At 68.5% G+C, this 57,671-nt stretch carries 48 protein-coding genes, 1 pseudogene and 1 riboswitch (1 of these 50 running past the window's edge); of the genes and pseudogenes, 28 read left to right on the plus strand and 21 right to left on the minus strand.

Features of this window, described 5'->3' with window-relative positions; genetic code table 11:
* Positions 1–83: 83 nt before the first annotated feature.
* The 5 genes from MC380_RS16800 to MC380_RS16820 all read left to right on the plus strand — a co-directional run bounded on the left by MC380_RS16800 (position 84) and on the right by MC380_RS16820 (position 3,074).
* Entirely contained in the window at positions 84–599 is a 516-nt protein-coding gene (locus MC380_RS16800; RefSeq protein WP_242166094.1) for a hypothetical protein, read from the plus strand.
* Between the two features lie 83 nt (positions 600–682).
* Positions 683–994, plus strand: a complete 312-nt coding sequence (locus tag MC380_RS16805) for a DUF5076 domain-containing protein (RefSeq protein ID WP_242166096.1) — start codon at positions 683–685, stop codon at positions 992–994.
* A gap of 108 nt (positions 995–1,102) precedes the next feature.
* Positions 1,103–1,444 carry a transcription initiation protein gene (locus tag MC380_RS16810; RefSeq protein WP_242166098.1) on the plus strand — a complete coding sequence of 114 codons (342 nt, stop codon included), beginning with the start codon at positions 1,103–1,105 and terminating at the stop codon, positions 1,442–1,444.
* Positions 1,445–1,680: 236 nt separating this feature from the next.
* A complete protein-coding gene (locus tag MC380_RS16815) occupies positions 1,681–2,391 on the plus strand; it encodes a cupin domain-containing protein (RefSeq protein ID WP_242166100.1) in 711 nt (236 codons plus the stop codon).
* A 218-nt stretch (positions 2,392–2,609) separates the two neighbouring features.
* The gene (locus MC380_RS16820; RefSeq protein WP_242166102.1) at positions 2,610–3,074 is read left to right on the plus strand and encodes a hypothetical protein; all 465 of its coding nucleotides are present in this window, start codon (positions 2,610–2,612) and stop codon (positions 3,072–3,074) included.
* A gap of 478 nt (positions 3,075–3,552) precedes the next feature.
* Here MC380_RS16820 and MC380_RS16825 read toward each other — a convergent pair whose 3' ends face one another.
* Positions 3,553–3,954 carry a hypothetical protein gene (locus tag MC380_RS16825; protein ID WP_242166103.1) on the minus strand — a complete coding sequence of 134 codons (402 nt, stop codon included), beginning with the start codon at positions 3,952–3,954 and terminating at the stop codon, positions 3,553–3,555.
* Positions 3,951–4,433 (minus strand): OsmC family protein, encoded by a 483-nt coding sequence (locus MC380_RS16830; RefSeq protein ID WP_242166105.1) that lies wholly within the window; start codon positions 4,431–4,433, stop codon positions 3,951–3,953. The genes MC380_RS16825 and MC380_RS16830 overlap by 4 nt, the downstream gene beginning before the upstream one ends.
* Before the next feature lie 73 nt (positions 4,434–4,506).
* Here MC380_RS16830 and MC380_RS16835 point away from each other — a divergent pair, with 73 nt between their 5' ends.
* Complete coding sequence (locus tag MC380_RS16835) at positions 4,507–5,169, plus strand: winged helix-turn-helix domain-containing protein (protein ID WP_242166107.1); 663 nt, start codon at positions 4,507–4,509, stop codon at positions 5,167–5,169.
* A 212-nt stretch (positions 5,170–5,381) separates the two neighbouring features.
* Here the strand turns inward: MC380_RS16835 and MC380_RS16840 are convergent, their stop codons facing one another.
* From MC380_RS16840 to MC380_RS16850, 3 genes are all read right to left on the minus strand, one after another.
* The gene (locus tag MC380_RS16840; protein ID WP_242101430.1) at positions 5,382–5,897 is read right to left on the minus strand and encodes a hypothetical protein; all 516 of its coding nucleotides are present in this window, start codon (positions 5,895–5,897) and stop codon (positions 5,382–5,384) included.
* A gap of 273 nt (positions 5,898–6,170) precedes the next feature.
* The gene (locus MC380_RS16845; protein WP_242166109.1) at positions 6,171–8,600 is read right to left on the minus strand and encodes a VCBS repeat-containing protein; all 2,430 of its coding nucleotides are present in this window, start codon (positions 8,598–8,600) and stop codon (positions 6,171–6,173) included.
* A gap of 160 nt (positions 8,601–8,760) precedes the next feature.
* Entirely contained in the window at positions 8,761–10,602 is a 1,842-nt protein-coding gene (locus MC380_RS16850) for a winged helix-turn-helix domain-containing protein (RefSeq protein ID WP_242166112.1), read from the minus strand.
* A gap of 176 nt (positions 10,603–10,778) precedes the next feature.
* Between MC380_RS16850 and MC380_RS16855 the strand changes: the two are divergent.
* Positions 10,779–12,803 (plus strand): annotated as a pseudogene (locus MC380_RS16855) (sodium-translocating pyrophosphatase); the annotation flags it as partial.
* Between the two features lie 57 nt (positions 12,804–12,860).
* Positions 12,861–13,214, plus strand: coding sequence for an OmpA family protein (locus tag MC380_RS16860; RefSeq protein ID WP_277929315.1), 354 nt, complete (start codon positions 12,861–12,863; stop codon positions 13,212–13,214).
* Between the two features lie 148 nt (positions 13,215–13,362).
* Here MC380_RS16860 and MC380_RS16865 read toward each other — a convergent pair whose 3' ends face one another.
* A complete protein-coding gene (locus MC380_RS16865) occupies positions 13,363–14,937 on the minus strand; it encodes a M91 family zinc metallopeptidase (RefSeq protein WP_242166114.1) in 1,575 nt (524 codons plus the stop codon).
* A 161-nt stretch (positions 14,938–15,098) separates the two neighbouring features.
* On the opposite strand from MC380_RS16865, the gene ppa reads away from it, so the two are divergent.
* Complete coding sequence (ppa, locus tag MC380_RS16870) at positions 15,099–15,647, plus strand: inorganic diphosphatase (RefSeq protein WP_242101434.1); 549 nt, start codon at positions 15,099–15,101, stop codon at positions 15,645–15,647.
* A gap of 63 nt (positions 15,648–15,710) precedes the next feature.
* Here the strand turns inward: ppa and MC380_RS16875 are convergent, their stop codons facing one another.
* From MC380_RS16875 to thiC, 3 genes are all read right to left on the minus strand, one after another.
* Complete coding sequence (locus tag MC380_RS16875; protein ID WP_242166117.1) at positions 15,711–16,436, minus strand: ion channel; 726 nt, start codon at positions 16,434–16,436, stop codon at positions 15,711–15,713.
* Between the two features lie 11 nt (positions 16,437–16,447).
* Positions 16,448–17,047: a DUF4136 domain-containing protein gene (locus MC380_RS16880; protein ID WP_242166118.1), complete on the minus strand. Its 600-nt coding sequence runs from the start codon at positions 17,045–17,047 to the stop codon at positions 16,448–16,450.
* Between the two features lie 88 nt (positions 17,048–17,135).
* The gene (gene thiC, locus MC380_RS16885; protein ID WP_242166127.1) at positions 17,136–19,028 is read right to left on the minus strand and encodes a phosphomethylpyrimidine synthase ThiC; all 1,893 of its coding nucleotides are present in this window, start codon (positions 19,026–19,028) and stop codon (positions 17,136–17,138) included.
* A 131-nt stretch (positions 19,029–19,159) separates the two neighbouring features.
* Positions 19,160–19,257, minus strand: a riboswitch (TPP riboswitch).
* Between thiC and MC380_RS16890 the strand changes: the two genes are divergently transcribed.
* The 14 genes from MC380_RS16890 (at position 19,231) to leuB (ending at position 37,234) form a co-directional block, all read left to right on the plus strand.
* The gene (locus MC380_RS16890) at positions 19,231–19,956 is read left to right on the plus strand and encodes a YdeI/OmpD-associated family protein (RefSeq protein ID WP_242166138.1); all 726 of its coding nucleotides are present in this window, start codon (positions 19,231–19,233) and stop codon (positions 19,954–19,956) included. It overlaps the preceding riboswitch by 27 nt.
* A gap of 354 nt (positions 19,957–20,310) precedes the next feature.
* A complete protein-coding gene (gene thrA / locus MC380_RS16895; RefSeq protein ID WP_242101439.1) occupies positions 20,311–22,800 on the plus strand; it encodes a bifunctional aspartate kinase/homoserine dehydrogenase I in 2,490 nt (829 codons plus the stop codon).
* The gene (locus MC380_RS16900) at positions 22,797–23,729 is read left to right on the plus strand and encodes a homoserine kinase (protein ID WP_242101440.1); all 933 of its coding nucleotides are present in this window, start codon (positions 22,797–22,799) and stop codon (positions 23,727–23,729) included. Before thrA ends, MC380_RS16900 begins: the two co-directional genes overlap by 4 nt.
* A gap of 14 nt (positions 23,730–23,743) precedes the next feature.
* Complete coding sequence (gene thrC, locus MC380_RS16905) at positions 23,744–25,039, plus strand: threonine synthase (RefSeq protein WP_242102919.1); 1,296 nt, start codon at positions 23,744–23,746, stop codon at positions 25,037–25,039.
* A gap of 388 nt (positions 25,040–25,427) precedes the next feature.
* The gene (locus MC380_RS16910; protein WP_242166140.1) at positions 25,428–27,170 is read left to right on the plus strand and encodes a dihydroxy-acid dehydratase; all 1,743 of its coding nucleotides are present in this window, start codon (positions 25,428–25,430) and stop codon (positions 27,168–27,170) included.
* A gap of 46 nt (positions 27,171–27,216) precedes the next feature.
* Positions 27,217–28,263, plus strand: a complete 1,047-nt coding sequence (gene ilvC / locus MC380_RS16915) for a ketol-acid reductoisomerase (protein ID WP_242101442.1) — start codon at positions 27,217–27,219, stop codon at positions 28,261–28,263.
* Positions 28,263–30,116: an acetolactate synthase 2 catalytic subunit gene (gene ilvG / locus MC380_RS16920; protein ID WP_242166148.1), complete on the plus strand. Its 1,854-nt coding sequence runs from the start codon at positions 28,263–28,265 to the stop codon at positions 30,114–30,116. Before ilvC ends, ilvG begins: the two co-directional genes overlap by 1 nt.
* Positions 30,100–30,336 carry an ACT domain-containing protein gene (locus MC380_RS16925; RefSeq protein ID WP_242101444.1) on the plus strand — a complete coding sequence of 79 codons (237 nt, stop codon included), beginning with the start codon at positions 30,100–30,102 and terminating at the stop codon, positions 30,334–30,336. The genes ilvG and MC380_RS16925 overlap by 17 nt, the downstream gene beginning before the upstream one ends.
* Positions 30,327–31,361 (plus strand): aminotransferase class IV, encoded by a 1,035-nt coding sequence (locus MC380_RS16930; protein ID WP_242166158.1) that lies wholly within the window; start codon positions 30,327–30,329, stop codon positions 31,359–31,361. Before MC380_RS16925 ends, MC380_RS16930 begins: the two co-directional genes overlap by 10 nt.
* Before the next feature lie 14 nt (positions 31,362–31,375).
* Positions 31,376–32,518 carry a threonine dehydratase gene (locus tag MC380_RS16935; RefSeq protein ID WP_242101446.1) on the plus strand — a complete coding sequence of 381 codons (1,143 nt, stop codon included), beginning with the start codon at positions 31,376–31,378 and terminating at the stop codon, positions 32,516–32,518.
* The gene (locus tag MC380_RS16940; protein ID WP_242166161.1) at positions 32,515–34,086 is read left to right on the plus strand and encodes a 2-isopropylmalate synthase; all 1,572 of its coding nucleotides are present in this window, start codon (positions 32,515–32,517) and stop codon (positions 34,084–34,086) included. The genes MC380_RS16935 and MC380_RS16940 overlap by 4 nt, the downstream gene beginning before the upstream one ends.
* Positions 34,079–35,524 (plus strand): 3-isopropylmalate dehydratase large subunit, encoded by a 1,446-nt coding sequence (leuC, locus tag MC380_RS16945; protein WP_242101448.1) that lies wholly within the window; start codon positions 34,079–34,081, stop codon positions 35,522–35,524. The genes MC380_RS16940 and leuC overlap by 8 nt, the downstream gene beginning before the upstream one ends.
* Positions 35,524–36,120: a 3-isopropylmalate dehydratase small subunit gene (gene leuD, locus MC380_RS16950; protein ID WP_242101449.1), complete on the plus strand. Its 597-nt coding sequence runs from the start codon at positions 35,524–35,526 to the stop codon at positions 36,118–36,120. The genes leuC and leuD overlap by 1 nt, the downstream gene beginning before the upstream one ends.
* A complete protein-coding gene (gene leuB, locus MC380_RS16955; RefSeq protein ID WP_242101450.1) occupies positions 36,110–37,234 on the plus strand; it encodes a 3-isopropylmalate dehydrogenase in 1,125 nt (374 codons plus the stop codon). The genes leuD and leuB overlap by 11 nt, the downstream gene beginning before the upstream one ends.
* A 167-nt stretch (positions 37,235–37,401) precedes the next feature.
* On the opposite strand, the gene MC380_RS16960 is transcribed toward leuB, so the two are convergent.
* From MC380_RS16960 to MC380_RS16980, 5 genes are all read right to left on the minus strand, one after another.
* Positions 37,402–38,457, minus strand: coding sequence for a 2-oxoacid:ferredoxin oxidoreductase subunit beta (locus MC380_RS16960; protein ID WP_242101451.1), 1,056 nt, complete (start codon positions 38,455–38,457; stop codon positions 37,402–37,404).
* Positions 38,454–40,307, minus strand: a complete 1,854-nt coding sequence (locus tag MC380_RS16965; protein ID WP_242166162.1) for a 2-oxoacid:acceptor oxidoreductase subunit alpha — start codon at positions 40,305–40,307, stop codon at positions 38,454–38,456. The genes MC380_RS16960 and MC380_RS16965 overlap by 4 nt, the downstream gene beginning before the upstream one ends.
* A 29-nt stretch (positions 40,308–40,336) precedes the next feature.
* Complete coding sequence (locus MC380_RS16970) at positions 40,337–42,163, minus strand: FAD-dependent oxidoreductase (RefSeq protein ID WP_242101453.1); 1,827 nt, start codon at positions 42,161–42,163, stop codon at positions 40,337–40,339.
* 237 nt (positions 42,164–42,400) lie between these two features.
* Entirely contained in the window at positions 42,401–45,598 is a 3,198-nt protein-coding gene (locus MC380_RS16975; RefSeq protein WP_242101454.1) for an efflux RND transporter permease subunit, read from the minus strand.
* Positions 45,599–45,603: 5 nt separating this feature from the next.
* Positions 45,604–46,740, minus strand: a complete 1,137-nt coding sequence (locus tag MC380_RS16980; RefSeq protein WP_242166164.1) for an efflux RND transporter periplasmic adaptor subunit — start codon at positions 46,738–46,740, stop codon at positions 45,604–45,606.
* Between the two features lie 69 nt (positions 46,741–46,809).
* Here MC380_RS16980 and MC380_RS16985 point away from each other — a divergent pair, with 69 nt between their 5' ends.
* From MC380_RS16985 to MC380_RS16995, 3 genes are all read left to right on the plus strand, one after another.
* Positions 46,810–47,472 carry a TetR/AcrR family transcriptional regulator gene (locus MC380_RS16985; RefSeq protein WP_242101456.1) on the plus strand — a complete coding sequence of 221 codons (663 nt, stop codon included), beginning with the start codon at positions 46,810–46,812 and terminating at the stop codon, positions 47,470–47,472.
* A 178-nt stretch (positions 47,473–47,650) separates the two neighbouring features.
* The gene (locus tag MC380_RS16990; protein ID WP_242101457.1) at positions 47,651–48,310 is read left to right on the plus strand and encodes a protein-L-isoaspartate O-methyltransferase; all 660 of its coding nucleotides are present in this window, start codon (positions 47,651–47,653) and stop codon (positions 48,308–48,310) included.
* Between the two features lie 9 nt (positions 48,311–48,319).
* Positions 48,320–49,723 (plus strand): TolC family outer membrane protein, encoded by a 1,404-nt coding sequence (locus tag MC380_RS16995; protein ID WP_242101458.1) that lies wholly within the window; start codon positions 48,320–48,322, stop codon positions 49,721–49,723.
* Positions 49,724–49,741: 18 nt separating this feature from the next.
* On the opposite strand, the gene waaA is transcribed toward MC380_RS16995, so the two are convergent.
* Entirely contained in the window at positions 49,742–51,067 is a 1,326-nt protein-coding gene (waaA, locus tag MC380_RS17000) for a lipid IV(A) 3-deoxy-D-manno-octulosonic acid transferase (protein WP_242166166.1), read from the minus strand.
* A 129-nt stretch (positions 51,068–51,196) separates the two neighbouring features.
* On the opposite strand from waaA, the gene lpxL reads away from it, so the two are divergent.
* Positions 51,197–52,117 (plus strand): LpxL/LpxP family Kdo(2)-lipid IV(A) lauroyl/palmitoleoyl acyltransferase, encoded by a 921-nt coding sequence (lpxL, locus tag MC380_RS17005; protein WP_242166174.1) that lies wholly within the window; start codon positions 51,197–51,199, stop codon positions 52,115–52,117.
* A gap of 605 nt (positions 52,118–52,722) precedes the next feature.
* Here lpxL and MC380_RS17010 read toward each other — a convergent pair.
* From MC380_RS17010 to MC380_RS17035, 6 genes are all read right to left on the minus strand, one after another.
* Positions 52,723–54,033 (minus strand): O-antigen ligase, encoded by a 1,311-nt coding sequence (locus MC380_RS17010; RefSeq protein WP_242166177.1) that lies wholly within the window; start codon positions 54,031–54,033, stop codon positions 52,723–52,725.
* Positions 54,008–55,138: a glycosyltransferase gene (locus tag MC380_RS17015; RefSeq protein WP_242166178.1), complete on the minus strand. Its 1,131-nt coding sequence runs from the start codon at positions 55,136–55,138 to the stop codon at positions 54,008–54,010. The genes MC380_RS17010 and MC380_RS17015 overlap by 26 nt, the downstream gene beginning before the upstream one ends.
* Before the next feature lie 15 nt (positions 55,139–55,153).
* Positions 55,154–55,351: a zinc-finger domain-containing protein gene (locus tag MC380_RS17020; protein ID WP_242101463.1), complete on the minus strand. Its 198-nt coding sequence runs from the start codon at positions 55,349–55,351 to the stop codon at positions 55,154–55,156.
* A 90-nt stretch (positions 55,352–55,441) separates the two neighbouring features.
* Positions 55,442–56,152 carry a pirin family protein gene (locus MC380_RS17025; protein WP_242166180.1) on the minus strand — a complete coding sequence of 237 codons (711 nt, stop codon included), beginning with the start codon at positions 56,150–56,152 and terminating at the stop codon, positions 55,442–55,444.
* A gap of 97 nt (positions 56,153–56,249) precedes the next feature.
* Complete coding sequence (locus tag MC380_RS17030; protein WP_242166305.1) at positions 56,250–56,819, minus strand: YceI family protein; 570 nt, start codon at positions 56,817–56,819, stop codon at positions 56,250–56,252.
* Between the two features lie 38 nt (positions 56,820–56,857).
* Entirely contained in the window at positions 56,858–57,472 is a 615-nt protein-coding gene (locus MC380_RS17035) for a malonic semialdehyde reductase (protein WP_242166182.1), read from the minus strand.
* 100 nt (positions 57,473–57,572) lie between these two features.
* Here MC380_RS17035 and MC380_RS17040 point away from each other — a divergent pair, with 100 nt between their 5' ends.
* Positions 57,573–57,671, plus strand: the start of a protein-coding gene (locus MC380_RS17040; RefSeq protein ID WP_242166183.1) for a mitochondrial fission ELM1 family protein. It continues 876 nt past the right edge of the window; the window shows 99 of its 975 coding nt (coding positions 1–99); its start codon is at positions 57,573–57,575; its stop codon lies off the right edge, out of view.

Here is a 57,671-nt window from a genome sequence, read left to right on the forward strand (position 1 = left end):
AACTCGTTGGGCGGGCTCACGCCCGCCCGCGGGTGAAACAGGAATCCGAAAGGCGGGCTTGAGCCCGCCCTACGAGAACTAGAGTGCACCGAATCGGCTTGATAGTTGGTCTTGCATTCTGCGGCTGCTCGAATGAGCCGGAGATGGCGGGATCTGTCACCCCCAAGGAGCAAACGCTGGTCATTGACCATGCCCTGCCTGCATATGGCGGCAGATTGCTTGGCATTGACCGAGGCGAGTGGGGTGGCAGCCTCCTGTTCGAAGACGAGGCCGGGAACCGCACTTCCATTCTGGATGAGAACGTTCACGGGATTGTTGAGAACTCCGCAGGCATCTTTGCGTTTACGGGCCTGGCACATTTGCAGATCAATGACGGATATATCTATGTCATCACCAAAGAGCCGGACGAGCGCATTTACGCCACCATGCTTGGCAAGCTTCCAGGCTCACCAAGCCAAGTCACGCCACTCGGGCAAGGCATGACGTCTTTTCTTGTCTTTACCGGTTTCCGCGACAACGCTCCCTACTTCGAGTGCTATTCCTTGATTGGACGCGTTGTTGCCCGCTCCAACCACTGCTCACCGCCGAAGAATTCGTAGACCCCGTAGGACGGGCTCAAGCCCGCCTGCGGGGAAACAGCCATCCGAACGGCGGGCTCGAGCCCGCCCTATGAGATCTATCAATGAAGACTCTTGTCGTTCCACCCGCAGCCCAACGAGACGAGAAGGCCGTCCAGCTCCTCAGCGCATGGGCGGCGGAGAGAGGTCTGCACTGCACGATGAATATCGGCATGTGGCACGACAGCGGCCGCGACGAGCCAACCGCCTGGGGCATTCTCCTTTCGGACGTCGCCCGCCATATCGTCAACGCACTGCAAGAGCAATACGGCCTCGATCCAAGTGACACACTTGCGGACATACGCCAAGCATTCGACCGGGAACTGGGTGACCCGACCTCGGATGTAGAAGGGGCGTTCCACCATGGCCACACGTAGGCCTGACAACCCATTCAAGTCAAAGAACTCGTAGGGCGGCTCTACGAGAGCACAGGCGTCAGGCCGCACAGACGCGCGGAAGTAATCAATCTATAGAGAAGGACCACCATGGCCAAGTACCTGATCTCCTTCCCCAGCGCGGCGATGGTGGTGCCCAACGGCGAATGGGAAGCGGTGGGCCGCGATGCGCACGCCGTGATCGACGAAGCGAAGGCCGCCGGCGTCTACGTGTTCGGCGGCGGCATCGACGAAGACGTGCCGCCCGTACTCGTCTCGGCCGATGGCGCCGTGGCCGAGGGCGGCTACCCGTGGGCGCCTACGCTGGATGGTGGCTTCACGGTGCTCGAACTGCCCTCGCGCGAGGAGGCCGTGGCGTGGGCCGCGCGCATCGCGAAGGCCTGCCGTTGCGACCAGGAGCTGCGCGTGTTTCAGTTCGACCCGCAGTCCTGAGAGCCGGGTGCGCCCGGCGCACCGCATCATCCCGACCTGCGCCAGGGCGCGTCCTGTCGACTGGAAGGGCGTAGTCTCCCGTCATGGCAGCCGGGTGCGTCGTCAGTCCTGGCCCTTCTCCAACACCGAGTCACCTGACAGTTCGTTCGAGCAGAGGCCGCTCCGCCGCTCGGCTTCCTTCTGGCGCCAGGCGTCTTCGCAGATTTGATGCGGTTGATACATCACTGGAGAGCGCCATGCCCATCGTGTCACCTGTCGACCAGGGTGGTTTTTCCATCCGGCTCAGCTCCGCTGCGATGCTGCTGGCGCTGGCCGGTTGCACAACACATCAGGTGTCCAGCACACCTACCCACGAGCAACTACTGACCGAAGTGGCCTGTGTGGACGTGCCTGCAGGCGAGAAGCGACCCGAGTTCGGCTGCTTCAACGTTGCCACAGTCACGGGTCTGGAATTCAGTCAGCCCAGCGTTTACTGGCATCTGCACACGTTTGCGACCAGAAAGGCTGCAGAGGCGGCGAAGAGTGCGACCGGAATCGTGGTGGAGGAAGACGGGCGCGCATGGCTCTCCGAATTCGGTCCCCAGGACGCCGCTCCGCAGGGAGGTGAAGCCATCGCCGTCGTCGGCCCGCTGCAGCTTCCCTCCGCAAAGAACTACGCTGCGGTGCTCTCTTACGCCGTCATGCGGCCCGGCGACAGTTCCAGGGTGCATACACACCCGGGACCCGAAGGCTGGTATGTGCTCGCGGGTGAGCAGTGCCTGGAGACGCCGACGGGCGCGAACAGGGCTTCGGCCGGGGCCACCATGACGGCACCACCCAATGTTCCGATGGAATTGAACGTGACCGGTACGGAGCTGCGGCGGGCGTTCGCTCTCGTCATCCATGATTCGACCCAGCACAGAGGGATCCCCTCCTCCTGGAAACCATCCGGGGCATGTCGTCGGTAACCCGCATAAGCGGTAGACCCGCCTGGAACAGCGCGACGTAGGGCGGGTCTTGACCCGCCGATCAATCGCACCGTCTTCGGCCTCCGCAATCCATGCAAGCCGGGCGAGAACCATAGGTGGGCTTCAGCCCACCGTACGAAAGCAATGCTGGCATGCGGTGGGCCAAGGCCCACCCTATGATGGCTGCAGGGAACCAACTCCGGGATGGGATCGGACGGATGAAACGACTCGGCACGCTGCAAGCCATCCTGATCGGCGGCGCCATCGGCGGGCTGGGCGACATCGTGTTCGCCATCGGCATGGCCATCGCGCGCGGCGATACCGCGGTGCATCTGCTGCAGATCGTGGCCAGCGGCGCGCTGGGGCAGGCGGCGTTCGAAGGCGGGATGCGCACGGCCGCTCTCGGGCTGGCGCTGCATTTCCTGCTGTCGTTCGGCTGGGCGGCGCTGTTCGTGCTGGCGGCGCGGGCGATGCCGGCACTGCTGCGGCGGCCGCTGGTGTCGGCGATCGTTTACGGCGTGCTGGTGCTGCTGGCGATGCGGCTGGTGGTGCTGCCGCTGTCGGCCTTCCCCTTCCCGTCCGGGCTCGCGCCATCGTGGCCGCTGCTGCTGGACCTGCTCTCGCACATGTTCCTGTTCGCGCTGCCGATCGTGCTGGCGGCGCGGCGGATGCGGGCGGCGTAGACGGCGGCATCCGGGGTACCGGGACAACGGGGGCCGAAAGGCGTCCGGGCGCAACGTCCATGGGTGCCCGCCTGCGCGGGCATGACGGTACGGGCGTCAGGGTTTGCCCGGCGGCGGGTGGGCGGTTCGGCATCCCACCTGATTGCGTTGGAACGCCGGCCTTTTAGCTCGGAGCGCCGGTCTTTTTGACCGGAGCGTCGGCCTTTTTGCTCGGAGCGCCGGCTTATTTGGTTGGAGCGCCGGCTTATTTGGTTGGAGCGCCGGCTTATTTGCTCGGCGCGCGGGCCTTTTAGCTCGGAGCACCGAGCTTTTTGGGCGGAGCGCCGGCCTTTTTGCTCGGCGCGTCGGCTTATTTAGTCGGAGCGCCGGCTTATTTGCTCGGAGCGCGGGCCTTTTTGCTCGGAGCGTCGGCCTTTTTGCTCGGAGCGCGGGCCTATTTGCCCGGAACGCCGGCTTCTTGCCCGGCGCGCGAGGGGTTCTACGCCGCCCGCTCCCGCTCCGCCATCCAGCCCGCGGCGACTTCCCGCGCATGCGCCGGGTCGTCCACCACCAAGACCAGCCGGTGGTCGTGGTCGCTGTAGAGCACCTCGATGTTCACGCCGGCGGCAGCCATGCGCGCGGTGAGCGCGCCCAGCTGGCCCGGGGTGGCCTGGTCCAGGCGCTGCAGCACCACCTCGCGCACCGCGGCGACTTCGATACCCACGGCTTCGAGCGCGCTGCGCGCCGCCTCGCCGTCCTCGAACAGGAAGTGGCCGACGCCGCGGCCATCCACCACCCAGGCGCCGCCGCCCTCGATGCTCACGCCGGCTGCCCCGAGTGCGGCGCCCATGCGCGCGAGGCTGCCGGGCACGTCGTCGAGCATCACCGTCACGTCCTTCATCGCCCGTCGCCGCCGGTCGCGATCTCCGGCTGGTGCGCGATCGGCACGCTGCAGGAATTGGCGATGAAGCACAGCGCATGCGCGCGCGCGTGCAGTTGCGCCGCCAGCGCCGCATCGCTGCCGGCGGCGATGCGCACGCGCGGGTGCAGCGTGACCGATTCGAAGCGCCCGCCGCCGCCGGGTTCCGTCCGCATCACCGCCTCGGCGGCATCCTCGTAAGCCTCCACCACCACGCCGGCCTGCGCGCACAGCGACAGGTAGAACAGCATGTGGCAGGCCGAAATCGCGCCAAGCAGCAGGTCTTCCGGATTGTGTCGCGCAGGATCGCCGCGGAAGGCCGGGTCGGAGCTGCCCGCCAGGTCGGGCTTGCCTTCCACGTGCATGCGGTAATCGCGGCTGTAGCCGGCGTAGCGCGCGGTGCCGGTGCCGAGGTTGCCTTCCCACGCGACGTGCGCGCGGTACTGGTGTTGCTGTGTCATGCGGAAGTCACCGTGCTGGCCTGGGCGCACTATCCGCATGGCGGCGTACGGATGCTTCGACTAGCATCGAAGCATGTCCGATGCTGGCCAGCTCGCCGCGCTCGCCGCCCTGATCGGCGACCCCACCCGTAGCCGCATGCTGGCCAGCCTGATGTCGGGCCAGGCGCTGACCGCCACCGAGCTGGCCGCGGAAAGCGGCGTGTCGGCCTCCACCGCGAGCACGCACCTGGCGCGGCTGACTGCCGGTGGCGTGCTGGAAGTGCGCGCGCAGGGCCGGCATCGCTATTTCAGGCTCGCCGATGCGGACATCGCAGCGGCGCTGGAGGCGTTGATAGGCGCGGCTTCGGCCGCGCCGCGGCGCAGCTTCGGTCCGGCCGATCCGGCGCTGCGTGCGGCGCGCGTGTGTTACGACCACCTCGCCGGCGAAGCGGGCGTGCGCCTGCATGATGCGCTGCGCGCGCATGGACTGTTGCAAGCCGATGGTGGGGCATTGACGGATGCCGGTGAAGCCTGGTGCCGGCGCCGCGGCCTGGACCTGGACGCGCTGCAGTCATCGCGTCGCCCACTGTGCCGGCCCTGCCTGGACTGGAGCGAACGCCGCGATCATCTCGCCGGTGCGCTGGGTGCGGCCTTGCTGCAGGACCTGCTCCGACGCGGCCATGCGCGCCGCATTCCCGGCAGTCGTGCGCTACGGCTGGACCGTACGGGGCTGCGGTTCGTCGAATCGTTGGCGTGAGGCTTCTGCTGAACCCCTTTCCCCGCGTGGCGGGGGAAGGTTGGGATGGGGCGCCTTGCGTACGGCTGAAAAAGCGAAGGGCGCCTGCGGCGCCCCTCAGCCCAGCCCTCTCCCGCAAGCGGGAGAGGAGCATTTTTCAGACACGTAGGGCGGGCTCAAGCCCGCCTGCGGGTAGCAAGAATCCGAAAGGCGGGCTTGAGCCAGCCCTACCGTCAACCGCCGCAGGCCTGGCCTTCCAGCTTCATCTCGGCCGCGAACATCGGGATCGGCTGATAGCCGCCCTGCTTCGCCGCCGCCTGCATCTCTTTTAGATACAGGCGCGAGCGGCCCTGCGCGTCGAGCTCGGGCGGGGTAGCGTCAGCCGGCTTGCGCCAGACCCGGACCACCGCTTTCTGCGACGGACAGGCGGCGCTAGGGACCTGGATCAGGTCGTTGAACTTCCATCCGCCGGCCTCGCTGGGTTTGGCCTTGGCGAACTCCACGAAGCGCGCGCGCGGCTGGCAGTTCGGGCTGGTGCGGACCAGCGCGAACTTGTAGGGCTCCGCCGCGTTGCCGGTGAACATGCCTTCCATCCGCGCACAGGCTTCGGGGATCTGGCGCAGCGTGTGCAGGGCGTTGACCGCCTGCGGGGTGCCGGCCTCGCGCTTGATCTCGGGGGCGGGTTCGGCCGCCAATAGCGGGTGGGCGATGGCCAGGGTGAGGATTGCGATCAGGGGGGTGGCGCGCATCCGTCAGGTCCTTCGAAAAACAGGGCCGCAGGCTGGCACGGGGCGGCTGAACACCCCTTCGACGGGGCTTCCGGCTGGACCGGCCCGCGCCGGGAACTCGCTTCCTGTCGCCTGCAGGGCCTGGCCCTCCGCGCAAGTGGGAAGGGAGAGGCGCTGCGGGCACAGGCGGGCCCGAGCGTGCCCGGGACGAGGGGTCCGGGGGAGGTCGGATCCGGGCACGCTCGGGATCTGCGCGGGCACGGGGCGCAGCACGCTGCGCCCTTGCCCCAGGTGCTAGCGCGCGTTGGCGTGGATCGAGACGGCGCCTTCGGTATTGGCGGTGACCACGTCGACCTTGCCGTCGCCGGTCAGGTCCGCAAGGGTGATGGCGCGCGGCGCGCCGCCGGTGTGGACGCGTTCGATGGCCGAAAATGCGCCACTGCCGTCGTTGCGCAGCACCGTGACCGTGCCGTTGTTGGTGTTGGCAGTGGCGATGTCGGGCGCACCGTCGCCATTGATGTCGCCAACGACCAGGGACCATGCCCACGGCCACAGCCACGCGCACGCCGGCTCGCAGCTGGCCACGTCCTGATCCAGGTAGAGCGGGAAGTGCACGGCTGCGTCAAAGCCGCCCTTGGCGTTGCCGGTCAGCAGCGAAACGGTTTGCGCGGTGTGGTTGAGGCTGACCAGGTCCGGGTGCTTGTCGCCGGTCACGTCGACCGCGGCCACGGCCACCGGCCCGAAATCGGTGGTCAGGTGGACTGGGGCGCCGAAGCCGCCGGCACCGTCGCCGGCCAGCAGCCGCAGGCCCGGATCGCCGAAATCGAAGTGGGGAACGATGAGATCCGCGATGCCGTCGCCGGTGGCATCGGCCGCCGCGATCGAACTCGGATCCCTTGCGACCCCTTCGATCTGGATCTGGCCACCGAAGCCGCCGCGGCCATCGCCGGGCAGGATCGAAATGCTGCCCAGGTCGGGGGGCGTGCAGTCGGGATCTCCGGGCAGGCAGAAATAGGGCACGTTGGCCGTGGCGATATCCAGATGGCCATCGCCAGTGAGATCGGCCACCGTCACCGCGCGCGCGCCCTGGGATTGGAGCGCTATCTCGTAGCGATGCGGATCGGAGAACCCACCTTCTCCATCGCCCAGCAGGACCGACACCGCGTTGGGGCCGCCGTGGACGACGAACAGATCCATCGCGCCGTCCGCGTTGGCATCGCCGCCGGCGATCCCGGCGGCGGAGTCCGCATCGAGATCGAAATGCCGCGGCGCGGCCAGCCCGCCCGAGCCATCGCCCAGCTGCACGGCCACTTTGACCCTGCCGTCCACTGCGGTGCCGGCGGTGGCCACGTCCGGTCGGCCATCGCCGTTGAAGTCGCCGCCCACCAGCGACTCGGCGTTGAGCTGCAGCCTGGTATCGAAATTTCCCCATCGGCCGACATGACCGGCTCGGTCGGTGGGCAGGATCGCCACCATCTCGTGGGTGCCGACCGCGACGTTGGTGACGATGTCCGGCCGCCGGTCGCCGGTGACATCGGCGATGGCTACCGGATCGGGGGCCCCGCCCGCGCCGGGGATGTCGACCGGGCCTGCGAACCCGCCTGCGCCGTCGCTGGCCAGCAACGTCAGGATCCGGTCGACGGGCCGCCCGGCCACGATGTCCGCATGGCCATCGCCGGTGACGTCGCCCACCGCCACCGATTCCGCGCGGCCGAGGGTCTGCTTCCCCAAGGACAGCAGTTGCGCGGCACCGAAGCCACCGGCGCGCTTCCCGGCCAGTACCGAAACCGAACCGGGGGTGTCGTAGCCGGCATCGCCGCCGGTCTGGTTCGCGGTGACGATATCCACGCGGCGATCGCCGGTGACCTCGGCGACGGCCAGCCGCAGGACGCTGACTTCGGGCCCTGCCGACAGCAGCACCGGCGCATGGAACTTGCCCCTGCCATTGCCCGCCAGCAGCGACACGCCGGCATCGAGCCCGGCGCTGAGGATGTCCGGGTAGCCATCGCCGGTCGCGTCGGCGACCACTACCCCGCCGGCGAAGGCGGCGGTGGGAAACCGCGCCGGCTCCGAGAATCCGCCCTTGCCGTCGCCGAACAGGACCGAGACCGCCTGGTCCATGCCGTCGCCGGTGACGATGTCCTGGCGCCCATCCCGGTTCAGGTCGCCCACGGCCACCGATGACGGCTCGTCGCCGGTACCCAGCTTGACCCGGATCGGTTCGGCGAAGCGCCCTGCGCCCTGGCCGACGAACACTTCGAGCGTGTCGCGGCTGAAGCCGGCCGCGACGATATCCGGGTACCGCTTGCCGACCAGGTGGCCCACCGCCACCTCGACCCGGTACAGGCTGGCCTCGCCGGCGCTGGCAATCGGATAGTAGACGGCGTCGGACACCCGGCCCTTGCGGTCGCTGAGCACCACGCCGACCGTCAGGCTCAGTTCGTTCCCGGTGACGATGTCCGCCGTGCGGTCGCCGGTCAGGTCGGCCAGTGCCAGCGACCGCGACAGATCGCCCTCGATCAGCAGCTGGCGTTGCGCGGTGGGCAGCAGCCACCCGTTGCCGGGCCTCGGGGGCTTGCTGGCGGCCGTTCGGACCGCGCTCGCGCCGGGTGAAGCCGAGGGCTGCGCGGTGCTCTTCACTGGCGCATTCGCCGGCGCCGCGGACGCCATGGCCATGGCACACAGGGCGGCCACGGTGGTGGCCAGTCTGACCGGATGAATCATGGGGGATTCGCCTCTTTCGTTGGGCAGCGGACGAGGCTGCGGCGAACGGCTCGGGAATCCACTCCAAAATGATGACGAACGCGCTACAGGTGCACTGATCGGCTCGCGAATCAGCGGATCGGCGGGCCCCGGGCGGCACCCTGGACCACTTCGTCGGCGCTCAGCGAACGGCCAGGAGCCCGTCCGGCGCGCTTGTGCGCGGCGCTTCGGGCATGGCTGGCAACGGACGTTCGCCGGCGAGCCTGCGGGCATTCGCGGCTGCGTCCCGCCATCCCCGGTGATCGCCGAGGGCCTGCGACAGGCGCACCTGCAGCATGGCCGCGTCGTAGTCCTGCCCGGCCCAGGGGCCAATCCGCTCGGCCAGCGCCGATGCCTCGGCGAATGCGCCCCGCTCGATCAGCCAGGGCAGATACGTGGTGGCCACGTCCACGATCCGGGCCGGAGTGCCCGCGGCTTCGGCGCGCGCCAGCGCCCGGCGGTAGGCGAGCCCGGCTTCCGGTTGCCTCCCATAGGCTTGGGCCGCCAGCGCCCGGATCAGCCAGGCGTCCATCGTGTCGTCTGCGGCGACCATCGCGACGATCGCGTCCGGGACCGGCGCGCCCGCCGCCAATCCCAGCTGCAGCCGCTGCCGCTGCAGCCGGCGGAGCAAGGCCGGATCGGCGTCCACCCGCCCATCGGCCAATGCCCGGTCGGCGAGCTTGAGCGCAGCGCCGAGATCGCCGCTCCGCCAGGCCAGTTCCGTGCGCAGCAGGCCGGCGCGGCGATCGCCGCCTCCGGCCCTCTGGCCATCACCGCGCGCGGCGAGCAGGGTGCGGGCTTCGTGCAACCGGCCGCTGCCGAGCAGGGTCTCTGCCAGGCCCACCGCCAATGCAGACCGGTCGGCGGCGCCCGGGACCCCCTCGCGCAGCGCCCATGCGCTGGTGGCGTGGCGTCGGGCCTGTGGCCATTCCAGCAGTTGCCGGTGCAGCGAAGCCAGTTCGGCGTGGGTGGCCGCCTGCCCTGCATCGGTGCCTGCGAGCGGATCGAGCGCCCCGGGATCGCCGGTATCGCCGTCGACGAATGTGTTCAACTCCGAACTCGGGTCATGCCCCGGAGCGCCACCTGCCCCGCTACTGCGTTGCTCCAGGACACCAAGGTTGGCGTTGACCCACCCCAGCGAACGCAGGTCGCCGCTGCGGGCCAGGAGCGTGCGCGCCCGCTGCAGGTCTTCCTGCGCCGCGTCGAACTTGCCCAACGCGATCCGCGCCACGCCGCGACCGTTGCGGGCCCGACCAAGCAAGGCTGGCTCGGCCCGCATGTCGATCAGGCCGATGGCTGCGCTGAAGTCCTGTTCGGCATCGGCGTGGCGGCCCAGCCGGATCTCGAAGCGCGCGCGCTGCACCAGCGCGCGGGCGCGCAGATGCGGGTCGCCGCGACCGCCTTGTGACTCGAGCAGATGGTCCAACGCCACCAGGCCACGCTGGTGACGCCCGGCCAGGAAATCCTGCTGCGTCTGCAACAGCACCTGCTCGGGGTCCTCGCGCACCGGCATGGACACGGGCCCGCCCAGCAGACCCCAGGCAGCCGTGGCGACCAGCATCAACGCCGCCGCCAGCCCTTGCCGTTGCCAGCGCTGCGGCTGCAGCGGCAGCGCGCTGGATGCGGCCGGCCCGAACGACAGCACCTGCACCGTCTCCGGCGGCGCATCGGATTCGCGGGTTTCCCCCACCCAGTGGAAGCCGTATCGCGGCACGGTGCGGATCAAGCGCTGATGGCGGCCATCGTCGCCCACCACGCGCCGCGCGCGCAGGACCACCTGACCCAGCTGGGCGTCCGAGACGTTGTGGCGGCCGAACACAGCCTGCGCCAGCTCATCGCGACTGACCGCGCGCTCGCGCTGCTCGATCAGATGCTGGAGGCATTCGAAGCATCGCGCCGGCATCGCGACGGACTTGCCGTTCCGCCGCAACTCGCGCGTCCCACAGTCGAGTTCGAAGCCGGAAAAGCGATAGACGTTGGCCACGGGAACAAAGGCACGCCGGGTCCTGAGGCCATCGATGATGGGCGCGCCTGCCGGCGCAGTCAACCGCGGCCGGGGTAGCGTTGCCACCCGCGAGCACGGGCGTGGTTGGCGGCGACAGGGGCCTGTGCAATAGTCCGGGGGTTTGCCGCCTTTGGCATCACTCTGGGAGGGGTCACATGCTGGAGCAGTACGGTTTGGTCCTGGCGCTGGTCTGCGCCGTCATCGCGATCGGGTACGGCATGTATTACGCCGGCTGGATCAACAAGCAGCCCGCGGGCAACGCGCGCATGCAGGAAATCGCCGGCGCGATCCAAGAAGGCGCACGCGCCTACCTCAACCGCCAGTACACCACCATCGCCATCGCCGGCGCGGTGCTGTTCGTGCTGATCGGCCTGTTCCTCAAGTGGCCGACTGCGATCGGCTTCCTGCTCGGCGCGGTGCTCTCGGGCGCGGCCGGCTATATCGGCATGAACGTGTCGGTCCGCGCCAACGTGCGCACGGCCGAGGCCGCGCGCAGCGGCATCGGCCCGGCCATGGATGTCGCGTTCAAGGGCGGCGCCATCACCGGCATGCTGGTCGTGGGGCTGGGCCTGCTGGGCGTCGCTGGCTACTGGCTGGTGCTGGAGAAGATGGGCATGGCCAGCGCGGACGCGCTGCATGCGCTGGTCGGCCTGGCGTTCGGCTCGTCGCTGATCTCGATCTTCGCGCGTCTGGGCGGCGGCATCTTCACCAAGGGCGCGGACGTCGGCGCCGACCTGGTGGGCAAGGTCGAAGCCGGCATTCCCGAGGACGACCCGCGCAACCCGGCGGTGATCGCCGACAACGTGGGCGACAACGTCGGCGACTGCGCCGGCATGGCCGCCGACCTGTTCGAGACCTACGCGGTCACCGTGATCGCCACCATGCTGCTGGGCGGGCTGATGATGGCCGAGGCCGGCCGCAACGCGATCCTGTACCCGCTGGTGCTGGGCGGGGTGTCGATCATCGCTTCGATCATCGGTACCTACTTCGTCAAGGTCGCCGAGGGCGGTTCGATCATGGGCGCGCTGTACAAGGGCGTGATCGTGTCGGGCGCGATCGCGGCGGTGTTCTTCTGGTTCGTGACCGGCTCGATGATGGGCGATTCCGCCTACGGCACGACCAACCTGTTCCTGTGCGCGCTGATCGGCCTGCTGCTGACCGGCGCCATCGTCTGGATCACCGAGTACTACACCGGCACCCAGTACAAGCCGGTGCAGCACGTGGCCCAGGCCTCCACCACGGGCCACGGCACCAACATCATCGCCGGCCTGGGCGTGTCGATGAAGTCGACCGCACTGCCGGTGATCGCGGTGTGCTTCGCGATCTGGGCGTGCTTCTCGTTCGCCGGACTGTATGGCATTGCCGTCGCCGCGACCGCGATGCTGTCGATGGCCGGCATGATCGTGGCGCTGGATGCCTACGGCCCGATCACCGACAACGCCGGCGGCATCGCCGAGATGGCGGAAATGCCGCCTGAGGTGCGCGCAGTCACCGACCCGCTGGATGCGGTGGGCAACACCACCAAGGCGGTGACCAAGGGTTACGCGATCGGTTCGGCCGCGCTGGCCGCGCTGGTGCTGTTCGCCGATTACACCCACAACCTGCAGGCGGCGCACCCGGGCACGGTGTTCGCATTCGACCTGTCCGACCACACCGTGATCATCGGCCTGCTGATCGGCGGCCTGATCCCGTACCTGTTCGGCGCGATGGCGATGGAAGCCGTGGGCCGCGCGGCCGGCAGCGTGGTGGAGGAAGTGCGCCGCCAGTTCCGCGATATCCCCGGGATCATGGAAGGCACGGGCAAGCCGCAGTACGACAAGGCGGTCGACATGCTGACCAAGTCGGCGATCAAGGAAATGATCGTACCGTCGCTGCTGCCCGTGGCCGTGCCGATCGTGATCGGCATGCTGCTGGGGCCCAAGGCGCTGGGCGGCCTGCTGATCGGCACCATCGTCACCGGCATCTTCGTCGCGATCTCGATGACCACCGGCGGCGGCGCCTGGGACAACGCCAAGAAGTACATCGAGGACGGCAACTTCGGCGGCAAGGGCTCCGAGGCGCACAAGGCCGCGGTCACCGGCGACACTGTCGGCGATCCCTACAAGGACACCGCCGGCCCCGCGATCAACCCGCTGATCAAGATCATCAACATCGTGGCGCTGCTGATGGTGCCGCTGTTGCCGGTGGGGAGCGCGGGTGGCAGTGCCGATGCCCACGTCGCAGGCGATGGCACGGCCATGAGTGCCACCCGTGATGGAGCGGATGCAGCCGCGGGCCGCGCTGCCGCCGCCACGCTGTACTACGAGGTCGGTTCGGCAATGCCGCCGGCGGACGCCGATGCGCAGCTGGGCGGGGTTCTGGATGCGTTGCGCCAGAATTCGCGTGCGGTCGCGCGCATCTCCGGCTTCCACGACGCAGCCGGCGACGCCGCCACCAATGAGGCGCTGGCCAGAGAGCGGGCCGAGGGCGTGCAGCACTGGCTCGAAGCCCAGGGCGTGCCGGCCGAGCGCATCGTGCTGGACAAGCCGATGGCGACCACGGGCGACGGCCCGGCCCAGGAAGCACGGCGGGTCGAGGTCACGGTCGAGTAACGCCAGCGACCTGCCGAACAAGAAAACGGCGGCCCTTGGCCGCCGTTTTTGTTTGCGGAAAACAAAAAGCGGCGCGCTTCCGATGCGCGCCGCCCCGCCCCTTTCCTTGTGCGGAAACCTGAGCCCTAGAGCGTCGGAAACCTGAGCCCTAGAGCGTGTAGTTGGGACGGTCCGGCAGGCCCAACTCGCGACGGATGCCGTTCTCGGTGAGTCCGATCGGGTTGTGGGTCGTGGCGGGCGTGGACGGATTCCCATCGAAATCGAACGGCGCTGCGCTCGTCTCCAGCCCCACCGCCTGGCGTTCGGCATTGGGCACGTTGCCCGAATCCGGCCCGGTGCCGCGATAGGTGCCCGGCTGGAAGGTGCCGGTCACGCCGTTATAGGCATGCGACATCTCGTGGTAGAGCACCACCACCGGGGCCGGGAACTCGGCCATGTGGAACGACGGGTTGTAACTGATGATCACGTCCGAACCCTCGCCGGCGCGGCCGTTGCGGATCTCTGCATTGCCGCGCCCGAGGGTCTGCGCGTAGCCGTTCTGCTCGTTGGCCAGCTCGCGGATGGTGACGGTATTGCCGCTGGCCGCGGCGGAATCGAACTCGGCCAGCATCGTCTGCCCGTTGGGCGAGCTGCGCAGGAATTCGAGTTCGGCTTCGACCCGCTGGCGGAAGGACTCGGATCCCTCGACCTTCACCCCGCGCGTGCCCAGGCTGGGGTCGATCTCGACGTTGACCACCACCTGGCCGGTGTCGCGCTGACCGGCGGCGAAGCGCACCGCATCGATCTCTTCTGCGTAGATCTGGTCGCCTGAGGTCGCGCCATCGACCGAATCGGTCCCGCTGCCCAGGTAGATGTTGTTGTCGCCGCCGCTGGTGACGCGGTCGTCGCCGAGGCCGGCCGAGACCATGTTCGTGCCCTGGCTGCCGTCGACCTGGTCGTCGCCCGCGCCGGCTTCGATAAAGTTGGTGCCGTCCCCGGCCGTGAGCACGTCCTCGCCGTCGCCGCCATGGACCACGTCGTCGCCCGCACCGGCGTCGACCGTGTCGTTGCCGGTGTTGCCGAAGACGTCATCGCGGCCTTCGCCGGAGGTGACCACGTCGTTGCCGGCACCGCCGTCGATGCGGTCGTCGCCCGCGCCGGTGGCGATGGCATCGTCGCCCGCGCCGCCGTCCACCACGATGTTGACGCGCACGTTCGGCGCGACTTCGATCAGATCGTCGCCGGCGCCCACGCGCAGGGTGAGTTCCTGGCGCTCGGCCAGCGACACGTCGAATTCCTCGCCGTTGACGCTGACCACCACCGTACCGTCGTCGCGCTGGCTCACCTGGACCTGGTCGTTGCCGCTGCCGGTGGTGGTGAACACCAGCTGGTCGCTGCTGACATAGGTCTGGCCGAAGCCGCCATCGGCGAGGGTCCGTTCGCGTGCGATCGTCGCCTGGTCGCCCTGGTGCAACGGATCGACCTGGATCGGCTTGCCGTCCGGCGTGCTGTCCTCGGTCCGCTGCGAAGGATTGCTGCTGCTGCCGTCGATGGGGATCGCGGGATCGGCGCCCGGCAGCAGGCTCATCAACTCGATCCCGGTGCTCTCGGTCGCTTCCGGCAGGGCGTTCGCGTCCAGATCGGCCGGGGAGTTCAGTGCATCGCTGTCCGCGCGCGGGTCGTCCCAATAGGAACTGTTCTGCGGGGCGTAGGCGGTGGTGGACAGACTGGGATCGGAACTCATCGCTTGCGGCCTCATTCCCTGGAGTACGGACGCAGGTATACGGGGCCGTACGGAGCCGCAAAAGCTGGGGCCGACCCTAGCGTATGGTTTTCCCTAGGTGTGTGTTGCGACGCAGCACGGACGCGTAGAATGCGCCCCTTCGCGCACGAATGAGGCTGCTAATGGGTCTGGATCTGGTTCCCACCGGCGACAATCCGCCGGAAGAGGTCAACGTCATCATCGAGATCCCCAAGGACGCCGAGCCGGTCAAGTACGAGGTCGACAAGGCCAGCGGCGCGATCTTCGTGGATCGGGTGCTGTCCACCCCGATGCGCTATCCGTGCAACTACGGCTACGTGCCGCATACGCTGTGCGGCGACGGCGACCCGGCCGACGTGCTGGTGCTGATGCCCTTGGGCCTGATCCCCGGCTCGGTGATCCAGGTCCGCCCGGTGGGCGTGCTGCGCATGATCGACGAAGCCGGCAACGACGAGAAGATTTTGGCGGTGCCGATCGACAAGGTGTTCCCCGGCTACGCCCACATCCAGCATATCGACGACGTGCCCAAGCACTGGCTCGACCGCATCGGTTACTTCTTCGAGCACTACAAGGATCTGGAAGCCGGCAAGTGGGTCAAGCTCGATGGATGGGGCGGACGCGACGAGGCGCGCCAGGTCCTGCGCGAATCGATCGAACGCTACGAAGGCAGCAGCCAGAAGCCGCGGTTCTAGCAGGCGCGGTTCTAGCAGGCGCGGTTCTAGCAGGCGCGGTTCTGGCAGGCGCGCTCTGATCGATCAGCGCCGCGCGCGCACGATCGTCAGGCCGATCAGCCGCGACACCACGGTGGCGATGTAACCCACGCCCGCGAACTGCTCGAGCATGGTCAGCACCCGCGCGGGCGAGCTGACCGGGAGCACATCGCCCAGCCCGGTCGCGGACAGATTGGTGAAGCTGTAGAACAGCAGTTCCATCCAGTGCCGCGGCCGCCCGGGTTCGATGCCGGTAAAGCTGCCCGGGTACCAGGCCTGGCAGACGAAATAGGCGTAGGCAAACCCCCAGGCCAGCAGGGTGAAGGTCGCGCCCGCGGCGAACAGCTCATCGTTGGTGACCTCGTGGTCGTGCAGCATGTACGAGATCAGGCTCGCGGCGGCGTAGAAGTACAGCGCCGCTTCCAGCATCGCCGACAACGGCAGCAAGGCCTCGTGTTCGAACAGCACGCCGATCACGGTCAGAGCCATTGCCGGCAGCGCCAGCAGCCAGGCGACCAGGCTGACGAACGGACCGCTGCGCACCACCCAGACCGCCAGCGGCACCACCACCAGCGCCACCGCACCGAACAGCAGGCGGCCGCTCTGGGTCTGGTCCATCAGCGGATACAGCAGCAGGCTCAGCAGCTGCGCCGCCAGCAGGAATGCGGACGGATGCCGGCGCGCCAGCAGGCTCCAGCGCCGCGAGCGCCGCGCACGCTGCGCCGCAGCTGCGACGCCGGCGTCGACGCCGCTTTCGGACGACTCACCCATTCGGCCGAATGTCAGTCCGTCGCAACCGGCACGGTCGACCCGGCGCGATACGGGTACTGGGCGAAGATGCTGGCGATCGCCTTGTCCACCTCGGCCAGCCGCTCATGCGGCGTGCGCTTGGTCACCCGGCCGATGGCGGCGCCGGTCCACACCATCCGGTTGCGCTCGGCGTCCACCAGGTCGACCGTCAGCGTGCCTTCGGTGTATTGGTGGACCTGGGTGTCGTCGTACCAGAACGGCATGGCGAAATAGGCGCGGCGACGGTAGCTGTAGAAGTACTGGTAGTCCGTGCGCGGAACCGACCACACGTCGGTCTTCTCGCGCACGATGCCCTGGAAGTTGACCTGCAGGTCCGGATCGCTCTCGACGTAGCGGTAACCGCGCGCCTCCATTTCGCGGCGCACGTCGTCCTTGATCCGGTCGGAGATCCAGCTGGAGTAACCGGACTCCTCCATCGCGATCGGCTTGTAGAAGCCCCAGGTCCGGTAGCGACTGAAATCGGCGGAAGGATCGTAATCGGTGCGCACCCGCGGGCCGGTGGCGCAAGCGGCAAGCAGCAGCGCGACCAGCAGCACCGCGACGTGCCTGAAATCGAATCGCATGGCGTTCATGACCAGCTCCGGAAAAGGGTCGGACCTACGGCGCGAGTCTACGCCGCGGACATCCACGCAAGGTGATTCCGGATTAAGCCTTCAGCTTTCATTCGGCCCGGTAGACCTCGGCGCCCTGGGCCCGGAATTCGGCCGACTTGGCCGCCATCCCGGCCTCCAGCGCAGCGGCCTCGTCCACCCCCTGCGCGGCTGCGTAATCGCGCACGTCCTGGGTGATCTTCATGCTGCAGAAATGCGGGCCGCACATCGAGCAGAAGTGCGCGAGCTTGTGCGCGTCCTTGGGCAGGGTCTCGTCGTGGAATTCCTTGGCCTTTTCCGGATCCAGCCCGAGGTGGAACTGGTCCTGCCAGCGGAACTCGAACCGCGCCTTGGACAGCGCGTTGTCGCGCACCTGCGCACCCGGATGGCCCTTGGCGAGATCCGCTGCATGCGCGGCGATCTTGTAGGCCATGATCCCGTCGCGCACGTCCTCGCGGTTGGGCAGGCCCAGGTGCTCCTTCGGCGTCACGTAGCAGAGCATCGCGGTGCCGTACCAGCCGATCATCGCCGCACCGATCGCGGAAGTAATGTGGTCGTAGCCCGGCGCGATGTCGGTGGTCAGCGGGCCCAGCGTGTAGAACGGCGCCTCGCCGCACTCGGCCAGCTGCTTGTCCATGTTCTCCTTGATCAACTGCATCGGCACGTGGCCGGGGCCTTCGATCATGGTCTGCACGTCGTGCTTCCACGCGACCCTGGTGAGTTCGCCCAGCGTTTCCAGTTCGCCGAACTGCGCGGCGTCGTTGGCGTCGGCGATGCAGCCCGGTCGCAGGCCGTCGCCCAGCGAGAATGCGACGTCGTAGGCCTTCATGATTTCGCAGATGTCCTCGAAATGCGTATAGAGGAAGCTCTCGCGATGGTGCGCCAGGCACCACTTGGCCATGATCGAACCGCCGCGCGAGACGATGCCGGTGACGCGTTTGGCCGTAAGCGGCACGTAGCGCAGCAGCACGCCGGCGTGGATGGTGAAGTAGTCCACGCCCTGCTCGGCCTGTTCGATCAGGGTGTCGCGGAAGATCTCCCAGGTGAGTTCTTCGGCACGACCGTCGACCTTTTCCAGCGCCTGGTAGATCGGCACCGTGCCGATCGGTACCGGCGAATTGCGCACGATCCACTCGCGGGTTTCGTGGATGTGCTTGCCGGTGGACAGGTCCATGACCGTGTCGCCACCCCAGCGGATCGCCCAGACCAGCTTCTCCACTTCCTCGGCGATGCCGGAGGACACCGCGCTGTTGCCGATGTTGGCGTTGATCTTGGTCAGGAAGTTGCGGCCGATGATCATCGGCTCGCTTTCGGGATGGTTGATGTTGTTGGGCAGGATCGCGCGGCCGCGCGCGATCTCGTCGCGCACGAATTCCGGGGTGATGATCGTCTGGATGCTGGCGCCGAAGCTTTCGCCCGGATGCTGCGACAGCAGGCGCGCGTCGCGGACCGCTTCGATCCGCTGGTTCTCGCGGATCGCGACGTATTCCATCTCCGGCGTGACGATGCCGCGGCGCGCGTAGTGCATCTGGGTGACGTTCGCGCCGGACTTCGCGACGCGCGGCAGCATGCGCGCCGGAAAACGGACCGCGGCAAGTTTCGGATCGCGCTCGCGCGCGCGCCCGAACTCGGAGCTGAGCTGCGGCAGCACTTCGGTATCGCCGCGCGCTTCGATCCAGGCCGCGCGCAGCGGTGCCAGGCCGGCGGCCAGGTCGATCTGCGCCTGCGGATCGGTATAGGGCCCGGACGGGTCGTAGACGGTGACGGGAGGGTTGTCCTCGCCGCCGAACAGGGTCGGAGTCTGGCTCTGGGCAATCTCGCGCATGGCCACGCGCACGAGCTGTCCATGCGGCGCCTGGGGCGAGCCTTCGACGAACACCTTGCGCGATCCCGGGATCGGCCGGGTAACGGATTCGGACAGCTGATCGGTCTGCTGCAGGAGTTCGGAGGGAACTGCGTTCATTTGTGTCGCCCGGTTTCGTTGCGTGGGGTCGCGATGACGACCTGGGCCGCGAAGTTCCTCCCGCGCTGCGGCGCGTTGGACGCCGTAGCAGTTGAGGACCTCGCGGCGCGACGAAGCGGCGGCGCGCACGGCGAGCGTGTCACGAAGCTTCCCTACGCCGGTGTCAACCGGATCAGGTTCGAAGGGTCTGTCTCAACCGCGCATGGGCGCGGTACCCCCGCTTCGACGGCTATTTGACCATGCGATCGATGGCGAAACCAGCGGCCTTTTGGCGCCGCTGCCGGCTGCCACTAAGCTGCCGGCCGGTGCCAGCGCAGCCAGGAGCAAGCAGATGCCGTCCGTCAAGGTCGACCCCGACAGGATCCACGAATTCAAGGACGCCGAGGCCTTCTACCGATGGCTCAGCCAGCATCACGACAAGCAAGGCGAGGTCTGGATCAAGATCCACAAGGTCGGATCCGGTCTGAAGTCGATCACCCCGGCGGAAGCGATCGACGCGGCGCTTTGCTGGGGCTGGATCGACGCGATCCGGAAGGGCTTCGACGACAAAAGCTTCCTGCAGCGCTACACGCAGCGCGGCAGGAAGAGCACCTGGAGCCAGATCAACGTCGACAATGTCGCCCGCCTGATCAAGGAGGGCAGGATGACCGAGCACGGGCTGAAGGAAGTCGAAGCGGCCAAAACCGACGGGCGCTGGGATCGCACCTACAGGATCAAGGGCACCAAGCTTCCAGACGACCTGCTGGCGGCGATCGAGGCCGAGCCAGCGGCCAGGGACATGCTGGAGAAACTCAACGCGAAGAACCGGTTCGCGCTGGCCTTCCGCACCCAAAGCATGAAGACCGAAGCGGGGCGGAAGAAGAAGATCGCGACCTTCGTGGAAATGCTCAAGCGCGGTGAGACGATTTATCCGCAGGGCGGGAAATGAACCTTCGCGCACGACGCGACACCCCGCTTTGATGGCGACTTGACCACGCGGCCGCTCGGACCCAGGCATGGCTGCCACGCCGGTTACCCGAGCAACCGTTGACAGCCCCTCCAGGCGCGTGTTCAGCTGCGTGCATGACGCATCGCAACATGCATCCAGGCATGACCCCTGTCCCCGGCACCGGCGCGCCCGGTCTGGCGGCTGCTGCGACGATTACCACCGGTACCGGTACCCCACCTCACCGGGTACGGACCGGCGTGTCCATCTGATCCACCACGCCGCTCCGCACCCGATCCGGGTGTGGGGCTGCGTCCCTACCCGGCATCGCGGCGGAGCCCCAACGGAGCTTCATCGATGTCGTTCGTTCCGCAAGACCTCCTTGCCCACCGGGTCCACAAGTTCGGCGGCAGCAGCCTGGCCGACGCCACGCGCATCGGCGCGCTGCCCGCGCTGCTCGAACCCGACCGCGCGCACCCACGCTGGGTCGTGGTCTCGGCCATGCAGGGCACGACCGATGCACTGGTGGCGCTGGGCGAGCGCGCAGCAACCGGCGGCGACTGGCACCCAGGCTGGGAGGCGTTGCGCGATCGCCACCACGCCGCGGCGCGCGCGCTTGGCCTGGGCGATGCCACGACGCTGGCGCTTGATGCGGAACTCGACCGGCTGCGCGGCGACCTCGCGGCGCTGCAGAACGAAACCGGCCGCCCCGCGCGGCTCGCCCGCGTGCACGGCGCAGGCGAACTGCTGTCCTCGCACCTGGTCCAGGCCGCACTGGGCGCAGGCTGGGACCGGCTCGACGCGCGCGACGTGCTGGTGGTCCATGCCGGTGAAATGGGCGTCGGCGTGGACTGGGACGCGAGCCGCGCGCGCCTTGCCGCCTGGCGCGCAGCGCATCCGGCGCGCGACGTGGTCGTCACCGGCTTCATCGCACGCGATCGTTCCGGCGACGACACCACGCTGGGGCGCAACGGCAGCGACTACTCCGCCGCCATCTTCGCCAACCTGTGCGATGCGCAGGAACTGACCATCTGGACCGATGTCGACGGCGTGCTCTCGGCCGACCCGCGGCTGGTCCCGGATGCCCTGGTCCTGCCGACGATGTCGTATGCGGAAGCCTGCGAGCTGGCCTATTTCGGCGCCAAGGTGCTGCACCCGCAGACGATGGCGCCGGTGCAGTCGCGGGGCATCCCGCTGTGCATCCGCAATTCGCTGAACCCGGCCGCGCCAGGCACCTGGGTCCTGGCGGCGAATCCGGAAGGCGACGCAGAGCTGTCGCCGGTGAAGGGGCTGAGCCTGGTCCGGGGGCTGGCCGTACTCGAACTCGTCGGCAACGGGATGGTCGGCGTCCCCGGCGCCGCCGAGCGCCTGTTCGCGGCGCTGCACGGCGCCGGCGTGTCGGTAACGATGATCTCACAGGGCTCGTCCGAGCACTCGATCTGCTGCATCGTGCGCGCCGAACAGGTCGATCGCGCGCGCGACGCCGTCGCAGGCGCATTCCGCGAGGCGATGGCCGACGCACGCACGCAGGGCGTCGAGGTCACGCGCGGGATCTGCGTGCTCGCCGCGGTCGGCGACGGCATGGTCGGCACGCCCGGCGTGGCCGCGCGCCTGCTCGGCGGGCTGGCGCAGGCGCGGGTCAACGTGCGCGCCATCGCCCAGGGCGCGAGCGAGCGCAACATCTCGGTGGCCATCGCCGAAACCGACGCCACCCGTGCGCTGCGCGCGGCGCATTCGGCATTCTGGCTGTCGCCGCAGACCGTGTCGGTCGGCATCATCGGGCCGGGCAACGTCGGACGCAGCCTGCTGGCGCAGCTCGCCGCCGTGCTGCCGGGACTGCGCGAACGCTCGCAGGTGGACCTGCGCCTGCGTGCGATCGCCAACAGCCGGCGCATGGCGCTGGACCATTTCGTCATCGCGCCGGAAGTGGCGGTGGAGCGACTGGCTTCGGACGATGCGCAGCCGCTGGACCTGGATACCTTCGCCGCGCACGTGCGCGCCGGCCACATCCCGCACGCGCTGATCGTGGACTGCAGCGCCAGCGCCGCAACCGCGCAGAAGTATCCGGAATGGCTCGCGGCCGGCATCCACGTGGTCACGCCTAACAAGCAGGCCGGCAGCGGGGCCTGGTCGCGTTATGCCGCGATCCGCGCCGCGCAGCGCGCGGGCGGCGGGCGCTTCCTCTACGAGGCCACGGTCGGCGCCGGCCTGCCGGTGATCCTGACCCTGCGCAATCTGCTCGATACCGGCGACGCGCTGCACGCGGTTGACGGCATGCTCTCGGGCACGCTGGCCTGGCTGTTCAACAGCTACGATGGCAGCCGACCGTTCTCCGCGCTGGTGCGCGAAGCGCGGGCGCTGGGCTATACCGAGCCCGACCCGCGCGACGACCTGTCCGGGCTGGACGTGGCCCGCAAGCTGGTGATCCTGGCGCGCGAGGCCGGCCTGCAACTGTCGCTGGAGGACGTGGACGTGGAGAGCCTGGTGCCGGCATCGCTGCAGGGCGTGAGCGTGGACGAATTCATGGCGCGCCTCGACGAACTCGATGCGCCCATGGCGGCGCGGCTGCAGGCAGCGCAGTCCGCGGGCCTCGGGCTGCGCCACCTCGCCCGGCTCACCCGCGACGGCAGGGCGCAGGTCGGCGTGGTCGCACTGCCCGCCGACCATGCCTGCCGGCATACGCGGCTCACCGACAACCTGGTGCAGTTCACCACCGACCGTTATGCGTCCAATCCGCTGGTGGTCCAGGGCCCGGGGGCGGGCCCGGAAGTCACCGCAGCCGGCGTGTTCGGCGACGTGCTGGCGATCGCCAACGCGCTCGGCGCCACCGACGGGCGTTACGCATGAGCCACAGCGTCCGAGCTTTCGCGCCCGCCAGCGTCGGCAACATCGGCGTGGGCTTCGACCTGCTGGGGCATTCAATCGACGGGCCTCGCGACATCGCCAGCGTCGCGCGCATCGACGCGCCCGTGGTCAGGATCGACGCGGTCGCGGGCGACGTTGCCGGCGCGGCCTCGATTCCGCTCGACGCTACCGCCAATACCGCCGGGCGCGCGTTGATGGCGATGCGCGAAGCCCTGGGCCTGGCGCACGGCTTCGCGCTGACGCTCGAGAAAGGCATCCCGCTCGGCTCCGGGCTGGGCGGTTCGGCGGCCTCGTGCGTGGCCGCACTCGTGGCGGCGAACGCGCTGCTCGATGCGCCGCTGCCGCGCGAGGCGCTGTATGCCTTCGCGCTGGAGGGCGAAGCGGCGTCGACCGGCAGCCGCCACGGCGACAACGTAGCGCCGATGCTGCTTGGCGGCGTGGTCATGGCCCTGCCATCGCGGATGGTGGCGCTGCCGGTGCCGCCGGGCCTGCATGCGGTGGTGGTGCATCCGGACCAGGTGCTGGAGACCCGGCGCGCGCGCGCGGTGCTCGTAGAGCCTTATCCGCTGCCCGCGATCGTCGCCCATGGCGCCTGCCTCGCCCAGTTCATCAGCGGCCTGCACACGGGCGATCTCGACCTGGTCCGCGCCGGGCTACGCGACCTGCTGGTCGAACCCCGGCGCGCCGCGCTGATTCCCGGCTTTCCCCAGGTCAAGGCGGCTGCACTCGAACACGGCGCGCTCGGCGCCAGCATTTCCGGCGCCGGACCCAGCGTGTTCGCCTGGTTCGCATCGCAGCAGGAGGCCGAAGCTGCGGCGCCGGCGATGCGGGCCGCCTTCGTGGACAGCGGCTTCGATGCGCGCGCTTACGTCTCCCCGGTCGCCGGCCCGCGCGCGGACCTGATCGCATGAGCGCCGCCGAATCGATGCGCTACATCAGCACCCGAGGCGACGCGCCGGAAGTTGGCATCGAGGCTGCGCTGGTGGCAGGGCTGGCACCAGACGGCGGCCTGTACGTGCCCAGGCACATTCCGACGGTGGACCTGACCTCCCCTGCCGTATCGCTCGCCAGCATGGCAGCGCGCGTGCTCGCGCCCTACCTGCAGGGCTCGACGCTGCAGCCGCGGCTCGAAGCGTTGTGCACGAAAGCCTTCGCCTTCGACGCGCCGCTGCGTCCGCTGGCGGGTCAGGGCGACTTCCTGCTGGAGCTGTTCCACGGGCCGACGGCCGCGTTCAAGGATTACGCGGCGCGCTTCCTGGCCGCCGCGCTCGAAGCACTGCGCACCGACGGCGCGCCGCCGACCACGATCCTTGTCGCCACCTCTGGCGATACCGGCGCCGCAGTCGCTGCGGCGTTCCACCGACGCCCGGGTTTCGAGGTGGTGATCCTGTATCCGGACGGCGGTGTGTCGCCGCGCCAGGCCCACGGCCTGGGCTGCTGGGGCGACAACGTGCGCGCCTACCGCGTGGCCGGCAGCTTCGACGACTGCCAGCGCATGGCCAAGGCGGCCCTGGCCGACCCCGCCCTGCGCGCACGCCGGCCGCTGACCACCGCCAACAGCATCAGCCTGGGCCGGCTGCTGCCGCAGGCGGCTTATTACGCGCAGGCCGCCGCGCGACACCATGCGGCCCATGGCACCGCGCTGGGCTTCATCGTGCCCACCGGCAACCTGGGCAACGCCTGCGCCTGCCTGCTCGCGCAGCGCATGGGCGCGCCGATCCACGGGATCCGGCTGTCGACCAACGCCAACGACACCCTGTCGCGCTACTTCGGCGGCGGCGAATATCAGCCGCGACCCGTGCGGCCGACCCTGGCGAATGCGATGGACGTCGCCGCACCGAGCAACTTCGAACGCCTGCGCCATTGGCATGCCAGTGATGCCGCGCTGCGCACTGCCATGACCGCGGACGTGGTGGATGACGAGGCCATCCGCGATGCGATCCGGCAGGCACCGGCACGCCACGGCATCGTGCCCTGCCCGCACACCGCGACCGGGCTGCGCGTGCTCGAACGGCTGCGGGCCGGGGGCGACACCCGGACCTGGGCGGTGGTGGCGACCGCGCATCCGGCCAAGTTCGAGAGCATCGTGGAGCCGCTGGTCGGCCATGTGATCGCGCTGCCGCCGGCATTCGCCGAATGCCTGGCGCGACCGGCCAGCGCACAACCGCTCGCGGCGAACGACATGGCGCTGCGGGAAGTTCTGGTCGAAGATTTCTGCTGAAACCACTTCCGGATGCAACGGCCCCAGCGAGCGTCGTCGTCCGAGGCCACACGTGATCGCAGGCACAGCCGCGGGGACAACTCGCGCTTCATGGCGAAAAGTTCTAATCGAAACTGTTGACATTCCGCGCGGGGACATGTTTCCCTGCCACCATGACGCAGCGCAGCACCCTGCCGCAGACCCTTCAGGCCATGTCGCCCGACGTGTCTCTGGTGCTGTCCGGCCTCGCAGCGCTCGTCCTCGTACTCGTCCTTATTACCGTCCAATCTGGCGCGGGGATCGGGTTTGCGTAACTAACAGACCCAAGGTTGAAGAAACCAAGACCCCGCGCCCAGAAGGCGCGGGGTTTTTCGTTTCGGACACGTTGGTTTCCACAGGAACCTCTTCAGTGCGCAGCGACGCAATCAAACAAGGCTCCGCCCACGCCCCGGCACGCGCGATGCTGCGCGCGACCGGGCTCGACGATGAAGCGATCGCGAAACCTTTCGTCGCGGTGGTGCACACCTGGTCCGACGTTTCTCCCTGCAACATCACCCTGCGCGAGCTGGCGCAACACGTGCGCCGCGGCGTGCAGGACGGCGGCGGCACGCCGGTCGAGTTCAACACCATCGCCGTCACCGACGGCATCGCCATGGGCAGCGACGGCATGCGCGCCTCGCTGGCCTCGCGCGAAACCATCGCCGATTCGATCGAACTGGCCGTCTCGGGCCACTGCCTGGACGCGATGGTGCTGCTGGTGGGTTGCGACAAGACCATCCCAGCCGCGGCGATGGCCGCCGCGCGCCTGGATATTCCCACCGTGATCCTCTACGGCGGCACGATCATGCCGGGGCACTGTCCGTCGAAGCGCGGCACCGGCGAAGACAAGGCGCTGACCGTCCAGGACGTGTTCGAAGCGGTCGGCGCGCATTCAGCGGGGCGCATCGACGACGCCGAACTCAAGCGCATCGAAACCCATGCCTGCCCCGGCGCCGGCGCCTGCGGCGGCCAGTTCACCGCCAATACGATGGCGATGGTGCTGACCTTTCTGGGCCTGTCGCCGCTGGGCGCCAACGATATCCCCGCGATCCATGCGGACAAACCGGAAGCCGCGCGCGCATGCGGCGAACTGGTGATGCGGCAATTGCGCGATGGCGGGCCGACACCGCGCGTCCTTCTCTCTCCCGCAGCGCTGCGCAACGCCGCGCGCGCGGTGTCGGCCACCGCCGGGTCCACCAATGCGGCTCTGCACCTGCTGGCGATCGCGCATGAGGCCGGCGTCGACTTCGGCCTGGAGGAATTCGAGGCCGCCGCGTCCACGCCGGTGATCGCGGATCTGAAACCGGGCGGTCGCTACACCGCGGCCGAGATGTTCGACTTCGGCGGCGCGGCGCTGGTGGCGCGCGAACTGAAGACGGCCGGCCTGATCGCCGACATTCCGACCGTCACCGGCCGCTCGTTCTTCGAGGAACTGACGGATGCGCGCATGGCCGAGGTGCAGGACGTGGTGCGGCCCATCGCCGACCCGATCAAGCCACGCGGCGGTTATTCCATCCTGTACGGCGACCTCGCGCCGGAGGGTTGCATCGTCAAGCTCGCCGGCCACGGCCGCATGCGCCATGCCGGGCCTGCGCGCGTGTTCGACTCGGAAGAAGCCGCCTTCGCCGCGGTGCAGGCGCGTGGCATCCAGCCCGGGGACGTGGTCGTGATCCGCTTTGAAGGGCCTGCCGGCGGCCCCGGCATGCGCGAGATGCTCGCGGTCACCGCCGCGCTGGTCGGCCAGGGCCTGGGCAACGACGTTGCGCTGGTGACCGACGGCCGCTTCAGCGGCGCCACCCACGGCTTCATGGTCGGCCACGTCGCGCCGGAAGCGGCGCGCGGCGGGCCGCTGGCGCGTCTGCGCGATGGCGACATGGTGACCATCGACGTCGCCTCGCGCCGCATCGACGTGGATGCCGAACTGTCGCAACGCACGCCGGTGACGATCGCACCGCGCGTGACCACCGGCGTCCTGGCCAAGTACGCACGCGACGTCAGTTCCGCCTCGCAAGGCGCGGTCACCGCGCCCGGGCCGAGGGATGCGCCCAGGCGCATCGCCGCATCCCTCGTCGACTCCGCATCGCCGGCAACCACCGAGACGATCGCCGCCTGACCCTCATCTGCCACACAACGACCCCGCCCTCGAAGGAAACCACACCATGACCGCTTCCACCCAACCCAAGATCGCCATCGTCGGTTACGGCAGCCAGGGCCGCGCGCATGCGCTGAACCTGCGCGACTCCGGCTTCGACGTCACTGTCGGCCTGCGCCCGGGCGGGCCGACCGAGCAGAAGGCCAAGGCCGACGGCTTCGACGTGAAAACGCCCGCCGAAGCGGTTGCCGGTGCCGACATCGTCGCCGTGCTCACGCCCGACATGGTCCAGCCGCAGCTTTACCGCGGCACGATCGAACCCAACCTGCGCAGTGGCGCCTGCCTGCTGTTCGCGCACGGGTTCAACGTGCATTTCGGCCAGATCTCGCCGCGCGCCGACCTGGACGTGGTGCTGGTGGCGCCCAAGGGCCCGGGCGCGCTGGTGCGGCGTGAGTTCGAGATCGGACGCGGCGTGCCGGCGGTGTATGCGGTGCACCAGGACAACAGCGGCCGCGCCGAGGAACTGGCCCTGACCTACTGCGCCGGCATCGGCGGCGCACGCCAGAACGCGATCAGGACCACGTTCAAGGAGGAAACCGAAACCGATCTGTTCGGCGAGCAGGCGGTGCTCTGCGGTGGTGCCAGTTCGCTGGTGCAGGCCGGCTTCGAGACCCTGGTGGAAGCCGGCTACCAGCCGGAGATCGCCTACTACGAGGTGCTGCACGAACTGAAGCTGATCGTCGACCTGTTCTACGAGGGTGGTATCACCCGGATGCTGGAGTTCGTGTCCGAGACCGCGCAGTACGGCGATTACGTCAGCGGCCCGCGGATCATCGATGCGGGCGTGAAGCAGCGCATGAAGGATGTGCTCACCGATATCCAGGACGGCACCTTCGCCCGCGCCTGGATCGCCGAGCACCAGGCCGGGTTGCCGAACTACAAGCGCTACAAGCAGGCCGACCTGGAGCATCCGATCGAGGAAGTCGGCAAGCGGTTGCGGGCCGGCATGAAGTGGCTGGACAACAACGCCGCGCCGGCTGCGAAACCTGCGGCGACCGCCAACCACGCCGAAGCCGCGTCCGCCGAGGCCGCGCGCGAGGCCGAGGCCGCCTGATGAACGCCGACAGCCCGGCCACCGCCATCGACGCGGCCGCCGAAGAGGGCGCCGGCGCCGCGGGCGACGCCGCGCCGAAACCGCCACCGCTGAACGGTGCGCGCTGGCTGGTGCAGGCGCTGCAGGCCGAAGGCGTGGACACGCTGTTCGGTTATCCCGGCGGCGCGATCATGCCCTTCTACGACGCGCTGCACGGCGTTACCGGCTTGAAGCACGTGCTGGTGCGCCACGAGCAGGGGGCGGCGTTCGCCGCCAACGGCTATGCGCGCGCCAGCGGCCGGGTCGGCGTGTGCGTGGCGACCTCGGGGCCCGGCGCGTCCAACCTGGTCACCGGTATCGCCGATGCGATGCTCGATTCGGTGCCGATGGTGTGCATCACCGGCCAGGTCGCGACCTCGCTGATGGGCACCGATGCATTCCAGGAGCTGGACGTGTTCGGCATGACCCTGCCGATCGTCAAGCACAGCTTCCTGCCGCGTCGGGTGGAACAGCTGCCGGAGATGCTGGCCGAAGCCTTCCGCATCGCGCGCTCGGGACGTCCCGGCCCGGTGCTGATCGACCTGCCCAAGGACGTGCAGATCGCCGACGCGTCGCAGCTGCCCGCGCATGAACCGCTGGCCGTCGAACCCATGCCCAAGGCACCGGACTGGACCCTGCATGCGGCCGCTGCGCTGGTCGCACAGGCGAAGCAACCGGTGATCTACGGCGGCGGCGGCATCGTGCTGGGCGGCGCGGAAGACGCCTTCGCCGACTTCGTGGAGCAGACCCGCATCCCAACCGTGCTCACGCTCAAGGCGCTGGGCGCGCTGCCGGCCAGCCATCCCTCCAACCTGGGAATGCTGGGCATGCATGGCAGCCGCGCGGCCAACCTGGCGGTGCAGGAATGCGACGTCTTGGTCGTGGTCGGCGCGCGTTTCGACGACCGCGCCACGGGCAAGCTGGGCGAATTCGCTCCACATGCGCGGGTGGTGCACATCGATGGCGACGCCTGCGAGATCGGCAAGTTGCGCCAGGCCGACGTGGGCGTGCCGGGCGATATCGCCGCCAGCCTGGCACGGCTGACCCCGCCGCTGGCCGCGCAGATGCACGGTCGCCATGCGCAGCCGCGCCGCGACTGGCGGCACCTGTGCACCGAGCGCAAGCACCGCTTCGGTGCGCGCTACGACGCGCCCGGCGACGGCGTGTACGCGCCCGCGATGCTGCGGCGCCTGTCGGAACTGGCGCCCGAGGCGGTGGTGACCTGCGACGTGGGCCAGCATCAAATGTGGGTGGCGCAGCATTGCCGCTTCGCGCATCCGCGCCGGCACCTGAGCAGCGGCGCACTCGGCGCCATGGGCTTCGGCCTGCCGGCGGCGATCGGAGCGCAGATGCAGGATCCGAATGCGCAGGTGGTCTGCGTCAGCGGTGACGGCTCGTTCCTGATGAACGTGCAGGAGCTGGCCACGCTGCGCCGTTACGGACTGCCGGTGAAGATCGTGCTGCTCGACAACCAAGCCCTGGGCATGGTGCGGCAATGGCAGGAACTGTTCTTCGAAAAGCGCTATTCGGAAATCGACCTGTCCGACAACCCGGACTTCGCCGCGGTGGCCGCCGCGTTCGGGGTGCAGGCCCTGCATGTGGAACGCGCCGCGGACGTAGACGATGCGCTGCGCGCCCTGCTCGACGCACCCGGACCGATGCTGCTGCACGTGGCCATCGATCCGGCCGCCAATGTCTGGCCGTTGGTCCCACCCAACCACAACAACGCGCAGATGCTCGATCCCGACGACGCCGCCTCGTTGCCGGGAACCCAACCCGCGCCCGCACCCGCCACCGCGACCGCCAAGGAACGCCCGCATGCGCTATCAGCTTGATCTCACCCTGCGCCAGGCCGAAGGCGCGCTGACGCGGGTGCTCGGCACGGCCGAGCGACGCGGCTTTCGCCCCTTGTCGGTCGACGGCGAAGCGCAGCCGGACGGCGACCGCTGGCACCTGCGCATGACCGTGGAAGGCGACCGTTCCGAAGCCTCGCTGCAGCAGCAGCTGGCCAAGCTCCATGACTGCATCGCAGTGGAGGTGCGGCCATGTCCGTGACCCAGTTGCGCGACACGAACGATCGCCCGGCGTCCGCCGACAACGCCGAGCGGCCCGGCGCCGATCCGGCGGCATCGCATGCCGATGCCACGGGCCAGGGTGCGGAGAACCCGGGCACGCGGTCGCGCCCACTCCCCAGCCCCGCGCCAATCCCTGCGCGCGAAGGTCCGCGACAGCTCTGGTTCGACGGCGAACTGCATGACGCCAGCGCCCAGCAGGCAGCGCTCGACACCCACGCCCTGCACTACGGCAGCGGCGTGTTCGAGGGCATCCGTGCCTACGCCACCGCCGATGGCGCGGCGGTGTTCCGCCTGCCCGAGCACCTGGAGCGCATGCGCCGCGGCACGGAGCTGCTGGGACTCGCCTTCGATCCGGCCCAGGCCACCGAAGCGGTCCTCGCCACGTTGCGCGCCAACGGCCATCGCGATGCCTATGTGAGGCCGCTGGCCTGGGCCGGCGAAGGCAACTTCGGCCTGGACGTGGAAGGCCACAGGTCGCACCTCATGGTCGCCACCACCGCGACCCAGGTGCATTTGAACGGCACCCGTGCGCGTATCGGCGTGAGCCGCTGGCGTCGTAACCCGGCCGATTCCCTGCCGCCGCTGAAGCTGTGCGGCGCCTACGTCAATTCGATCCTGGCCAAGCGCGAAGCCAAGGCGCGCGGCTTCGACGAAGCCTTGTTCGTGGATGCGGACGGCCGCGTCGTCGAATGCACCGGTGCCAACGTGTTCATCGTCAAGGATGGCCGCGTCACCGCGGTCGAGCATCGCGATGCGCTGCCCGGCATCACCCGCGATACGGTGATGGCGCTCAGCGGCGCCGCTGCGCGCGCGGTAGGCCTGGACGAGCTGCGCGATGCCGACGAAGTCTTCGCATGCGGGACCGCGGCCGAAGTCGCCCCGATCGCCGAGGTCGAGGACCGCCGCTACGGCGCCAATCCGGTGACGCGCGAACTGGCTGCGCTGTATGCACGGGTCGTGCGTGGCGAAGAAACCTCGCGGCTCGCCTGGCTGACGCCGGTCTGACATGGCGGCCTGAAATGGATGTAGCCGTAGCCAGCACCCTGCTCAAAACCATCACGGAGGTCTCCGTCGCCGACGTGCTGGCGGCGCAGGCGCGGCTGCGGCATTACCTGGAACCCACGCCCGTCCATTACGCCGAGCGCTTCGGCTGCTGGCTGAAGCTCGAGAATCTGCAGCGCACCGGCTCGTACAAGGTGCGCGGTGCGCTCAATGCGCTGCTGGCCATGCGCGAGCGCGGCGACACGCGCACGGTGATCACCGCCTCGGCCGGCAATCATGCGCAAGGCCTGGCATGGGCGGCCTATCGGCTGGGTCTTCCGGCGATCACCGTGATGCCGCGCACCGCACCGAAGACCAAGGTCGCGGGCGTTGCGCACTGGGGCGCCACGGTGCGCCTGCACGGCGAGAGCTACGACGAGGCCAAGGCCTTCGCCGCCGAACTGGCCGCACAGCACGGGTACCGATTGCTGTCGGCTTTCGACGATGCCGACGTGATCGCGGGCCAGGGCACTGTGGGCCTGGAACTTGCGACGCTGGCGCCGGACGTGGTGCTGGTGCCGATCGGCGGCGGCGGGCTGGCCTCTGGCGTATGCCTGGCGCTCAAGGCCGCGCGCCTGTCCGCGGCGCAAGCGCAACGGCGGGTGCGCATCGTCGGCGCGCAGGTCGAAGGCGTGGATGCGATGGCGCGTGCACTGCGCGGCGACCGCGCACTGCGCGAGCCCGTCGCCACGCTGGCCGACGGGGTGCGCGTCAAGGAGCCCGGCCTGCTCACCTGCCGGGTGCTGGAAGCTCTGCTCGACGACCTGGTGATCGTGCGCGAGGCCGAACTGCGCGAAACCCTGGTGCGGCTGGCCCTGGAGGAACACGTGATCGCGGAAGGCGCCGGCGCACTGGCGCTCGCGGCTGGCCGGCGCATCGTGGGCAAGCGCAAGTGCGCGGTGGTCTCGGGCGGCAATGTCGATGCCGGCGTGCTGGCCCAGCTGCTATGCGATGTGCGGCCGCAGCCGCCGCGCAAGCCGCGGCGCCGGGTGCGCGAACATCGCGAACGACTTCCCGTGCCGGCAGCGAAGGCGATGTCGCCTCCTGCCGGCCCGACCCGCAACGCCCCCCGCCCGTGGCAGGACCACGAAGACGAAATCGCAGAGGAACTCCACGCATGACCCCTCCAGACGCAACGCCAGGCGACGTAAGCGCGCCCGCCCATATCCGCATCTTCGACACGACATTGCGCGATGGCGAGCAGTCGCCCGGCTTCACCATGAGCTCCGCGCAGAAAGTGCTGTTCGCCCGCGCCCTGGCCGAACTCGGCGTGGACGTGATCGAGGCCGGTTTTCCGAACAGCTCGCCCGCCGATTTCCAGGCCGTGCAGACCATCGCGCGGGAGGTGCGCGGCGCCTCGATCGCGGCCCTGGCGCGCTGCCACCCCGCTGACATCGAAGCCTGCGCACGCGCGCTCAAGGATGCCGCGGCCCCGCGCATCCACACCTTCATCTCCACCAGCCCGTTGCACCGCGAGCACAAGCTGGGCATGAGCAAGGCGCAGGTGATCGAACACACGATCATGGGAGTCTCACTGGCGCGCCAGCACGTGGACGACGTTGAATTTTCCGCCGAGGACGCGCTGCGCACCGAGCGCGAGTTCCTGGTCGAAGTACTGAACGCGGCGGTCGAAGCCGGCGCGCGCACGCTGAATGTGCCCGACACCGTGGGCTACACCACTCCGGCCGAGATCCGCGCCCTGTTCGAATACCTGCGCGCCAACGTCAGCGGCGGCGAGGGCGTCGTGTTCAGCGCGCACTGCCACAACGATCTGGGCCTGGCCGTCGCCAACTCGCTGGCCGCGATCGAGGGCGGCGCCCGCCAGGTCGAATGCACCATCAACGGCATCGGCGAGCGCGCCGGCAACGCCGCGCTGGAAGAACTGGTCATGGCGCTGAAGGTACGCGGCGGCTGGTACTCGGCCGATACCGGTATCGACACGCGCCGGCTGCTCGACACCTCACGGCTGCTGACCCGCATCACCGGCATGCAGGTACAGCGCAACAAGGCGATCGTGGGGCTGAACGCGTTCGCGCACGAATCGGGCATCCACCAGCACGGCATGCTCAAGAATCGCGGCACCTACGAGATCATGCGCCCGCAGGACGTGGGCTGGCCGGATTCGCAGCTGGTGCTGGGCCGGCACAGCGGCCGCGCTGCGGTCGCCAACCGCCTGCGCCAGCTGGGCTATGTGCTGCAGGACGAGGAGCTCGACCAGGTGATCGCCGGTGCGAAGACCCTCACCCAGACCCAGCACGTGATCAGCGATCGCGACCTGCAGATGCTGGTGGAAGGCGAACAGTTCGGACCGGGCTGGCGTGTCTCGGCGTTGAGCCTGACCGACTACGGCCAGCGCACGCGCGCGCACATCGACCTGTCCGATCCGGACGGCGGCCACGTGATCCAGAGCGCCGAAGGCGATGGTCCGGTGGCGGCGCTGTTCGCCGCGCTGGCGCAGGCCACCGGCGTCGACTTCGAACTCGAGAGTTACGAAGTGCACAGCATGGGCGTGGGCCGCGATGCCCGCGGCGAGGCCAACCTGAGCGCTCGCGTCGACGGTGAAACCCAGGCCGGCCAGGGCACCAGCCGTGACGTGCTCGAAGCCAGCGCGATCGCCTGGCTGGATGTCGCCAACCGCGTGCTCCGGCAACGCGCCGCGCAACCGCGCCGGGAGGTGGCCCATGGCTGATCCGGCCCCGCGCACGCTGTTCGACAAACTGTGGGACGCGCACCTGGTCGCGCCTGAAAGCGAGGCGACACCCGCGGTCCTGTACATCGACCTGCACCTGATCCACGAGGTCACCTCGCCGCAGGCCTTTGCCGAGCTGGATGCGCGCGGACTGTCCCCGCGTCGGCCGGAGCTGACCAAGGGCACGCTCGACCACTCCACGCCCACCCTGCCGGCGGACGCAGACGGTCACCCGCCCTACGCCAGCGCCGAGGCCGAGGCGCAGGTGGACACGCTGCGCCGCAACTGCGCGCGCCACGGGATCGAGCTGTTCGACTACGGCAGCGCGCATCGCGGCATCGTGCACGTGATCGGTCCGGAACTGGGCCTGACCCAGCCGGGCATGACCATCGTCTGCGGAGACAGCCATACCGCGACCCACGGCGCGTTCGGCGCGCTGGCCTTCGGCATCGGTACCAGCGAGGTCGGGCACGTGCTCGCAACCCAGTGCCTGCTGCAGCGCAAGCCGAAGACGCTGGCGATCAACGTGGAGGGCGCGCTCGCGCCGGGGGTCACGGCCAAGGACCTGATCCTGCACATCATCGGCACGATCGGCGTCAACGGCGGCACCGGCCACGTGATCGAATACCGCGGCTCGACCATCCGCGGCCTGTCCATGGACGAGCGCATGACCGTATGCAACATGTCGATCGAGGCCGGCGCGCGCGCAGGATTGATCGCGCCGGATGAGGTCACCTTCGACTATCTGGCGAAGACGCCGCGCGCCCCTGGTGTCGAGGCGGGCGACAGCGAAGCATTCCAGCAGGCAGTCGCCCACTGGCGCAGTTTCAGCACCGATGCCGGCGCCGTGTTCGACCGCGAGGTGCATATCGATGCCAGCCGGATCGCCCCGACCCTGACCTGGGGCACGCACCCCGGCCAGGTGGCCGCAGTCGACGCCACCCTGCCCGAGCCGGGCGATGTCGACGCGGCCAAGGCCCTGGCGTACATGGGCTTCGATGCCGGCAGCGCGCTGGCCGGTCGCCCGGTCGATGTGGTGTTCGTCGGCAGCTGTACCAATTCGCGCCTGTCCGACCTGCGTCAGGCCGCCGGTGTCCTGCGCGGGCGTCGTGTGCATCCACGGGTGCGCATGCTGGTGGTGCCCGGTTCGCAGCAGGTCAAGCTGGAGGCGGAAGCCGAAGGCATCGACGTGGTGGTGCGCGCGGCCGGCGCGGAATGGCGCGAACCCGGCTGCTCGATGTGCATCGCCATGAACGGCGACCTGGTCGCACCCGGCCAGCTGGCCGTGTCCACCAGCAACCGGAATTTCGAAGGCCGCCAGGGCAAGGGGTCGCGCACCCTGCTCGCCTCGCCGCTGACCGCGGCGGCCTGCGCGGTGGCGGGCGAAGTCGTGGACCCGCGCGCCTACCTGGGCGCAGCCCTGCAGGAGGTGGCGTAATGACCGGCTTCACCGAACTGGTCTCGCGCACCGTGGTGTTGCGCGACCCCAACATCGACACCGACCAGATCATTCCCGCGCGCTTTCTCACCACCACCCAGCGCAAGGGATTGGGTCGCTTCGCCTTCAACGACTGGCGCAGCCTGGCGGACGGTTCCCCCAACCCGGAGTTTCCGTTCAATCGGGCCGAGAACAGCGACGCCAGGATCCTGGTCGCCGGCCGCAACTTCGGCTGCGGGTCCTCGCGCGAGCACGCGCCGTGGGCGCTGGTCGATCTTGGCCTGCGCGCCGTGATCAGCAGCGAGATCGCCGACATCTTCCGCAGCAATGCGCTCAAGAACGGCCTGCTGCCGGTGGTCGTGCCGCAGGACGTGCTCGACGGCCTGCTCGAGCAGCCCGGCATCGTGCTGCGCATCGACGTGCGCACGCGCAGCCTGCATCTGCCCGACGGAAGTGCGCTGCAGTTCCCGCTCGATGCATTCGCCCAGACCTGCCTGCTGCAGGGCGTCGACCAGCTCGGTTACCTGCTCGACCAGGCTCCCGCCATCCAGACCTACGAGAACGCACATCATGAGAGCTGGCGCCATGCAAGCTGAAATCGCGGTACTGCCGGGCGACGGCATCGGCCCGGAGGTCACCGCCGCCGCAACCGAAGTTCTGCGTGTGGTCGCACGCCGCCACGGACACCGCTTCGGCCTGCGCGAGTATCCGATCGGCGGCGCCGCGATCGACGCCACCGGCACGCCGCTGCCGCCCGCGACGCTCGAGGCCTGCCAGAACGCGGACGCGGTATTGCTGGGGGCGGTCGGCGGACCGAAGTGGTCCGACCCGCGGGCCAAGGTACGCCCGGAACAGGGTCTGCTGGGACTACGCAAGGCGCTGGGCCTGTACGCCAATCTGCGCCCGGTGCGGCCGCATCCGGCCACCCTGGGCGCGGCGCCGATCAAGCCGCACCTGCTGTCCGGCGTCGATCTGCTGGTGGTGCGCGAGCTCACCGGCGGCATCTACTTCGGCGACAAGACCCGCGACGCTGACAGCGCCAGCGATCTGTGCCGCTACAGCGTGATGGAGGTGGAACGCGTCGTGCGCCGCGCCTGCGCCCTGGCGCGCACGCGCCGCAGGCACGTGACCTCGGTGGACAAGGCGAACGTGCTGGAAACCTCGCGCCTGTGGCGCGAGGTGGCGACGCGGATCGCGCGCGATGAATTCCCGGACATCGTCCTGGAGCACCAGCTGGTCGACTCGATGGCGATGCACCTGCTGTCGAAACCGCGCGCGTTCGATGTCATCGTCACCGAGAACATGTTCGGCGACATCCTGACCGACGAGGCGTCGATGCTGGCCGGCTCGATGGGGCTGCTGCCGTCGGCATCGCTCGGCGATGCGGCTCCCGCATCATCGCCCCAAGGCGCGACCACGCTCGGAACGGGCCTGTACGAACCCATCCATGGCTCGGCGCCCGATATCGCCGGCCGGGGCATCGCCAACCCGATCGGCGCGATCCTGAGCGCGGCACTGCTGCTGCGGCACTCGCTGGGGCTGGAAGACGAGGCGGCCTGCATCGAGCGCACGGTCGACGACGCGCTTGCCGCAGGCATCTTCACCGCCGATCTGGCCGCCGCGGGCAATGCGGTCGGCACGCACCAGGTCACCGAGTGGATCTGCGAACGGATCGAAGCGACGTGCTACGTGGCCGAACTGCGCGATTGAACCTGACGTGGGAGCGGCCTTGGCCGCGAATGCTCCAGGCCTCCAGCTGAAAGCGAAAGGCATTCGCGGCCAAGGGCGCTCCCACAGACCGATCGTCCCGCGCGTCAGGGCCTTCGTGCCGGAGGACGCCACGCCGTCCCCAGGCCGCGCTGGGACGTCGCTCCCGCCTACCGCAACGAATCGTTGATCTTCGCCAGCGCCGCTGCGCCTGGCGAAAGCGCTTCGACACCCAAAGAATTGAGCGGCGCCTCGACCGTATTGAGGTGACCGTGCAGATCGCCCGCATCCGGGTCCACGTAGAGCAGGCCGGTGATCACCTCGCCCTGGGCGTGCCGCTGCTGGATGATGTTCATGGCCGAGATCCGGTCGCGCGGATCGTAGCCGGCATCGAGCTTGCGCAGCCGCAGCCTGCTGCCGTCGTGCTGCTCGACCTCGATCATCCGGCCTTCGGCGTAGTCCACTTCGATCCGCGCGCGCGGCGGAATCACGTCCATGCGGTTGACCGCGTCGTTGTGCTCGCGCACGTAGTCGTAGCTCTTGGTGCTGCCGGCGTGGTTGTTGAAGGCCACGCAGGGGCTGATCACGTCGAGGAAAGCCGCGCCGCGGTGCGACAACGCACCCTTGATCAGCGGCACCAGCTGCGCCTTGTCGCCGGAAAATCCGCGGCCCACGTAGCTCGCGCCCAGCTGCAGGGCCATCGTCACCATGTCCAGCGGGCTGTCGGTATTGGCCACGCCCTTCTTCGACACCGAGCCCTGGTCGGCGGTGGCCGAGAACTGGCCCTTGGTCAGGCCGTAGACGCCGTTGTTCTCCACGATGTAGACCATGTTCACGCCGCGACGGATCGCGTGGACGAACTGACCGATCCCGATCGACGCCGAATCGCCATCGCCGGAAACGCCCAGGTAGATCAGCTCGCGGTTGGCGAGGTTGGCGCCGGTGAGCACCGACGGCATGCGCCCGTGCACGGTGTTGAAGCCATGCGACTGGCCCAGGAAGTAATCCGGCGTCTTGCTGCTGCAGCCGATTCCCGACAGCTTGGCGACCCGATGCGGCTGGATGTCCAGCTCCCAGCATGCCTGGATGATCGCGGCAGAGATCGAGTCGTGCCCGCAGCCCGCGCACAGGGTGCTGATCTTGCCTTCGTAATCGCGCCGGGTAAAGCCGATCGCGTTGCACGACAGGGTCGGATGATGGAGTTTTGGCTTGGCGAGGTAGGTCATGCCACTTTCTCCTGACCGTCGTTCTGCTTCGCAGCGGGCCGCAGCCGCGCGGCGATGGCGCCGGCGATGAAGCGCGCGGTGATCGGCGTGCCGTCGTAGTGCAGCACCGGCACCAGGCGGGCCGGATCGATCCCGAATTCGTTGACCAGCAGGCTGCGCATCTGGCCGTCGCGGTTCTGTTCGACCACGAAGACCGATTCGTGGGCATCGATGAAATCGCGCACCGAATCGGGAAACGGGAAGGCGCGCAGCCGCAGCGTGTCCAGCGGGATGCCGTCGGCCTGCAGCGCGACGATGGCCTCGGCCATCGCGGGGCTGGTGGATCCGAAGTAGATCGCACCGTGCCTGGTCGGCAGGTCCGACTGCAGCACCATCGGCTGCGGCACCAGCGCCTTGGCGGTTTCGAACTTCCGCAACAACCGTTCCATGTTGTAGACGTAGTCCGGCCCGCGTTCGGAGTACTGGGCCTGCGGATTGCGCGAGGTGCCACGAGTGAAATAGGCGCCCTTGTCAGGGTGGGTGCCCGGCCAGGTCCGCCAGGGAATGCCGTCGCCGTCCAGGTCCTTGTAGCGCGCGAACTCCTTGCCGGCCTCGAGGTCCTCGGCACTGAGCACCTTGCCGCGATCGTAACCCGCGGCGTCATCCCATTCGAACGGCGCGCACAGACGCTGGTTCATGCCGATGTCCAGGTCGGTCATCACGAACACCGGCGTCTGCAGCCGGTCGGCCAGGTCCAGCGCCGCAGCCGAGAACGCGAAGCATTCGTGCGGATCCTCCGGCAGCAACAGCACGTGCTTGGTATCGCCGTGCGAAGCGTAGGCGCACATGGTGATATCGGATTGCTGGGTGCGCGTAGGCATCCCCGTGGACGGACCGCCGCGCTGCACATCGATGATCGTCACCGGGATCTCGGCGAAGTACGCCAGCCCGATGAACTCGTTCATCAGCGAGATGCCCGGACCCGAGGTGGTGGTGAACGCACGCGCGCCGTTCCAGCCGGCGCCGACCACCATGCCGATCGAGGCGATCTCGTCCTCGGCCTGGATGATGGCGTGGCGCGCTCGTCCGGACTCCGGGTCGACCCGGAACTTCTGGCAATACTTGGTGAAGGCTTCGGCCAGCGAAGACGACGGCGTGATCGGATACCAGGCGCAGACCGTGGCGCCGCCATAGACGCAACCCAGCGCGGCCGCCGCATTGCCTTCGACGAAGATGCGATCGCCCACCGCGTCGGCCCCGGCCACGCGCAGGCCGATCGGATGCGGCAGGTTCGCCATCACCCAGTCGCGCCCCAGGTGCAGCGCTTCCAGATTGGGCTTGAGCAGTTTTTCCTTGCCTTTGTACTGCTCGCCGATCAGCTGCTCGATGGCGGGCACGTCCATGTCCAGCAGCGCGCTCAGGGCGCCGACGTACATGATGTTCTTGAACAGCTGGCGCTGGCGTGGATCGTCGTAGGTGGCGTTGCAGATCTCGGTCAACGGAACGCCGATCACGTTGACGTCGTCGCGGAACTTCGACTTCGGCAGCGGCTTGGTGGAATCGTAGAAGAGGTAGCCGCCGGGCGAGAGTTCGGCCACGTCGGCGTCCCAGGTCTGCGGGTTCATCGCGACCATCAGGTCCACGCCGCCGCGGCGCCCGAGCCAGCCGCCCTCGGTCACCCGCACCTCGTACCAGGTCGGCAGGCCCTGGATGTTGGAGGGAAAGATGTTGCGCGGGCTGACCGGCACGCCCATGCGCAGGATCGCCTTGGCGAACAGCTCGTTCGCCGAGGCCGAGCCAGAACCGTTGACGTTGGCGAACTTCACCACGAAGTCGTTGATCGCCTGCAGGGGCGCGGGCATCGGCGTCATCGCGGTGCCTCCGGGTCGGTCAGCCGCCATCAGGCCGCCTCCCTAGCCTTCGCGCCGCGGCATCCGGGTCCGGCATACGTCTCCAGCAGCAGGAATTTCTGCATGTCCCACGCCCCGGTCGGACAGCGCTCGGCGCACAGGCCGCAATGCAGGCACACGTCCTCGTCCTTGACCATCACCCGGTGGGTCTTGAGCGGTTTGGACACGTACAGGTCCTGCTCGAGGTTCAGCGCAGGTGCGGTCAGGCGCTTGCGCAGGTCGGCCTCGTCGCCGTTGGCGGTGAAGGTGATGCAATCGGTCGGGCAGATGTCGACGCACGCATCGCATTCGATACACTTGTCACGGGTGAAGACCGTCTGCACGTCGCAGTTGAGGCAGCGCTGGGTTTCCTTGAATGCGGTCAGCGCGTCGAATCCAAGCTCCACTTCGACCTGGATGCTGTCGAGCTTCTTCGCCGCCTCCGACCAGGGCACCAGGTAGCGCTCGTCGGGCGACACCGCGTTGTCGTAGCTCCATTCGTGGATACCCATCTTCTGCGAGAGCAGGTGCACGTCCGGAGCGGGGCGCAGCCGGGTGTCTTCCCCGGCGAGCAGCTTGTCGATCGAGATCGCCGCCGCATGGCCGTGCGCGACTGCCCAGATGATGTTCTTCGGCCCGAACGCCGCATCACCGCCGAACAGCACGTGCGGCAGCGAGGACTGGTGGGTGACCTTGTCGACCACCGGCATGTCCCATTCCTCATCGAAGGCGATCCCCAGGTCGCGCTCGATCCACGGGAACGCGTTCTCCTGGCCCACCGCGATCAGCACCTCGTCGCAATCGAAATGCTCGTCGGGCTCACCGGTCGGCACCAGCTGGCGCCGACCCTTCTCGTCGTACATCGCACGCACCTTCTCGAAGGTCATGCCGGTCAGCTGGCCGTCCTGGTTCACGAAGGTCTTGGGTACGCGGAAGTCGAGGATCGGGATGCCCTCGTGCATCGCATCCTCCTTCTCCCACGGGCTGGCCTTCATCTCGTCGAAGCCCGAGCGCACGATCACCTTCACGTCCTCGCCGCCCAGCCGGCGCGCGCTGCGGCAGCAGTCCATCGCGGTGTTGCCGCCGCCGAGCACCAGCACCCGCTTGCCGACCTTCTCCACATGGCCGAAGTACACATTCGCCAGCCAGTCGAGTCCGACATGGATGTGGGCGGCGGCTTCCTTGCGACCGGGCAGGTCGAGGTCGCGGCCACGTGGCGCGCCGCTGCCCACGAACACGGCATCGAAGCCCTGCCCCAGCAGTTCGCGCATCGAGTCGATGCGATGGTTGCCCACGAATTGGACGCCAAGGTCGAGGATGTAGCCGGTTTCCTCGTCGATCACGCTTTCCGGCAGGCGGAAGCGCGGTACCTGGGTGCGCATGAAGCCGCCCGCCTTCGGGTCGGCCTCGAACACGGTGACCTGGTAGCCCAGCGGCGCCAGGTCGCGCGCGACCGTCAGCGACGACGGCCCGGCGCCAACGCAGGCGATGCGCTTGCCGTTAGAGGTCACCGCCGGCCTGGGCATCCGGGCCGACACGTCGCCCTTGAAGTCCGCGGCAACGCGCTTGAGCCGGCAGATCGCGACCGGCTCGGGCTTGGCACCGTTGTTCTCTTCCACCCGTCCACGCCGGCACGCCGGCTCGCACGGGCGGTCGCAGGTACGCCCGAGGATCCCGGGAAACACATTGCTGTGCCAGTTGACCATGTACGCATCGGCGTAGCGGCCCTCGGCGATCAGGCGGATGTATTCGGGGACCGGCGTGTGCGCCGGGCAGGCCCACTGGCAATCGACCACCTTGTGGAAGGTATCCGGGTCGCGAATATCGGTCGGCTTCAACGCTGCACTCCGTGCGGGAGCTTTCGCTGCTGGCTGGGCCGGACGCGCCGGCCATCGCTTGCGGGGCCGAGTCTAGACCCGAAACAGGCATGCCGTCACGAAGGGTGGCTCAGCCCTTCATGAATCCGGATGCCTTATGGATCCGGTCGCCCTGCGGGCGTGCGCAGGATGATTGCTGCTGGTTGTTTACGAACGCAGAGCCAAAGAAGTCGAAGGCGCTGAATGACAGCCTTCGATTCAAGTTGCCGGTACAGGCCCACTGCTTTGTTGCGGCTCGTCCCGCTTCACCTTGAACCACGCCGCGTACAGCGCTGGCAGGAACAGCAGGGTCAGCGCGGTGGCCACGGTCAGCCCGCCCATGATCGCCACCGCCATCGGCCCGAAGAATACCGACCTGGACAACGGGATCATCGCCAGGATCGCGGCCAGCGCGGTCAGCACGATCGGGCGGAAGCGGCGCACGGTGGCATCCACGATCGACTGCCAGCGCGAATGCCCGGCGGCGATGTCCTGTTCGATCTGGTCGACCAGGATCACCGAGTTGCGCATGATCATGCCGAACATCGCGATCGTGCCGAGCATCGCAACGAACCCGAACGGCACCCGGAACACCAGCAGGAACAAGGTGACGCCGATCAGGCCCAGCGGTGCGGTCAGCATCACCAGCAGCACCCGCGAGAAGCTGCGCAGCTGCAGCATCAGTAGTGTGGCGACGACCGCGATGAACAGCGGCACGCCGGCGGCGACCGAACGCGAACCACGCCCGGAATCCTCCACTGTGCCGCCGGTTTCGAGCAGGTAACCACTGGGCAGCTGCGCGCGGATATCGTCGAGCGTTGGTTCGATTTCGGCGGTCACGGTCGGGGGCGTGGTGACCGCGCCATCGATGTCGGCGCGCACGGTCACGGTCGGCAACCGGTTGCGATGCCAGACGATGCCGTCCTCGAAGCCGTACTCCAGCCGTGCGAGCTGCGACAGCGGCACGGTCTGGCCGTTGGAGGTCGGCACCGCCAGCGAGCCGAGCAGCGACAGCCGCTCGCGCTCCTCGCCCGGCCCACGCAGCAGGATCTCGATCAGCTCGTTGCCCTCACGGTACTGGCTGACCGAGGTACCGGCGAGCGAGCCCTGCAGGAACTGCGCGAGCTGCCCCGAGCTGACCCCCAGTGCGCGCGCCCGGTCCTGGTCCAGGGTCAGGCGCACGATCTTGCTCGGCTCGGACCAGTCCAGCCCCACGTTGCTCACGTGCGGATGCGCGCGCACCTTTTCCATCACCATCCGCGCATAGCGCTGCACTTCCGGGATGTGCTCGCCCGAGACGCGGAACTGGATCGGGTAGCCCACCGGCGGGCCGTTCTCCAGCCGGGTCACGCGCAGCTGCAGCGCCGGGAAGCGCCTGGCAGCGTCGTCGATCAGCCACTGGCGCAGCGACTCGCGCGATTCGATGTCATGGGTCAGCAGCACGAACTGGGCGAAATTCGGCGCTGGCAGCTGCTGGTCCAGCGGCAGGTAGAAGCGTGGCGAGCCGGTGCCGACGTAGGCCACGTAATTCTCGACTTCCTTGCGCGTGCGCAGCATGGCTTCCAGCCGTTTCGCCTGCGCGGCGGTCGCCTCGAGCGACGAGCCTTCCGCCAGTTCCAGATCGACCATGAGCTCCAGCCGGGTCGAATCCGGGAAGAACTGCTGCGACACGAAGCGGAACATCAGCACCGAAACGAGGAACGTCGCGACGGTAACGGCGATGACCGTCTTGCGATGGCCCACGCACCAGTCGACCACGCGGCGGAAACGCTGGTAGAACCGGGTCTGGTAGGGATCGTGCGCGTGATCGTGGCTGTGGTCCTTCGGCGCCGCCCAGTCCTGCAGGCGATGCGGCAGCTTCGCGGCGAACCAGGCGCGCAGGCGCCGCGCCCGGCCCGCGATCGACTGCGGAGGCGGCGCGGGCCGCGCGTGGCCGAAGTCCGGCAGCAGCTTGTCGCCCAGATAGGGAATGAACACCACCGCCGCGATCCACGACAGCAGCAGCGCGATCGTCACCACCTGGAAGATCGAGCGCGTGTATTCGCCGGTCGACGAGGCGGCGGTCGCGATCGGCAGGAAGCCGGCGGCGGTCACCAGCGTGCCGGTGAGCATCGGGAACGCGGTCAGATTCCACGCGGCCGCCGCGGCCTTCACCCGGTCGTAGCCCTGCTCCATCTTCACCTGCATCATCTCGACCGCGATGATCGCGTCGTCGACCAGCAGACCGAGCGCCAGCACCAGCGAGCCCAGCGAGATCTTGTGCAGGCCGATGCCGAAGTAGTGCATCGCCGCGAAGGTCATCGCCAGCACCAGCGGGATCGACAGGGCGACCACCAGCCCGGTGCGGAAACCCAGTGAGAAGAAGCTGACCAGCAGCACGATCGCCACCGCTTCGGCGAGCACGCGCACGAATTCGTCGACCGAGCGCTCCACCGCCAGCGGCTGGTCGCTGACGTTGCGCAGCTGCATGCCCGCCGGCAGCGTCTGCTGCAGGCGCGCGAACTCGCCGCGCAGGGTGTCGCCCAGGCGCAGGATGTCGCCACCGTCCTTCATCGACACCGCAATGCCGATCGCGTCCTCGCCCATGAACCGCATCCGCGGCGCCGGCGGATCGGAGAAGCCACGGCGCACCGTGGCGACGTCGGCGATGCGGAAGGTGCGGTCGCCGACGCGGATCGGGAAGTCGCGGATCTCCGCCACCGTCTCGAAACGTCCGGTGACCCGCAGCTGCACGCGGTCGCTGGTGGTCTCGAAGAAGCTCGCCGGCGCGATCACGTTCTGCTGGTCCAGCGCCTGCTGCACGGCGGTCAGCGGCACGCCGAGCGTGGCGAGCTTGGTGTTGGACAGCTCGACGAAGATCTTCTCTTCCTGCAGTCCGATCAACTCGACCTTGCCGACATCGGGTGCGCGCTGCAGCTCCAGCTCGATGCGTTCGGCATAGTCCTTGAGCACGGCGTAATCGAAACCTTCGCCGGTGATCGCATAGATGTTGCCGAAGGTGTCGCCGAACTCGTCGTTGAAGAACGGGCCGACCACGCCCTGCGGCAGGGTGCCGCGGATGTCGCCGACCTTCTTGCGGATCTGGTACCAGAGTTCGGGCAGTTGCTTCGACGTCAGCGAGTCCTTGGCGATGAAGAACACCTGCGACTCGCCCGGGCGCGAATAGGCGCGCACGAACTCGTACTGACCGGTCTCCATCACTTTCTTCTCGATCCGGTCGCCGACCTGGCGGGCGACTTCCTCGGCGGTGGCGCCGGGCCACAGGGTGCGGATCACCATGACCTTGAAGGTGAACGGTGGATCCTCGGACTGGCCGAGCCGTTGGTACGACCATGTGCCGATCAGGGCGAAGGCGACAATCGCGTACAGCACCAGGCTGCGGGTGCGCAGCGCCCATTCGGAGAGATTGAAGCGCACGGTCTTCAGTCCTTGGCAGCGATGCGCGGCGCCGGCGGCAGCACCGGCCTGTTCTGGCGATCGACCGGCTCGACGCGTTGGCCTTCGCGCAGCAGGTGGCCGCCGGCCACGACCACCCAGGCATCGGCGTCGAGGCCATTGAGCACGGGCACGCGATCCTCGGCATACGGGCCCAGTTTCACCGCGCGCGAGGTGAGCTTGCGGGTTGCCGGGTCGACCACCCACAGCGCGGTTGCGCCGTTCGCGCCGCGCTGGATCGCCGAGAGCGGCACGCTGGGCGCCGCCCGGTGGCCGTCCTGTTGCACATACACGCGTGCGCTCTGGCCAAGCTCGACCGCACGTGCCGACTCGGGCGGCAGGGCGACCCGCGCGGCATAGGTACGTGCCTGCGGGTCGGCGGCGGGTGCGATTTCGCGGATCGTGCCCGGCAGGCGCTGCCCCGGCGCGCTCCACAGTTCGACCAGGACCGGTTGACCGACCCGGAAGTCGCGGATCCGCGCCTCGGACAGGGCGATGGCGACTTCCCGGCCGGTGTCGCCCGAGAAGGTGAAGATGGTCTGGCCTGCGCCGACGACCTGTCCGGCCTCGGCCTGGCGCGACGCGATTACGCCGTCGTGCGGCGCGCGCAGCTGCGCGTAGCCGGCCTGGTTGCGGGCAACATCCAGGTTGGCGCGTGCGGCGTTGGCCTGTCCGGCTGCTGCCTTGTAGGCGGTGTTGGCCTGGTCGTAGGCCGAGCGGCTGATCAACTGGTCGGCGAGCAAGGCCTGGTAGCGCGCGCGGTCCGCGGCGGTGCGCTGTAGCTCGGCCTCGGCCGCCGCTGCCTGGGCCTGCGCGGCCTGCGCCTGCAGGCGCAGGTCGTCCGGATCGAGCTCGGCCAGGATCTGGCCGCGCCTGACCACATCGCCCACATCGACCAGGCGCCGCACCAGGTTGCCGCCGACGCGAAAGGACAGCGCGCTCTCCTCGCGTGCCCGCACCTCGCCCGCGTAGGCGATGGTGGCCGCATCGGTCCCGCCTTGCGGGCGCGCGACCAGCACCGGCCGGGGGCCCGGATCGGCCGCATCATCATTGCCGCATCCTGCCAGCACACCGAGCAGCAGCGTCGCGGCGGCTAGCGTTCCCATTCGAATGTGCGTGCGCATGCTGCCAGCTCATTAATAAACTGACGGGTATACTATAAATATCAAACCGATTGGTCTAGTATTTGTCGCATGACCCTGCCTGCCGCCATCGCCAAGACCGCCAAGGGCAAGCCCGGCGCCCCCGGCCGCCCCAAGGATCTGAGCAAGGGCGCGGCGATCCTGGAGGCTGCGAAGCGACTGTTCCTGGAACAGGGCTATGAGGGGGTGAGCATGGATCAGATCGCGGCCGATGCCGGGGTATCCAAGCTCACGGTCTACAGCCACTTCGGCGACAAGGAGGCGTTGTTCGGCGAAGCCGTCAAGGCCTACTGCGAACAGCAGCTGCCGAGCGCGCTGTTCACCGACTGCGCCGGGCTGCCGGTGCGCGACTGCCTGCTCGAGATCGGCCATGCCTTCGTGGCCATGGTGATGTCGCCCGGGGCCGTAGCCGGTCACCGGATCATGTGCACTCCGCAGATGGCCGCTTCCCCCGTGCCGCAGATGTTCTGGGACGCGGGGCCTAGACGCGTGCAGAAGAATTTCGCCGAATTGCTGGCCCACAAGGTCGAAGCCGGAGAGCTGGCGATCGACGACGTGGCCCGGGCGGCTTCGCAGTTCTTCGTCCTGCTCAAGGGCGATCTGCATGCGCAGCAGGTATTCGGCTGCGGCGCCGCCGCGGGCGATGCGCGGACGCTGCAGCGCCATGTCGCCGAAACGGTCGACATGTTCCTGCGCGCCTATGCGGTGCGTTGAGCAGCGGCGCCCCGGGCGGTGACTTCCGGCAGGCTGACTTTTGGCACTCAGTGCTGGTGTGCTAGTACAGCCATGCTGTCGCCGCGGATCGTGCCCGTACCCGGCGAAGACCGCACCCGTTCGAACGCAAGGGCCGGCCGCTAGAATTGCCCCCCTTGCGATCCCTGAAGAGCCCCGAATGAACGCCGCCCTGGACTTCGCCAAAGCCCGCGAACTGATGGTCGAACAGCAAGTGCGTCCCTGGGACGTGCTGGACGTACGCGTGCTCGACGTGCTGGCCGCGCTCCCGCGCGAAGCCTTCGTGCCACCGGCCTACCGCGACCTGGCGTACTCCGACATGGAATTGCCGCTGGCCCACGGCGAACGCAGCCACAAGCCGGTATTCGAAGGTCGCGCGCTGCAGGCCCTGGCGCTGGAACCGGGCGATTCGGTGCTCGAGATCGGCACCGGCTGCGGCTACCTGACCGCCTGCCTGGCGCGGCTGTCGCGCGAGGTGACCAGCCTGGAACGCCATGCCGACCTCGCCGACGCGGCGCGCGCCGCACTCGATGCGCAGCGCATCGCCAATGTCCGGGTCGAAACCGCCGATGCATTCGCCTGGGACAGCGAGCGCCGCTTCGACGCGATCTGTGTCGGCGGCGCCGTCGACAGCATCCCGGGCCGCTTCGTGCAATGGCTCAAGCCCGACGGCCGGATGTTCGTCGTGCGCGGACGCCGCCCGGCGATGGAAGCGGTGCTGCTGCGCAACCAGGTCAACGCTCCGCGCATCGATTCGTTGTTCGAAACCGATCTGCCCTACCTGGCCGGCGCCGCGCCGGCGCCCGAATTCAAGCTCTAAGGACTCCCCATGATCCGTCGCCCGCTCGTGTTCGCCCTCGCCCTGGCCATGCTGCCTGCCAGCGCCTTCGCCGAAGACCTGCTGCAGACCTACGAGCTGGCGCGCACCGGCGACCCGCAGCTTTCCGCCGCGGAATCCGATCGCCTGGCCACCAAGGAAGGCGCGGTGCAGGCGCGCGCGGCGATGCTGCCGCAGATCAACGGCAGCGCGACGCTGAGCCGTTCGTTTCCGGTCGATCAGTCGGTCTCCGTCGACCACGACAACAATCCGGTTACTCCGGACCAGGTCATCGACATCGAGGGCTCGACCTCGCGCACCTTCGGCGTGAACGCCGACCAGATGGTGTTCGACTTCGGGCGCATCAACACCCTGCGCAGCGAGCGCGCGGTCAGCCGCTCGGCCGACTTCCAGCTCGAATCCGCCGGCGACGACCTGGTGACCCGCACCTCGCAGGCCTATTTCAACGTGCTCGTGGCCATCGAAACCCTGGCGGCGGCCGAGGCGCAGGAGACCGCGCTGAAGAAGCAGTTCGACTTCGCCGACAAGCGCCTGGAAGTGGGCCTGGCGCCGATCACCGACGTGCACGAGGCGCGCGCCCAGTACGACGCCGCGCGGGCGAGCACGATCGTCACCCGCAATGCACTCGAGGACGCGTACCAGGCGCTGACCGAGATCACCGGCCAGCCGATCGCCAACCTCAAGGCGCTGCCCCAGGACTTCCAGCCCAGCCTGCCCAGCAGCCAGGGCGTGGACGAGTGGATCGCCGCGGCGATCGAGAACAATCCCGATCTCAAGGCGCAGGAGTACCTGCTGCAATCGTCCGAGGCCAACATCCAGACCGCGCGCGCCGGCCACCTGCCGACGCTCTACCTCGGTGCCGACTACTCCGACTCCAAGACCATCAGCGGCAACGAGTTCAGCACCGATGGTTCGGACGGCACCCGCGGCGGCACCCTGGGCCTGACCCTGAGCGTGCCGATCTTCTCCGGTGGGGCCACCTCGTCGCGCGTCCGCCAGGCGATCGCCCAGCGCGACGTCACCCAGGACCAGCTCGAGCAGACCCGGCGCGCGCTGGTGCGCAATACGCGAAATTCCTACCAGACCCTGGTCGCCGGCATCAGCGAAGTCGAGGCGCGCCGCTCCGCGGTGACCTCGGCCCGCGCCGCCTACGAGGCCTCGCAGGTGGGACTGGAAGTGGGCACGCGCACCGTGCTCGACGTGCTGGTCAACCAGCAGACCCTGTTCAACGCCGAGCGCGAATACGCGCTGGCGCGCTACAACTTCCTGCAGAACCGGCTGTTGCTGGAACAGGCTGCCGGTTCGCTGGATGTCGAGGACGTGCAGGACGTCAACCGGTTGCTGACCGTGGATGCAAGCACGCGCGATCTCAACGGCGCAGCCACCACGCAGTAGTAACCGGGACGGAGCCCATCAAGCGCGCTTGATTGGCTCCGTCCCTTCCCCCGGCAGGTCCTGCGCGATCGCCGCCAACGTGCGCTGCAGCGCGCCGCGACCCTGTTCCACCAGCGCCCTGCCCGCGGCTGTCATCGCTACGCGCGCTGAATCGTCTTCCAGCAGGGCTTCGATGCACGCGGCCACTGCTTTGCCATCCTCGCCGACGCACAGCGCGTTGACGGCAGTCATCTGCCGCGCGATCTCGCTGAAATTATGGAGGTGCGGTCCGGTGACCACGGCGCAGCCGGCAGCGGCAGGCTCGAGCAGGTTGTGCCCGCCGATCGGCTGCAGGCTGCCACCGACGAAGGCCACCTGTGCGCAGTGGTAAAAGACGCTCAGCTCGCCGAGCGTGTCGATCACGAACACATCGTCATCCGCACCGGGCGTATGGGTGAGGGTGCGCGTGGCGACCTGCCAGCCCGAGTCGATCGCCTGCTGGATGACCGGGCGGAAGCGTTCGGGATGGCGCGGGGCCCACAGCAGCAACAGGTCAGGCCAGTGCCGGCGCAGCCGGCGATGGATCGCCATCACCGAAGCCTCTTCCTCGGCATGGGTGCTGGCCGCGATCCACACCTTGCGGCCGCCGATGCGGCGGCAGATCTCGCGCGCGGTGTCGCCGACATTCGCGGCGTCCAGGATGTCGTACTTGAGGTTGCCGGTGACTAGCGGAGGCAGCGCGCCCAGGCGCTGGAAACGTTCGGCATCGCCCTGCGACTGAGCCAAGACCGCGCGCAGCGTGCGCAGTGCGCGACCCAGCAGTGCACGCAGGAAGCGGTAGCCGCGCAGCGAGCGTTCGGAAAGGCGGCCATTGACGATGTAGGCCGGAATGCCCTGGTCGCGCAGGCCGAACAACAGGTTCGGCCACAGTTCGGTTTCCATGATCAGCGCGATCCGCGGCCGGTAGTGCGCCAGGAAACGCTGCACCATGCCCGGCAGGTCGTAGGGCAGGTAGACGTGCTCGACCCGATCGCCCCAGAGCGCGCGCACCCGCGCCGATCCGGTGGGGGTGATGGTAGTGACCAGCAGCCGGCGTCGCGTCCGGCTGTTTGGAAGGACGCTGTCGAGCAGCGCGTTGACCAGCGGCGCAGCGGCGTTGACTTCGCCCACCGACACCGCGTGCACCCAGACCGTCTCCGGATGTGGCGCATCGCGATAGGCCGCGTAGCGTTCGTTCCAGCGCTGGAAATAATCCGTCTGGCGGAAGCCACGCCAGATCAGGTGATACACCGTCACCGGCACCAGCACGTACAGCGCGGCCGAATACAGGCCGCGCAGCGTCCGCTCGGTCAGCGTGGCCTGCATACGGACAAGGATAGCGGAGCGTCCTGCACAGGGTTGCGGCGCCGGTCCGGACATGGCCGACGCATCAGGCTCGATCGGGGCGCGACTGCGCTGCACGGGCGCAGACCGCCCGGCGGCTAGAATTCCGCAATGCCGCCTGAGCCGTCATCCACCCGTCCGCCCGTATCCCCGCGCGACTGGCCCACCTGGATCGGAATTGGCGCCATGGCGCTGCTCGCACGCGTGCCCTGGCCACTGCAGCGCGCGATGGGGCGCGCCCTGGGCGATGCGTTGCGGCTCGTTCTGGCGCAGCGGCGGCGCATCGCCGCGCGCAATCTCGAGCTGTGCTTTCCCGAAGAGGATGCAACTGAACGCGCCCGGTTGCTGCGCGCGCACTTCGCAGCGTTGGGCATCGGTGTGTTCGAGTTCGCGCGCGCGTGGTGGGGCTCGGTAGGCCCGCTGCGACGCGGGATCGAAGTCGAAGGCCTGGAGCATATCCAGGCCGCACGCGAAGGCGGGCGCGGCGTCATCGTGGTCTCCGGCCACTTCACCACCCTGGAGGTCTGCGGCCGGCTGATGTGCGACTACGTGCCGCTGGCCGGGATGTACCGTCCGCATGCGCAACCGGCCATGGAATGGGCGGTGCGCCGTGGCCGGGCGCGCTACGCAGCCGTCATGTTCCCCAAGCAGGACGTGCGCGGCGCGGTCCGGCATCTCAAGCGTGGCGGCCTGCTGTGGTACGCGCCGGACCAGGATCCGAGCCGCGGCGACGCGGTCTTCGTCCCGTTCTTCGGCCAGCCCGCGCACAGCCTGACATCGACCCATGCCCTGGCGCGGATGTCCGGCGCGGCGGTGCTGCTGTTCCAGCATGCGCGTCGTGCGGACGGAAGCTATGCGCTCAGGCTGTCGCCGATGCTTGCGGATTTCCCCTCCACCGATGCCACTGCCGACACCGCGCGGGTCATGGCGGGTATCGAAACCATGGCGCGGGCCGCACCCGAGCAGTACCTGTGGATCCACCGGCGCTTCAAGCGGACGCCGGACGGGCAGTCGCCATACGGGCGCAGCTAGGCCCTATCCAGGTTCTCGAATCCGCCTTTCGAGCCTAGAGCTTTCGCCTGAAGGCGACCTACTTTCTTTGCTGGTGCACTGCGCCGAAGGCGCGAACGGCGAAGCCGGCCCGAAGGGCGAGCACCGCAGGTGCGAGTAAAGAAAGTAGGCAAAGAAAGCACCTTCCTCGACAGATCGCTCAAGGCGTATGGGTGGCGAAGCAATTTTCGGACTCGGCATCCCTGCCTCGATCCGAAAACGGCGGCCATCCATGGCCGCCGCCCCTCCGGGGTTTCCGGGCGCTGGTGGCTTCTGCAGGTCTGCGAAAGTCAAAGGCGTGGGTAAGCCGAATTGCCAGATGATCTGCTGCCGACAGGTCGACCTCCGTCTTTGACCTTCTCGACACTGCACATGCAATCCGCATCCGGACACCCGGAGGGCGGCCGGCATGGATGCCGGCCGTTTTCGGACCGAGCCATGGATGGCGAGTCCGAAAATGGCGACGGCACCGCATCTCCCCTGAGCGGGGTTGATTTCACGAGCAGGTGCTTTCTTTGGTTACTTTCTTTGCACCAGCAAAGAAAGTAACTCGCCGCTAGGCGAAAGCTCTGCTACTAAGAGTGAAACTATCGCTCTCGCGCCAGCAGGCTGCCCGCATACAACGCAGCCAGCATCAGAGTCAGCCCGCCCCAGAACGTGGAATAGAACGCCAGATGGGTGTTGAACGGAAACACCGTCACCACCAGTGCCAGCATCGCCGGTCGCGCCCGTTCGCGGGCCGCGGCGCTCGCATAGCGCCAGGCGCGCCAGGCCATGGCGGCGCCGGCCAGCCACAGCAACAGCCCGATCGCTCCGGTCTCGCTCAGGATCTCCAGCAGAATCTGGTGGGCATGCAGCGCTGGGCCCGAGCCCCAGGCCGGCAGCTTGCCGGATTCTGGATCGCAAGCTGTGAACTGCTCGCGAAAGCCGCGCGCACCCACGCCGTTGAGCGGATGCTGGCGCGCCATGCAGGCCGCCGCGCCCCAGATGCGTGTGCGACCCGACAGCGCCACGTCGACGCCTTCCTGATCGGCGGTCACGGCCTGGGTGGTGCGTTCGATGCGGTCGCGGACCTGCGGCGAGAACACCACCAATGCCGCCATCACGACCGCGCCGAAAGCGAACACCCCCAGCAGTTTCTTCCATCCCAGCAGGCGCCAGCCGGACAGCAGCAGAACCAGACCGTAGGTGATCCAGGACGCGCGCGACCCGGCCATCAGTACGACCAAGCCCACCGCCGCTGACGCGACGATCCAGCCGATGGCGCCGAAGCGGCGCGCCGCCGCGTACAGCGCGAACGGCGCCAGGCTGGCAAGCACCAGGCCGAGCTTGAGGTTGCACGGCCCGAGCACGCCGCTGAGGCGGTCCTGGGCCAGGTTCTGCACCGGACACATGCCATGCCCGCTGATCGCGTGCTTGATGCGGTCGATGCCGGAGAACAGCGGGCTGGCGCCGAAGCCCGCCTGCAGCAGCGCATCGATCGTCCATATGCCCACGATCACGCCCAGGCCCACGAATGTGATCCGGCGCGCCCGGTCGCCTGCAACCGCGGCAGCCACCAGCCACAGGAACGGCAGGTAGCGCAGGTCCACCAGCGATTCCTTGAGCGCGCGCGCTTGATCCGCTGCATCCACCGCCGAGAACAGTTCCGGCAGCCAGTAGGCGAAGAACAGCACACTGGTCAAGGCCCACGCCGGTCCGCTGAGCAGCTGCATTCCGCCACGAAAACGCGCGAGCAGCAGCTTCACGATTGCCGCCAGCGCACCGAGCACCATCACGCCTTCGGCATAGCCGGGGGCAGGCCACAACGCAACGAAGGCGAGTACCCACCACGGCGCCCAGCGCCAGCCGTGCGCTTGCGCGTGCGTGGGATCAGGATTGGCTGTGAGCGTCGACAAGTTCGCGATACACCGCAAGCGTGGCCTGCTGCATCGCCTGCAGCGTGTAAGGCATGGTAGCCGGAGGCGCCGGCGGTTGCGCGAGCAGATGCCGCGCGCGGTCCGCCAGCGCTGTGGCGTCGAACGCAGCGAGGGCCCCCTGCGGCTGCAGCTCGCGCAACAGCTCGCCCACCCCGCCATGGTCCCAGCCCAGTACCGGTCGGCCCACCGACAGCGCTTCGATCACCGTGCGCCCGAAGGCTTCGGGTTTGCGCGAGAGCTGCAGCACCAGGTCGCTGGCGGCATAGGCCTGGGCGATCTCCGCGGTCGGCGCAGTGATCGCAACCATACCGGAAACACCCCTCCTCAACGCCTCCCTTTCGAGTTCGGCCACGTACGCTGCGCGGTCCGGATCGCGCGCGCCGGGCATCCACAGGCGGGCATCGAGTCCGCCTTCTCGCAGCGCCTGCAGCAGCGCCAGCGCATCGGCATGACCCTTGAGCCGGGTGCCGCGTCCGGCCAGCAACAGCAGCGGACCGTCACCGCCAAGCTGGGGAATCTGCGCCGCCAGCTGCTCGCGTGCGCCAGGATCCCGCGGCGCCGCGCGCGGAAACGCTGCAGGATCGATTCCGCGCGCGATTACCCGCAAGCGGCGCGGATCGGTCGCCGGATAATGGCGCCTGACGTAGTCGCGGACCGTGTTCGAAACGCAGATCACGCGCTCGCCGCGGGTCATGATGGCGCTGTAGCGCGAGGGCGAATTGAGCCCGTGCACCGTGGTGACGAAGTGCGGGCGATGCCCGGACGGCATGCCCTGCAGCGCGCGCCAGCCGATCCAGGCCGGCAGGCGCGAGCGCGCGTGGACGATATCGGCGGCCGAGTCGCGCAGGAGCCGACGCAGCATGGGGACGCGGCGCAAGGTCAGCAGCGATTTGCGTCCGATATCGAGTTCCACGTGTTCCGCGCCAAGCTCATGCAGCTGCGGCACGAGCCGGCCACCGGCCGACACGACCACGGCGCGATGCCCGGCGCCCACCAGCGCCGCGGCGATTTCGAGGGCGGAACGCTCGACCCCGCCGGTCTCCAGCGCGGGCAGCAGCTGCACGACGGTCAGCGGACGCGTCATGCCGCGGGCCGGGCTTCAATCGACCAGGACGAAGTGCGCGCCGCAGTAGGGGCAGTCGGACTGGCCGCCCTCGTTCTCGATCGCCAGGTACACCCGCGGATGCGAATTCCACAGCGCCATCGACGGCAGCGGGCAGCTCAGCGGCAGATCGCTGCGATGCACCTCGTACTGCTTCTGCGCATTGGCCTGGGTCGGGGTCTGGCTGGCGGTCATGGGCGGCGCCTGGATCGGATGCGCGCAGTTTAGCGCGCGCCGTAAACCTCACGGCAGTGCTGCCGGACCAGATCGCGCCGAGCGGCGCTGCTACAAGGGCAGGTCGAACAGCAGGATGTCGGCGTCGGGTCCGGCCACGCCCTGCAGCGTGACCCCCGCCGCTTCGTTCACGAAGCCCAGCGCATCGCCCGCCTGCAGCCGCCGGCCGTCGACGTCGACCTCACCCTGCGCGACGTGTAGCCAGTAGCGCCGTTCGGGATCGATCACCGCGGCGACCCGGTCGCCGGCACCCAGCTGCACGCCGCGCAGCCAGACCTGCTGCCGGATCGCGATGCTGCCATCGCCGCCGTCGGGCGAGGCCAGGGTCACCCAGCGTCCGCGCCTGTCCCTGGCATCGAATGCGCGTTGGTCGTAGTCCGGCGCAGCGTTGACCCGGTCGGGCTGGATCCAGATCTGCAGAAAATGAACCGGCTCGGATTGCGAGGCGTTGAACTCGCTGTGCTCGATGCCGTGGCCCGCACTCATCCATTGCAGCTCGCCCGGGTGAAGCACCCCCTTGCCGCCGTGGCTGTCCTCGTGCGCGAGCGCACCGGACAGCACATAGCTGAGGATCTCCATATTGGCGTGGCTGTGCGGCGGAAAACCCGCGCCCGGCGCGACCCGGTCCTCGTTGATGACGCGCAGCGGACCGAAACCCATCCATTGCGGGTCGTGATAGTGGCCGAACGAGAATGTGTGCCGACTGTCGAGCCAGCCGGCGCTCACCTGTCCGCGCTGCGCAGATCTGCGTTCGATGATCATGGACTTCATCTTGGGAGCGGCCCTGGCCGCGATGCGCCTGATCTTCTACCCGGCGCGGGCGGCATTCACGGCCAGGGCCGCTCCCGCATAAATGGTCTTATTCGGCCTTCGGCACCATCGCCTCGGTGGTGATGCGCAGCGCCACTTCGTCGCTGACGTTGGGCGCGTACTTGCCCAGACCGAAATCGCTGCGCTTGACCGTGGCGGTGGCATCGAAACCGATCGCCGCGCGCTTGCCCATCGGGTGCTCGGCCGCATTGTTCAGGGTGACATCCAGCACCACCGGCTTGGTGATGCCCTTGACGGTGAGATCGCCGGTCACCTTCAGCTTGCCCTCGCCGGCGGCTTCGACCGCGGTGCTCTTGAACGTGGCGTCCGGGTACTGGGCCGCGTCGAACCAGTCCGCGCTGGTCAGGTGGTCGTAGAAGTCATCGGCCAGTGCGCTGAGGCCCTTCAGCGGCAGAGTGACCTGCACGCTCGAAGCGCCCACATTCTCCGCGTCGTAGACGATCGTGCCATCGGCCTGGCCGAAGTTGACGGTGGGACGCGAGAAGCCGAAATGGGTCCAGGAAGCGAGGACATTGGTGTGGTTGGGATCGATCTTGTAGCTGACCGGAGCCGCGAACGCGACGCCCGTGAAGGCGAACAGGGCGGTGACGAGCAACAACTTGCGCACGGAAACTCTCCTTGTGGACAGGGAATGGGTCACTCGATGCGGCAGGCTTCGTCGAAGCCCAGCCGCGGCGAGCGCGGGAAGATGCTGGCCGGGTCGCCCTTGCCGAGGTTGACCAGGAAATTGGAGCGGATCGACGTGCCCTGGAAAAAGGCCGCGTCCACCTTGGCGTTGTCGAACCCGGACATCGGGCCGCAGTCCAGGCCAAGCGCGCGCGCCGCCAGGATCAGGTAGGCCCCCTGCAGGCTGCCGTTGCGCAGGGCGATCGTGGTCAGCGCGTCCTCGGGCTTGGTGTCGAACCAGCTCTTGGCATCGGTATGCGGAAACAGCACCGGCAACTTGTCGTAGAAGCGCAGGTCGTATGCGACGATCGCGGTGACCGGCGCGGCCATGGTCTTGGCGTAATTGCCTTCATCCAGCGCGGGGCCGAGCCGCTGCTTGGCCGCCTGCGAGCGCACGAACACGAAGCGCGCGGGCGTGGAATTGGCCGTGCTCGGGCCGAACTTCAGCAGATCGTAAAGCCGGTGCAGGGTGGCGTCGTCGATCTCGCCCGAGAACGCGTTGTAGGTACGCGCCTGCAGGAAAAGTTGATCGAGAGCCGGCTGATCGAGGGTGGGTTTGTCGGGCACGGTGGAGGCCTGGGTCATCCGGTTCTCGAAGGACGGCCGCGATTGCGGCGAAGTGGCGCAGTGTAAAGTTCCGCCGGTGAAGCGAACGCTGCGGCTTCGCAACGGATTGGCTACATAAGTGGAACGACCTCCGACAGGCCTGGCGCATTCCCCACGCACATGGACGGTGAGCGACGGCCATGCCGGCAATGTGCGGCAGGCGCAGGCTCTGGTGCAT

The sequence above is a fragment of the Lysobacter sp. M15 genome (assembly GCF_022662515.1).
Taxonomy (GTDB): domain Bacteria; phylum Pseudomonadota; class Gammaproteobacteria; order Xanthomonadales; family Xanthomonadaceae; genus JAKPBU01.

Coding starts and splice junctions, on each gene's coding strand:
- MC380_RS16805 (WP_242166096.1), top strand. CDS start 683: ATGAAGACTCTTGTCGTTCCACCCGCAGCCCAACGAGACGAGAAGGCC.
- MC380_RS16810 (WP_242166098.1), top strand. CDS start 1,103: ATGGCCAAGTACCTGATCTCCTTCCCCAGCGCGGCGATGGTGGTGCCC.
- MC380_RS16815 (WP_242166100.1), top strand. CDS start 1,681: ATGCCCATCGTGTCACCTGTCGACCAGGGTGGTTTTTCCATCCGGCTC.
- MC380_RS16820 (WP_242166102.1), top strand. CDS start 2,610: ATGAAACGACTCGGCACGCTGCAAGCCATCCTGATCGGCGGCGCCATC.
- MC380_RS16825 (WP_242166103.1), bottom strand. CDS start 3,954: ATGAAGGACGTGACGGTGATGCTCGACGACGTGCCCGGCAGCCTCGCG.
- MC380_RS16830 (WP_242166105.1), bottom strand. CDS start 4,433: ATGACACAGCAACACCAGTACCGCGCGCACGTCGCGTGGGAAGGCAAC.
- MC380_RS16835 (WP_242166107.1), top strand. CDS start 4,507: ATGTCCGATGCTGGCCAGCTCGCCGCGCTCGCCGCCCTGATCGGCGAC.
- MC380_RS16840 (WP_242101430.1), bottom strand. CDS start 5,897: ATGCGCGCCACCCCCCTGATCGCAATCCTCACCCTGGCCATCGCCCAC.
- MC380_RS16845 (WP_242166109.1), bottom strand. CDS start 8,600: ATGATTCATCCGGTCAGACTGGCCACCACCGTGGCCGCCCTGTGTGCC.
- MC380_RS16860 (WP_277929315.1), top strand. CDS start 12,861: ATGAGTGCCACCCGTGATGGAGCGGATGCAGCCGCGGGCCGCGCTGCC.
- MC380_RS16865 (WP_242166114.1), bottom strand. CDS start 14,937: ATGAGTTCCGATCCCAGTCTGTCCACCACCGCCTACGCCCCGCAGAAC.
- ppa (WP_242101434.1), top strand. CDS start 15,099: ATGGGTCTGGATCTGGTTCCCACCGGCGACAATCCGCCGGAAGAGGTC.
- MC380_RS16875 (WP_242166117.1), bottom strand. CDS start 16,436: ATGGGTGAGTCGTCCGAAAGCGGCGTCGACGCCGGCGTCGCAGCTGCG.
- MC380_RS16880 (WP_242166118.1), bottom strand. CDS start 17,047: ATGAACGCCATGCGATTCGATTTCAGGCACGTCGCGGTGCTGCTGGTC.
- thiC (WP_242166127.1), bottom strand. CDS start 19,028: ATGAACGCAGTTCCCTCCGAACTCCTGCAGCAGACCGATCAGCTGTCC.
- MC380_RS16890 (WP_242166138.1), top strand. CDS start 19,231: ATGGGCGCGGTACCCCCGCTTCGACGGCTATTTGACCATGCGATCGAT.
- thrA (WP_242101439.1), top strand. CDS start 20,311: ATGTCGTTCGTTCCGCAAGACCTCCTTGCCCACCGGGTCCACAAGTTC.
- MC380_RS16900 (WP_242101440.1), top strand. CDS start 22,797: ATGAGCCACAGCGTCCGAGCTTTCGCGCCCGCCAGCGTCGGCAACATC.
- thrC (WP_242102919.1), top strand. CDS start 23,744: ATGCGCTACATCAGCACCCGAGGCGACGCGCCGGAAGTTGGCATCGAG.
- ilvC (WP_242101442.1), top strand. CDS start 27,217: ATGACCGCTTCCACCCAACCCAAGATCGCCATCGTCGGTTACGGCAGC.
- ilvG (WP_242166148.1), top strand. CDS start 28,263: ATGAACGCCGACAGCCCGGCCACCGCCATCGACGCGGCCGCCGAAGAG.
- MC380_RS16925 (WP_242101444.1), top strand. CDS start 30,100: ATGCGCTATCAGCTTGATCTCACCCTGCGCCAGGCCGAAGGCGCGCTG.
- MC380_RS16930 (WP_242166158.1), top strand. CDS start 30,327: ATGTCCGTGACCCAGTTGCGCGACACGAACGATCGCCCGGCGTCCGCC.
- MC380_RS16935 (WP_242101446.1), top strand. CDS start 31,376: ATGGATGTAGCCGTAGCCAGCACCCTGCTCAAAACCATCACGGAGGTC.
- MC380_RS16940 (WP_242166161.1), top strand. CDS start 32,515: ATGACCCCTCCAGACGCAACGCCAGGCGACGTAAGCGCGCCCGCCCAT.
- leuC (WP_242101448.1), top strand. CDS start 34,079: ATGGCTGATCCGGCCCCGCGCACGCTGTTCGACAAACTGTGGGACGCG.
- leuD (WP_242101449.1), top strand. CDS start 35,524: ATGACCGGCTTCACCGAACTGGTCTCGCGCACCGTGGTGTTGCGCGAC.
- leuB (WP_242101450.1), top strand. CDS start 36,110: ATGCAAGCTGAAATCGCGGTACTGCCGGGCGACGGCATCGGCCCGGAG.
- MC380_RS16960 (WP_242101451.1), bottom strand. CDS start 38,457: ATGACCTACCTCGCCAAGCCAAAACTCCATCATCCGACCCTGTCGTGC.
- MC380_RS16965 (WP_242166162.1), bottom strand. CDS start 40,307: ATGACGCCGATGCCCGCGCCCCTGCAGGCGATCAACGACTTCGTGGTG.
- MC380_RS16980 (WP_242166164.1), bottom strand. CDS start 46,740: ATGCGCACGCACATTCGAATGGGAACGCTAGCCGCCGCGACGCTGCTG.
- MC380_RS16985 (WP_242101456.1), top strand. CDS start 46,810: ATGACCCTGCCTGCCGCCATCGCCAAGACCGCCAAGGGCAAGCCCGGC.
- MC380_RS16990 (WP_242101457.1), top strand. CDS start 47,651: ATGAACGCCGCCCTGGACTTCGCCAAAGCCCGCGAACTGATGGTCGAA.
- MC380_RS16995 (WP_242101458.1), top strand. CDS start 48,320: ATGATCCGTCGCCCGCTCGTGTTCGCCCTCGCCCTGGCCATGCTGCCT.
- waaA (WP_242166166.1), bottom strand. CDS start 51,067: ATGCAGGCCACGCTGACCGAGCGGACGCTGCGCGGCCTGTATTCGGCC.
- lpxL (WP_242166174.1), top strand. CDS start 51,197: ATGCCGCCTGAGCCGTCATCCACCCGTCCGCCCGTATCCCCGCGCGAC.
- MC380_RS17015 (WP_242166178.1), bottom strand. CDS start 55,138: ATGACGCGTCCGCTGACCGTCGTGCAGCTGCTGCCCGCGCTGGAGACC.
- MC380_RS17020 (WP_242101463.1), bottom strand. CDS start 55,351: ATGACCGCCAGCCAGACCCCGACCCAGGCCAATGCGCAGAAGCAGTAC.
- MC380_RS17025 (WP_242166180.1), bottom strand. CDS start 56,152: ATGATCATCGAACGCAGATCTGCGCAGCGCGGACAGGTGAGCGCCGGC.
- MC380_RS17035 (WP_242166182.1), bottom strand. CDS start 57,472: ATGACCCAGGCCTCCACCGTGCCCGACAAACCCACCCTCGATCAGCCG.